The sequence below is a fragment of the Tomitella biformata AHU 1821 genome, assembly GCF_000524475.1.
GTDB lineage: Bacteria > Actinomycetota > Actinomycetes > Mycobacteriales > Mycobacteriaceae > Tomitella > Tomitella biformata.
This window is the reverse complement of sequence record NZ_BAVQ01000035.1, coordinates 56802-114472: the sequence shown is the minus strand read 5'-3', so window position 1 is coordinate 114472 and position 57671 is coordinate 56802. Positions and strand designations below refer to the sequence as shown.

50 protein-coding genes and 3 pseudogenes (2 of these 53 cut by a window edge) are annotated in these 57671 nt (G+C 65.2%); 19 read left to right on the top strand and 34 right to left on the bottom strand.

From position 1 onward, the window contains the following. From resB to TBIF_RS23535, 3 genes are all read right to left on the bottom strand, one after another. On the bottom strand, positions 1-349 hold the 5' end (the start) of the coding sequence (gene resB, locus TBIF_RS11890) for a cytochrome c biogenesis protein ResB (RefSeq protein ID WP_024795017.1). Its footprint begins 1310 nt before the window's first position; the window shows 349 of its 1659 coding nt (coding positions 1-349); its start codon is at positions 347-349; its stop codon lies beyond the left edge, outside the window. Between the two features lie 94 nt (positions 350-443). Further along, entirely contained in the window at positions 444-1010 is a 567-nt protein-coding gene (locus tag TBIF_RS23540; protein ID WP_038170855.1) for a TlpA disulfide reductase family protein, read from the bottom strand. A gap of 289 nt (positions 1011-1299) precedes the next feature. Next, positions 1300-2688 (bottom strand): NlpC/P60 family protein, encoded by a 1389-nt coding sequence (locus tag TBIF_RS23535; RefSeq protein ID WP_148302248.1) that lies wholly within the window; start codon positions 2686-2688, stop codon positions 1300-1302. Between the two features lie 471 nt (positions 2689-3159). On the opposite strand from TBIF_RS23535, the gene TBIF_RS11875 reads away from it, so the two are divergent. The 3 genes from TBIF_RS11875 (at position 3160) to TBIF_RS24975 (ending at position 7094) form a co-directional block, all read left to right on the top strand. Then, the gene (locus TBIF_RS11875) at positions 3160-3522 is read left to right on the top strand and encodes a BlaI/MecI/CopY family transcriptional regulator (protein WP_024795016.1); all 363 of its coding nucleotides are present in this window, start codon (positions 3160-3162) and stop codon (positions 3520-3522) included. After that, entirely contained in the window at positions 3519-4481 is a 963-nt protein-coding gene (locus TBIF_RS11870) for a M56 family metallopeptidase (protein ID WP_024795015.1), read from the top strand. Before TBIF_RS11875 ends, TBIF_RS11870 begins: the two co-directional genes overlap by 4 nt. Before the next feature lie 1311 nt (positions 4482-5792). Further along, the gene (locus TBIF_RS24975) at positions 5793-7094 is read left to right on the top strand and encodes a prolipoprotein diacylglyceryl transferase family protein (protein WP_307810592.1); all 1302 of its coding nucleotides are present in this window, start codon (positions 5793-5795) and stop codon (positions 7092-7094) included. Between the two features lie 324 nt (positions 7095-7418). On the opposite strand, the gene TBIF_RS11860 is transcribed toward TBIF_RS24975, so the two are convergent. Continuing rightward, a complete protein-coding gene (locus TBIF_RS11860; protein ID WP_024795013.1) occupies positions 7419-8222 on the bottom strand; it encodes a cytochrome c biogenesis CcdA family protein in 804 nt (267 codons plus the stop codon). Between the two features lie 279 nt (positions 8223-8501). Next, entirely contained in the window at positions 8502-10040 is a 1539-nt protein-coding gene (locus TBIF_RS11855; RefSeq protein ID WP_024795012.1) for a multicopper oxidase family protein, read from the bottom strand. A gap of 180 nt (positions 10041-10220) precedes the next feature. On the opposite strand from TBIF_RS11855, the pseudogene TBIF_RS23530 reads away from it, so the two are divergent. Then, positions 10221-10826 (top strand): annotated as a pseudogene (locus tag TBIF_RS23530) (thioredoxin-like domain-containing protein); the annotation flags it as partial. Between the two features lie 122 nt (positions 10827-10948). Here the strand turns inward: TBIF_RS23530 and lnt are convergent. The 4 genes from lnt to TBIF_RS11830 form a co-directional block, all read right to left on the bottom strand. Then, a complete protein-coding gene (gene lnt / locus TBIF_RS11845) occupies positions 10949-12445 on the bottom strand; it encodes an apolipoprotein N-acyltransferase (RefSeq protein WP_024795011.1) in 1497 nt (498 codons plus the stop codon). Positions 12446-12767: 322 nt separating this feature from the next. Next, the gene (locus tag TBIF_RS11840) at positions 12768-13631 is read right to left on the bottom strand and encodes a F510_1955 family glycosylhydrolase (protein WP_024795010.1); all 864 of its coding nucleotides are present in this window, start codon (positions 13629-13631) and stop codon (positions 12768-12770) included. A 40-nt stretch (positions 13632-13671) separates the two neighbouring features. After that, positions 13672-15786 carry a heavy metal translocating P-type ATPase gene (locus TBIF_RS11835; RefSeq protein WP_084611672.1) on the bottom strand — a complete coding sequence of 705 codons (2115 nt, stop codon included), beginning with the start codon at positions 15784-15786 and terminating at the stop codon, positions 13672-13674. A gap of 36 nt (positions 15787-15822) precedes the next feature. Beyond that, positions 15823-16440, bottom strand: coding sequence for a DUF305 domain-containing protein (locus TBIF_RS11830; RefSeq protein ID WP_024795008.1), 618 nt, complete (start codon positions 16438-16440; stop codon positions 15823-15825). 384 nt (positions 16441-16824) lie between these two features. Between TBIF_RS11830 and TBIF_RS11825 the strand changes: the two genes are divergently transcribed. Both TBIF_RS11825 and TBIF_RS11820 read left to right on the top strand, forming a co-directional pair. Next, positions 16825-17529, top strand: coding sequence for a response regulator transcription factor (locus TBIF_RS11825; protein ID WP_024795007.1), 705 nt, complete (start codon positions 16825-16827; stop codon positions 17527-17529). Then, complete coding sequence (locus TBIF_RS11820; RefSeq protein ID WP_024795006.1) at positions 17526-18641, top strand: sensor histidine kinase; 1116 nt, start codon at positions 17526-17528, stop codon at positions 18639-18641. Before TBIF_RS11825 ends, TBIF_RS11820 begins: the two co-directional genes overlap by 4 nt. Before the next feature lie 178 nt (positions 18642-18819). On the opposite strand, the gene merB is transcribed toward TBIF_RS11820, so the two are convergent. Further along, positions 18820-19479: an organomercurial lyase MerB gene (gene merB, locus TBIF_RS11815; RefSeq protein ID WP_024795005.1), complete on the bottom strand. Its 660-nt coding sequence runs from the start codon at positions 19477-19479 to the stop codon at positions 18820-18822. A 34-nt stretch (positions 19480-19513) separates the two neighbouring features. Further along, positions 19514-20944 (bottom strand): mercury(II) reductase, encoded by a 1431-nt coding sequence (gene merA, locus TBIF_RS11810; RefSeq protein WP_024795004.1) that lies wholly within the window; start codon positions 20942-20944, stop codon positions 19514-19516. A 105-nt stretch (positions 20945-21049) separates the two neighbouring features. On the opposite strand from merA, the gene TBIF_RS11805 reads away from it, so the two are divergent. Beyond that, positions 21050-21439, top strand: coding sequence for a heavy metal-responsive transcriptional regulator (locus TBIF_RS11805; RefSeq protein WP_024795003.1), 390 nt, complete (start codon positions 21050-21052; stop codon positions 21437-21439). A 152-nt stretch (positions 21440-21591) separates the two neighbouring features. On the opposite strand, the pseudogene TBIF_RS23525 reads toward TBIF_RS11805, so the two are convergent. Next, positions 21592-22269, bottom strand: a pseudogene (locus TBIF_RS23525) (helix-turn-helix domain-containing GNAT family N-acetyltransferase); the annotation flags it as partial. A 49-nt stretch (positions 22270-22318) separates the two neighbouring features. On the opposite strand from TBIF_RS23525, the gene TBIF_RS26275 reads away from it, so the two are divergent. Then, entirely contained in the window at positions 22319-22921 is a 603-nt protein-coding gene (locus tag TBIF_RS26275; RefSeq protein ID WP_235174695.1) for an MFS transporter, read from the top strand. A gap of 92 nt (positions 22922-23013) precedes the next feature. Here TBIF_RS26275 and TBIF_RS11790 read toward each other — a convergent pair whose 3' ends face one another. The 3 genes from TBIF_RS11790 to TBIF_RS11780 form a co-directional block, all read right to left on the bottom strand. Then, positions 23014-23823: a TIGR02391 family protein gene (locus TBIF_RS11790; RefSeq protein WP_024795001.1), complete on the bottom strand. Its 810-nt coding sequence runs from the start codon at positions 23821-23823 to the stop codon at positions 23014-23016. Between the two features lie 227 nt (positions 23824-24050). Further along, entirely contained in the window at positions 24051-24767 is a 717-nt protein-coding gene (locus TBIF_RS24475; RefSeq protein WP_024795000.1) for a hypothetical protein, read from the bottom strand. A 371-nt stretch (positions 24768-25138) separates the two neighbouring features. After that, a complete protein-coding gene (locus TBIF_RS11780) occupies positions 25139-25528 on the bottom strand; it encodes a TA system antitoxin ParD family protein (protein WP_024794999.1) in 390 nt (129 codons plus the stop codon). A 520-nt stretch (positions 25529-26048) separates the two neighbouring features. On the opposite strand from TBIF_RS11780, the gene TBIF_RS11775 reads away from it, so the two are divergent. Then, positions 26049-26429: a hypothetical protein gene (locus TBIF_RS11775; protein ID WP_024794998.1), complete on the top strand. Its 381-nt coding sequence runs from the start codon at positions 26049-26051 to the stop codon at positions 26427-26429. A 202-nt stretch (positions 26430-26631) separates the two neighbouring features. On the opposite strand, the gene TBIF_RS11770 is transcribed toward TBIF_RS11775, so the two are convergent. Continuing rightward, the gene (locus TBIF_RS11770; protein WP_024794997.1) at positions 26632-27621 is read right to left on the bottom strand and encodes a hypothetical protein; all 990 of its coding nucleotides are present in this window, start codon (positions 27619-27621) and stop codon (positions 26632-26634) included. A 111-nt stretch (positions 27622-27732) separates the two neighbouring features. Beyond that, the gene (locus TBIF_RS11765) at positions 27733-28353 is read right to left on the bottom strand and encodes a hypothetical protein (RefSeq protein ID WP_024794996.1); all 621 of its coding nucleotides are present in this window, start codon (positions 28351-28353) and stop codon (positions 27733-27735) included. A 116-nt stretch (positions 28354-28469) separates the two neighbouring features. Between TBIF_RS11765 and TBIF_RS11760 the strand changes: the two genes are divergently transcribed. Continuing rightward, the gene (locus TBIF_RS11760) at positions 28470-28721 is read left to right on the top strand and encodes a helix-turn-helix domain-containing protein (RefSeq protein ID WP_024794995.1); all 252 of its coding nucleotides are present in this window, start codon (positions 28470-28472) and stop codon (positions 28719-28721) included. A 385-nt stretch (positions 28722-29106) separates the two neighbouring features. On the opposite strand, the gene TBIF_RS25405 is transcribed toward TBIF_RS11760, so the two are convergent. From TBIF_RS25405 to TBIF_RS11750, 6 genes are all read right to left on the bottom strand, one after another. Continuing rightward, positions 29107-29511, bottom strand: coding sequence for a hypothetical protein (locus tag TBIF_RS25405; RefSeq protein WP_148302247.1), 405 nt, complete (start codon positions 29509-29511; stop codon positions 29107-29109). Between the two features lie 29 nt (positions 29512-29540). Next, positions 29541-31634 (bottom strand): hypothetical protein, encoded by a 2094-nt coding sequence (locus tag TBIF_RS23510; RefSeq protein ID WP_207165656.1) that lies wholly within the window; start codon positions 31632-31634, stop codon positions 29541-29543. Continuing rightward, positions 31631-33433, bottom strand: coding sequence for a hypothetical protein (locus TBIF_RS25400; RefSeq protein WP_148302246.1), 1803 nt, complete (start codon positions 33431-33433; stop codon positions 31631-31633). Before TBIF_RS25400 ends, TBIF_RS23510 begins: the two co-directional genes overlap by 4 nt. Beyond that, positions 33426-34658, bottom strand: coding sequence for a tyrosine-type recombinase/integrase (locus TBIF_RS23505; RefSeq protein ID WP_235174682.1), 1233 nt, complete (start codon positions 34656-34658; stop codon positions 33426-33428). Before TBIF_RS23505 ends, TBIF_RS25400 begins: the two co-directional genes overlap by 8 nt. Before the next feature lie 230 nt (positions 34659-34888). Beyond that, a complete protein-coding gene (locus TBIF_RS11755) occupies positions 34889-35731 on the bottom strand; it encodes a DEAD/DEAH box helicase family protein (RefSeq protein WP_024794994.1) in 843 nt (280 codons plus the stop codon). 48 nt (positions 35732-35779) lie between these two features. After that, complete coding sequence (locus tag TBIF_RS11750; RefSeq protein WP_148302245.1) at positions 35780-36781, bottom strand: hypothetical protein; 1002 nt, start codon at positions 36779-36781, stop codon at positions 35780-35782. A 92-nt stretch (positions 36782-36873) separates the two neighbouring features. Between TBIF_RS11750 and TBIF_RS11745 the strand changes: the two genes are divergently transcribed. Further along, positions 36874-37746 (top strand): TIGR03620 family F420-dependent LLM class oxidoreductase, encoded by an 873-nt coding sequence (locus TBIF_RS11745; RefSeq protein WP_200182815.1) that lies wholly within the window; start codon positions 36874-36876, stop codon positions 37744-37746. Here TBIF_RS11745 and TBIF_RS11740 read toward each other — a convergent pair. Both TBIF_RS11740 and TBIF_RS11735 read right to left on the bottom strand, forming a co-directional pair. Continuing rightward, positions 37743-38717, bottom strand: coding sequence for an oxygenase MpaB family protein (locus tag TBIF_RS11740; RefSeq protein WP_024794991.1), 975 nt, complete (start codon positions 38715-38717; stop codon positions 37743-37745). The two genes, TBIF_RS11745 and TBIF_RS11740, sit on opposite strands and share 4 nt — an antisense overlap. Continuing rightward, positions 38710-40452 carry an acyl-CoA dehydrogenase family protein gene (locus TBIF_RS11735; protein ID WP_024794990.1) on the bottom strand — a complete coding sequence of 581 codons (1743 nt, stop codon included), beginning with the start codon at positions 40450-40452 and terminating at the stop codon, positions 38710-38712. Before TBIF_RS11735 ends, TBIF_RS11740 begins: the two co-directional genes overlap by 8 nt. 139 nt (positions 40453-40591) lie before the next feature. Here TBIF_RS11735 and TBIF_RS11730 point away from each other — a divergent pair, with 139 nt between their 5' ends. Next, positions 40592-41239 (top strand): TetR/AcrR family transcriptional regulator, encoded by a 648-nt coding sequence (locus TBIF_RS11730; RefSeq protein ID WP_024794989.1) that lies wholly within the window; start codon positions 40592-40594, stop codon positions 41237-41239. Between the two features lie 265 nt (positions 41240-41504). Next, positions 41505-42182, top strand: coding sequence for a hypothetical protein (locus tag TBIF_RS25995; RefSeq protein ID WP_024794988.1), 678 nt, complete (start codon positions 41505-41507; stop codon positions 42180-42182). Positions 42183-42194: 12 nt separating this feature from the next. Here TBIF_RS25995 and TBIF_RS11720 read toward each other — a convergent pair whose 3' ends face one another. The 6 genes from TBIF_RS11720 to TBIF_RS11690 are packed head-to-tail and all read right to left on the bottom strand — an operon-like array spanning position 42195 to position 49608. Beyond that, complete coding sequence (locus TBIF_RS11720) at positions 42195-44279, bottom strand: heavy metal translocating P-type ATPase (RefSeq protein ID WP_051461493.1); 2085 nt, start codon at positions 44277-44279, stop codon at positions 42195-42197. A gap of 52 nt (positions 44280-44331) precedes the next feature. Next, positions 44332-46167: a sulfate adenylyltransferase subunit CysN gene (cysN, locus tag TBIF_RS11710; RefSeq protein WP_024794986.1), complete on the bottom strand. Its 1836-nt coding sequence runs from the start codon at positions 46165-46167 to the stop codon at positions 44332-44334. Then, on the bottom strand, positions 46167-47072 hold the full coding sequence (gene cysD / locus TBIF_RS11705; RefSeq protein WP_024794985.1) for a sulfate adenylyltransferase subunit CysD: 906 nt from the start codon (positions 47070-47072) through the stop codon (positions 46167-46169). Before cysD ends, cysN begins: the two co-directional genes overlap by 1 nt. Beyond that, positions 47069-47791, bottom strand: coding sequence for a 3'(2'),5'-bisphosphate nucleotidase CysQ (locus TBIF_RS11700; RefSeq protein ID WP_024794984.1), 723 nt, complete (start codon positions 47789-47791; stop codon positions 47069-47071). The genes cysD and TBIF_RS11700 overlap by 4 nt, the downstream gene beginning before the upstream one ends. A gap of 4 nt (positions 47792-47795) precedes the next feature. Then, positions 47796-48416 carry a TetR/AcrR family transcriptional regulator gene (locus tag TBIF_RS11695; protein ID WP_024794983.1) on the bottom strand — a complete coding sequence of 207 codons (621 nt, stop codon included), beginning with the start codon at positions 48414-48416 and terminating at the stop codon, positions 47796-47798. A 52-nt stretch (positions 48417-48468) separates the two neighbouring features. Further along, positions 48469-49608, bottom strand: coding sequence for a YbfB/YjiJ family MFS transporter (locus tag TBIF_RS11690; protein ID WP_024794982.1), 1140 nt, complete (start codon positions 49606-49608; stop codon positions 48469-48471). A 169-nt stretch (positions 49609-49777) separates the two neighbouring features. Here TBIF_RS11690 and TBIF_RS26270 point away from each other — a divergent pair. Continuing rightward, a pseudogene (locus TBIF_RS26270) lies at positions 49778-50509 on the top strand (MFS transporter); the annotation flags it as partial. A gap of 287 nt (positions 50510-50796) precedes the next feature. Here the strand turns inward: TBIF_RS26270 and TBIF_RS26265 are convergent. After that, positions 50797-51321 carry an ABC transporter substrate-binding protein gene (locus TBIF_RS26265; RefSeq protein ID WP_235174688.1) on the bottom strand — a complete coding sequence of 175 codons (525 nt, stop codon included), beginning with the start codon at positions 51319-51321 and terminating at the stop codon, positions 50797-50799. A 96-nt stretch (positions 51322-51417) separates the two neighbouring features. Here TBIF_RS26265 and TBIF_RS11675 point away from each other — a divergent pair, with 96 nt between their 5' ends. After that, positions 51418-52014 carry a CHAP domain-containing protein gene (locus TBIF_RS11675; RefSeq protein WP_024794979.1) on the top strand — a complete coding sequence of 199 codons (597 nt, stop codon included), beginning with the start codon at positions 51418-51420 and terminating at the stop codon, positions 52012-52014. Here the strand turns inward: TBIF_RS11675 and TBIF_RS11670 are convergent. Next, a complete protein-coding gene (locus TBIF_RS11670) occupies positions 52011-53435 on the bottom strand; it encodes a WS/DGAT/MGAT family O-acyltransferase (protein WP_024794978.1) in 1425 nt (474 codons plus the stop codon). The two genes, TBIF_RS11675 and TBIF_RS11670, sit on opposite strands and share 4 nt — an antisense overlap. 117 nt (positions 53436-53552) lie before the next feature. On the opposite strand from TBIF_RS11670, the gene TBIF_RS24465 reads away from it, so the two are divergent. Both TBIF_RS24465 and TBIF_RS11660 read left to right on the top strand, forming a co-directional pair. After that, entirely contained in the window at positions 53553-54188 is a 636-nt protein-coding gene (locus tag TBIF_RS24465; protein WP_024794977.1) for a TetR/AcrR family transcriptional regulator, read from the top strand. After that, the gene (locus TBIF_RS11660) at positions 54185-55804 is read left to right on the top strand and encodes an MDR family MFS transporter (protein WP_024794976.1); all 1620 of its coding nucleotides are present in this window, start codon (positions 54185-54187) and stop codon (positions 55802-55804) included. The genes TBIF_RS24465 and TBIF_RS11660 overlap by 4 nt, the downstream gene beginning before the upstream one ends. On the opposite strand, the gene TBIF_RS11655 is transcribed toward TBIF_RS11660, so the two are convergent. Next, positions 55801-56544, bottom strand: coding sequence for an ABC transporter permease (locus tag TBIF_RS11655; protein WP_024794975.1), 744 nt, complete (start codon positions 56542-56544; stop codon positions 55801-55803). The two genes, TBIF_RS11660 and TBIF_RS11655, sit on opposite strands and share 4 nt — an antisense overlap. Positions 56545-56684: 140 nt before the next feature. Here TBIF_RS11655 and TBIF_RS24965 point away from each other — a divergent pair, with 140 nt between their 5' ends. Continuing rightward, positions 56685-57113, top strand: coding sequence for a cupredoxin domain-containing protein (locus TBIF_RS24965; protein WP_024794974.1), 429 nt, complete (start codon positions 56685-56687; stop codon positions 57111-57113). A 45-nt stretch (positions 57114-57158) separates the two neighbouring features. Then, positions 57159-57671, top strand: the 5' portion of a protein-coding gene (locus tag TBIF_RS23490; protein ID WP_051461492.1) for a phosphatase PAP2 family protein. The gene runs 279 nt beyond the window's last position; the window shows 513 of its 792 coding nt (coding positions 1-513); it begins with the start codon at positions 57159-57161; its stop codon lies off the right edge, out of view.

The window sequence follows — 57671 nt, the reverse complement described above, 5'->3', positions numbered from 1 at the left end:
GCACGGGGGGCGTGCGCAACGCGCGGAAGTGCTCGGCCACCCGGGGTGTGATGCAGCCGATGAGCGAGATGAACAGCAGCACGTAGATCGCGGTGAACCAGGAACTGCCGAAGACCTCGTACATCTGCAGCGTGTCGAACAGCGGCCCGATGACCGGGTTGTCCGCGATGTATTGGTCGACCTTCTGCGCGTTGAGGCTGCGCTGCGGCACCAGGGCACCGGGGATCGAGGCCAGGGCCAGCAGGAACAGCAGCACCAGCGCCGTGCGCATGCTGGTAAGCGAGCGCCAGAGGTTGCGACAGGTGGCGGCGAGCTTGCGCGGCAGTGACTGCCACGTGGGTGTGCTCACGTCAGTTTCCTCTTCCTTGACACTCTTGCCGGCAGCACCAAGTCGGAGTTGAAGGCCCCGCGAGGATCAGATCAGTCACTGGGATTCTGGTTCTCTACTTCTCCGCGGCGATCTGCTCAACGACGGGTTGCAGTTCCTCGGCAGTGATGGCCTTGAGGAACACCGCGGCGACGCGATGTTCTCGGTCCAGCACCAACGTTGCCGGGACGACACTGGTAGGAAACGAGCCGAGTGCCATGAGCGCACGCATCTTCGGGTCGTAGATCGACGGATAGGTCAAGTCGTAGGCGGTGACGAAGTCCTGTGCCGCGGCGCGGTTGTTATCCCGGACGTTGATGCCGAGGAACTGCACGCCCTGGTCCTTCATCGTGAGCGCCACCTGCTCCAAGGCTGGTGCCTCCGCGCGGCACGGCCCGCACCATTGCCCCCAGACGTTGATCACCACCACCTGGCCGGGGAAGTTCTCTAGGCCCACGGAGACCCCTGGCTCCATGAGGTCGTCGCCGGACAGTTCGCCAATGGCGCCGCGAACGGCGGGCGGGTCGTATCGGATCGTGGTCTGGCCGCCAGGCGAGACGAAGTCGAAGGTTCCGCCGCCGGTCGCCACCGCGTCGCCGCCCGTCGAGCAACTGGCAGCGACCAGGGCGACGGCGATGGCCATGACAACTGCACAGAAGCAACGCGCCCCTTTGATCGGGACCGATCTCACCACTGCCGCCTTCCACCGAAACTGACCCACATACTACCCAGCATAGTAGACAACGTTTCGCGATGGCCTCGCAGCGTGCTGTGGGCGGCAGAGAGCAGAGATGGCCGCTCCCCCGTACCAGTGAGCCGCATCGCCCGAGGAAAGCTTGCTAGTCCACCCGTCTGCATAGAAGCGCCGGCATGCTGCGTCGCACTGCAACGTCTCGACGCCAGGTCACAGCAGCCGGGTCACAGCAGCCGGGTCACAGCAGCCGGGTCACAAATGGCGTCATTCCGCCCCAACGCACCGGTGATATTTTGACCACGTCGCCTGACTGCGCAGCTTCGAGCATTTGCCCGTTCCCAAGATAGAGGGCTTCGTGCTGACCGCCGTCAGGGCCGTAGAAGATCAGGTCGCCGCGCCTCATTTCAGACGTGGGGATGTGGGTTCCCGAGGTGTACTGGTATCCAGAGTAATGAGGTAAGGAGATGCCCGCGCCCGCGAAGGCGTACATCATCAACCCCGAGCAATCGAATCCTACGTTCTTGTAGTCGCCGAATGTGTCCGCAACCCCGCCGTCTCGAATTCCGACAGTCGGGCCGTTTGCGCTCCCACCACCCCATGAGTAGCGGACTCCCAGTTGCGACATCGCACGGTCGATAACGGTCTCAATGGCCGCGTTCCCGGATAGACCTGAGTTCGTGGCACCCCCATCGCTGGCGCCCGAGGGGGCTGGGTTCTGGATGGGCGCAGATTCGACGGCATGGCCTTGCTGGACACTCTCGTCGACAATCTGCGTGTGCGGGCGCTCTTGCTCAGCGATTGCCGCGGCCCGCCGTTGTGCTGCGACATCAGCGGCAGCGCGGGCAGCCGCATCGGCGGCTGCCTGGCTCGCTGTGTCTGCAGCTTCCCTGGATGCAGCCTCATCGGCCTCGCGTTTGGCCTGCTGTTGCGCATACACTTCGCGTTGATTTTGCAAGCCCGCCACATTCGCTCTGGCTAGATCCAGTTCTGCTTGCGCCGTCTCGCGGTCTTGAGTGATTTGATCTATCCGGTTAACGGCAGAATCCTGAGAAGCGAGAGACGCGGCAATCGCCGATTGCGCCTCATCCTTCTTCCGTTCTGACTCTGTTAGCGCATTCTCGGCCGACACCTGGGAGGCACGTGCAGCAGAATCCGTGTTCGCCTCCGTGATCCTGGCTCGCTCCAGGTTTTCCATTGCTGAATTGTGCTTATCCGCCACTGCGGCGAGCATGCTAGATCTTGTCAGGAGCTCATCCGGACCGATTGAATCGACGAGGACGGAGAGTGAGCTGGTGGTTCCTCCCTGGCGGTAGGCTGCGACGAGAAATTTGTTGAACCGCTCTTGCGCCTGCAAAATCGCCGCACCGGCAGAGTCGAGTTGGATTCGGGCATGGTTGGCGACTGCGGCTGCAGAAGCCGCGATGTCGCGGGAATTTTGCAGATCTACCAGCGCTTTGTTTGCGTCCTCACGTTGGGTCGCCAACTGCTCGTCAATCTCGGCTAGCTGTTGATCAGCCGCCGCTACCTGTGCAATAAGGGCGCTGATTTGGGACACACTCTGCTCGACGAGATCTGATGCCTGCTGGATCTCTTCGGGCTGAGGGTTCGGGGGCGGTGGAATTGCCATAGCCGCGCCCGGCAACGCGATGGTGACTGCGGCAGCGGCCGCGAGACCGACCAAGGCCTCGGAGCAAAGAGCTCGCCTCGGTCCAGATCGATAGCGTTGACGCACATCACTCTCCTTCGTCTAGGCCCGATTACGCTGTCGCATACTCGAGAGTGGGGCACACTGCCGCGGTCGTCGCCGTAGCCAAGAAGCCCGCCAACCTACTAAGTAGCATAGTAGGTTGGCGGGCTTCAGCTGTCATCTTCTGCAACTTGGGCCACTCCCATCACTTGCGACGCACCCGCGGGCCGCAGAATCCCAGGGCAAAGCAACGCCTTCGCTATGCGGCCAGGACCGGCACCGACACCTCGACGCCGGCACCTCCCTTGCGGCAAACCCCTCCACGACTCGACTACTATGGGGCTTAGTGGAAGTCGGAATAGATGCTGGTCGTGTAAGTGCACGGACGCGACAAGCTCACGGGGAGGTGGCATGCGCGGACTAGGAGATCTCGAAGCGGCGATCATGGATGTGCTGTGGCATGAGGCGGCCCCATTGAACGTTCGCGGAGTGCTCGCGCGATTGAAGACTGACCGCGTCCTCGCCTACACCACGGTCATGACCGTGCTCGATAATCTGCACAGCAAAGAGTGGGTTACCCGGGAACTTGTCGGCAAGGCCTATTACTACCGGCCTATGCACACCAAGGCTGAAGCTGCGGCGAACTTGCTGCGCAAGGTGCTCGATGATTCAGGAGACCCACAAGCAGTGCTCCTGCATTTCACTCAAACTGCCAGTGAAGTTGAGTCTGCAATGCTCCGCAATGCCCTTCGAAAGAAGCGCTCCAGGCCATGATCATCGCACTGGCGCTGCTGCTGAGCGCGGTGGCCGTCGGGTGGCTATTACCGCGGAGGTTGATCGCGTCCAGCACCACCCGAACCGATCCCGCCGCATTGCTGACTGCGTGGGCGGTGTCTGCCGTAGCAATCTTCGGGTCCGCAGCTGCTGCCGTAGCGCTGCTCTTGGTACCCAGCCACGGCAGGTTTCCCGCTTTCCTGTCACTGGCCCAATCGTGCTGGCAGGCGTTGTCGCACGGAGCGCTGCCGGAAATTGAAATATTCGCGGGCCTGCTGGGGATGGTAGTGCTTGCGGCAGCGGCGATACGGACCGCGATCGTGACCGTACGCAGATCGTCCCAGCGCACAAGGTCGCGCCGCTCACATTTGTCAGCGCTGCGCATGGTGTCCACGTCTAAATGCGGTGACCCGCAGACGTGGTGGATAGATCACCCACGGCCAGTGGCGTTCAGCCTCGCCGGCCGTCCCGGGGTGATCGTGGCATCAGAGGGACTTGCGCAATTCCTCAGCGAAACAGAGGTCTCTGCGGTCCTCGCACACGAACGCGCGCATCTGCGCGGCCGTCACCACCTGATAATCGCGACGTTCGACGTGCTCGCAGAGGTGTTCCCGTTCGTGCCACTGTTTCGGCTGGCTCCCCACGCTGTGCGCGAGTTGGCCGAGTTGGCGGCAGATGCATTCGCCGCCAGGGCATACGGGCCCAGCACGGTGCGTTCTGCGCTCACAGTCCTCTCGACACAGCCTGCGCACTTCCCCGACGGTTCTCTTGCCATGGCCAATACGGCAGTGGACTTGCGGCTGTCCCGTCTACGGCCAGGTGGACCGACGGGCAGCGGATGGGCACGACGGGGATTTCACTTCGGCGCGGCCTTTGCGCTGACTGCAGTGGCGCCTGTCGCGGTCGCCGGAACAGCACTGGCTGTTGTGGCGGTGCTTTCCTGCCCAGTTCTGGGCTGATCGGCGGAAGCCCCTCGCCGTTCGAGGGACTGGTTGTCGAGCATGGTCGCGCCGGGGACGCACGTGCCGTTGTCGCAACGGATCCCTCGCCATCGCACTATCAACGCCGTAAACAGTATGGCCACCGAGGCCGCCGCCAGCAGTGGCTGGATTGGCGCCCAAATGGTGAGCGCGCCGGAGACGCCGAGTAGTGCCACCACCGCCTTGTTGCAGATCGGGCATCCCACTGCGAGCGCACTACCCAAAAGACCCACAACCCCAGGCGCATCGGCCCGGCCTTGGTTGGCCCGTGGTCGACGTAGGCCAAACCATGCGGCGCTTAAAACAGCAATCGCCGCCAGGGTGAGATAGTCCCACCACCGCGTCGACAGCATGCGCGTGAAGTACGGTGTATCGATCACATCTGTTGGGATTCCGACTGCGATCGCGGCTATGAATCCGGCAGATGCAGCGCGCGTCCAACTCCACCCGCCGCTACGGTTCAAACTAGCTCGCATATTGCACTCCGCTCATCGGGGTTTGCCACTGCGTCGCCGAATATCAGCGGCACCTAACTCGGATTTCAGCGTCGGAGTTGGCGCTATCCCACTGAGCTGGCGGCCGAACCGAATCGGGGCTTCGACGATGCGTCTCCATCGACGCACTCCTTACCTTGAGTGACTGCTGGCGCATCGTACAATTTTCAGTCAGCACAATTCTACTATTTAACATAGTAGGTAGTCGGCAAGACCGACTCTGCGGGGTGACCCAGTATCACCCCTGAGATCATCGACCAATGCCGATCTGCGGCCGAGTTCGATCCGGAAACCCGGCCCATGCCGGGGTCCGCGAAAGGTGCGCAAGCAACCGAAGAGCGCCCCGCGCCTCCTCGCCCGACTGGCCGACCCGGCAGCGACTTCGTGTATGGCCGCCCTGGCTCCATGCTGCCAACCCTTCACCCCGCCTGCCTCAAGGCTCTGCTGGTGCTACCGCCGCCCGAACACGGCATATCCAGCCGCCACCCAACTGGCAACCATGATCACTGCCCATCCACCGACGAGTGCCGCCACTGTGCCCGCAACGGTCCATCCATTCCACATTTCCGTCCACCTCCGCTGGAGTCTTCCGCCTGCCATCTACTAGCCATCTTAGTAGGTAACCTACTAAGATGGCTAGTAGATGGCAGCGGTGCAGACCGCTCCGCTCCGCTCCACATCCAGCTGATTGGGACGAAACGTGGGTAAGAAGTCAAACAAGAAGCGGGCCAAGCCGAAGGCACGCACGCCGCGCGCGAGGGCTCCGCAGAGCCCGTCACGAAGCTCGATTGCTGAAATGCATCCCGCGGCGGGAGCGACCGCTCCCGCTGCCCTGCTAGCCGCCCCGCGGCCCCTGCCGAATCCGCTTGCGCATCCGTTGACAGCAGCCCAGATCGGCCCATCTGGGAGGCGGAACTTCGCCAAACCCACCCGCCTTGATGGATCCGTCGCGCGGACCCCGCCGATGCCGCAGACCACCCGTTCGGCCGTGCTCCAAGACGTATCGGCCGAGTCGGCAGGGAAGACCCCCACTGGATCCGAAGCGCTCGTGCCGGACTCGGAGGAAGGGCCGGGCCGATGCTCCGACCTGTATTCACAGATGGAGCCTCAAGGGCTGGCCGTGACCTACTGGGGTGCCGCTGGCGAAGGCCCGCCACCTCAGGACATGTCGATACGCTTTGTCGGCACTCGGCACGGGGCCAGCGCGCCTCCCGATGAGTCCGATCACTTCGACAGGACCCTTAAGGTAGGTTCGCTCCCCTCGCACTCCGGCAGATTCGCTGTCACCGCACGGGTGAAGGGAATCTCCGGCGGCCAGTGGACGGTGGCAGCTTCTCTCCTCGATGGGGGGACTCCTCTTGAGGAGCCGCAGACAGCAGCAGCCTTCACTCGCCCCTGGGCTTTCAATCACGGCCCCGGCTTACGCCTGTGGTGTTGGCCATTACTAGTTGCCGCTGGTGCTGTGTTCGCGGTCCTCCTCCAAGGCATCCTCCTTGCATCCACCCCGATCAGCAGTGTTCCAGTCGTCGGCATGTCCGTGCTCGGATGCCTGCTGGGATATATCGGTGCGAAGGCCTGGTATCTGGTTCTGCATCGGGAGCCGATGCGGAACTTCGCACGCGCCGGCGCCTGCATCCAGGGCTTCCTGCTTGTTGCGTTTGCCACGTTGGCAGTGGGCACCTTATTAGCGGGTATGGACCTTGGGACCGTGCTGGATGCAACAACGCCTGGACTATTCTTCGGCATGGCGATCGGCCGCCCGGGATGTTTTCTCTCCGGTTGCTGTTCGGGTCGACCCACCTCGTCGCGGTGGGGGCTTTGGTCATCGGATCGGACTCTGGCAGTCAAGAGGATTCCGGTTCAACTGTTTGAGGCTGCTGCGGCGTTGCTGATCGCCATCACCACATTGGCCCTGTGGTTCGGTGGCGGGCAGCCTTTTGCCGGTGCCCTCTTCATCGGCGGGGTCGCCGCATACACCTTGGTCAGGCAGGGCCTGTTCCTGTTTCGCGCGGACTCGCATACCCTGATCGGCCGGCTCGCAGTCACGGCCGCGTGTGTCCTGGTGCTCGGGTCTGAGCTGACGATGGCCTTGGTGTAGCCATCTAGCCGGGGCAGAGGCCTCATCCGGACGGTGGCCGCCGATTCTGATAGGCCGCAGAAGTTTGGGCCTGCGACGAGGTTGTTTCAAGGGCATCGTCAAGCGCAAACGCCGCCTCGGAGACGTCTCTCCCTTGGCTGGCGGTTGTCGGCCCACTGCGGAACCACCAGCTGCGCACATGATGCTGATGCCCCCGCGCTCAGGATCTGATGCTATCCGTGACTGTGGGGCCGGGGTCGCGCCAAACGCCCGCCTCGAGAAGAGGTACCCATGACATCACGCATCACACAATTGCGGTGCGACTGGCCCACGCCGTGGCTGCCGTCATATCGGCAGCACCACGTCGCTGACGAACTCGTCCCGTATCCAGCCGACGAGGGTCTCCCACGCGCCGGTCACCAGCGCGACGCCGACCGCAAGAAGCATGATGCCACCGAAGACCTGAATGGCACGGGAGTTGCGTCGTAGCCAGTCGACGCTTCTGAGCGCCTTCGAGGAGCCGAATGCAAGGACCACGAATGGCAGCCCCAACCCCACGCAATACGCGATGATCAGAACCACTCCCCGCGCCGCAGTAGTGCCACTGGTACCGGCAGCAACGGACAGGACCCCAGCAAGTGTGGGCCCCAGACACGGTGTCCAGCCCAGCCCGAACACGCCGCCCAGCAACGGGGCACCAGCGAGCGAGGACACGCGAATCGGCGCGAAACGCGTATCTCGTTGGAGCATCGGGAACCACCCGATGAAGGCCAGCCCCATGATGATCGTCACGACGCCGCCGACACGTTGAAGAATGTCCTGGTTGATGCGCAACGAGCCGATCAGTCCGAATACTGACGCGGTCGCCAACACGAACACGACAGTGAATCCGGCCACGAACAATCCCGCAGCTCCCGCCACCCGCCACCGTCCGGGTGCTCGAACACGAGTATCGCCGGCGAGGGGCGGTGCCTCCGCCCCTGCGACCCCTGCGAGGTAGGACAGGTATCCGGGCACGAGCGGCACCACACACGGCGAGGCGAAGGACACGAGTCCCGCCAACACGCAGGCTGCCAAGGCCAGGACGAGCGGCCCACTGGCCGCTGCGGACTGGAAGCTGTCTCCGATGCCTCCGGCAAGAAGGATCACTCTCTGTGCCGCCAGTCACCCAGTGGCCGGGCGAAGGCCGGGCGCACCGCCACTAGGGAATCCGTCGGCACCGCATGCTCCTGATCAGACAGGTCCACATCGTTGTCACCTTCTACTACTTACAGTAATACTAAGATGGATAGTAGCATTGCTGTGGAGGGCTACGGCCAGGGCTCAGCGGCCGCAGGGGAAGGCAGCTGCCTCATCGCTTCCTTCCCCTGCGGCCGCAGCACGCAGAATCCGCACCACCTGCAATCCAGCGGTCCCCTCCATACGGCGCTACTGGACGTAAGACACGCTCGTCATCATCCCCGCCTCGCCGTGATACAGATTGTGGCAATGAACCAACCACTGGCCCGGATTCACCGCATCGAAGTCAACCTCCACCGTCTGGTTCGGCAAGACGATGGAGGTGTCCTTGCGGGCACCGGAGTCAGCGCCATCAACGACCTGAAAAGTGTGGCCGTGTAGGTGCATCGGATGGAACATCATGGTTTGGTTGATAAATCGCAAGCGCACCCGCTGGCCTGTGGAGACCTCCAGCGGGGCATGGTCGTCGTAGGTAGCGCCATTGATCGTCCACCGATAGCCCTCCATATCCATCCCCAACCTCACGTCGTGGATGCGATCAGGCTCACGACGGCCGATTCGCACCCGCTGTGACGACTTCAACTGCGCGCCCAAGAGCGGTGCGCCGCTCAACTCCCCTGGCCGCGCCGTCGACGCCGGCGCATCGCCTGAGGCGGCGGTGCGCAGCACTGCGAACCCCTGGCCGTCCTTCCCCTCCGCTGCCGCCACAATGGGGAAAACGCCGTCCACCAGCGTGATCAACACATCGAATCGTTCCCCCATCCCGATCAGCAGAGAGCTGGCTTGCACGGGCTCGACGGGATACCCGTCACTGTGGGTGACCGTTAGCCGATGCCCGCCCACCGCGAAACGGAACGGCGTGTCGGCACCCGCGTTGATGATTCGCAGCCGCATTCGTTGCCCCGCCTGGCCACGTATCGTGACCGGGTCCGTGCCAGTCTTGCCATTGATCAGGTAGAGCGGATACGAGACATCTCCGACATCTGGTCCCAAAGGATTTTCGGGGTCACCCATACCCATGCCGCCCATGTCATGGCCCATCCCGGACATGTCGCTCATGGGCATCCCCTCCCTGCGGAGCTTGTCCAGATACTGGTCGGGGGTTCCTGCGACGCCATCGAGCCAATCGTCGAGGACCACAACGGCCTCGATGTCGTAGTCGCTGCCCTCGTCTGGATCCTCGACAATCAATGGCGCGTAAAGACCGCGATCAAGTTGCATCCCGACATGCGGATGGAACCAGTGAGTGCCGGCGTCGGGCGCAGTGAACTCGTAGGCGAACGACCCGCCCCCTGGGACTGCGGATTGAGTCAATCCGGGCACGCCATCCATATCGTTGCGCAGTGCCACGCCGTGCCAGTGGATGGTCGATTCTTGGGGTAATTCATTAGCCAAATCCGCGCGTAGCACGTCGCCGCGGCGCATCCGGATCTCCGGGCCGGGGATCTGATCGTTGTAGGTCCAGGTGTCGACCTGCACGCCGCCAAGGTCGATGGTGCTGGGGCGAGCCCGCAGTGCCGCCGTGACCTGCCGACCCCCCGCAGTGCGGCGCGCAGCCTCAGCTTGCTCCACTGCTGAGGAAGTGGGGCCGATCGGCCCTGCCGCGGAGGGCGGTCCATTACCCCCTCGGCTGCAGGCCGCCACGGTAGCGACCGCACCCGCGCTGGCTCCGAGGATCAAGAATCTGCGACGGGACAGGGACGGGGTGGCGCATCGGTCGTTCTGCATGGCGGGGCCTCGTTTCTCGTTGCCATGGGCGCACCCACCTGTGTGTGGCGCGCCCATCAGTACTCCTACTAAGATACATAGTAGGTAGCGTCTGCATAGATGAAGGAATCCCAGATGATGAAGCTCCCACGCGGGGACGGGCGGAAACAGCAAGGCCGCAGGTCAGGTCGACCGTCGGCAATGCTGGGATCTCGAGGGGTGCCCTGGATGCTGATCGCGTCGTCACTGCTCATCATCTTTCTGGTGGCCCTCATCGCAGTCACCGTGATACCGATGGCGCGGGAGAAGGCCGAGGCGAATCGCTTTGCGCCCAGCATCGAGAACCCAGATCCCTCAACGGGGATTGCCGGCGTCGTGTCGATCGACTATCCGGCAGGTGACCATGTCGCGGCGCCGCAAACTGTGGCATATGACCAGAGTCCTCCTTTCGGAGGTCCCCACGATCAGGCCTGGGCAACCTGCACCGGCGTGGTTTATCCCTCGCCCGTTCGCAACGAGAATGCAGTTCATTCGTTGGAGCACGGAGCCGTCTGGGTGACCTACGACCCCAGTCAGCTCATCGCGGACGAGGTGGCGGCTCTTGAGTCAAAGATCGACAAGGTCCCGTATGCGCTGATGTCCCCCTACCCGGGCATGGACACCGCGATTTCACTGCAATCATGGGGGCGGCAACTCAAACTCGATGATGTGAGCGATGAACGGATCGGCCAGTTTCTGACCGCTCTTCGCCAGAATCCGAACACGCATCCAGAGATCGGCGCGAGCTGCTCGACAGCTCCCCGAGGATGATCTTCCAGTGCGGGATCTAGAGATCTAGAAGGCCGTTGACCTCCACGAAGGTCATCAGGAAGGGTGTGTGTTCGGTGGCGTCGGGGTGGCCTTAGCCGCCACCCATGGCGCAAGGCCCGTCAGGTCCGCTTTCCAGAAATCTTCCGGCGTATAACAATAAGTAGCCCGGGCACGACGAGGAGCGAGAGAAAAATCTCGACACCGGCACCGAATCGAGTTGCCAACGTCATGTCGGTGCGGAGCGGAACAGCCCCCACGAGCATGTCGGCAGTGAATATCGCGGTTTGCTGTTGCACAGAGCCATCCGGCTCGATGATGGCGCTGACGCCGCTCGTTGCGGCGACAAGAACGCTCCGGCCGTGTTCGACTGCGCGAATTCGGGACATCGCTAGTTGCTGGTAGGTCATGTCGGTGCGCCCAAAAGTGGCGTTGTTGGTGGGGACAGTGATCAGCTGTGCTCCGGACTGGACTGATTCGGCAACCAAGTCATCGAATGCAACCTCGTAACAGGTAGCTACTGCGATCGGAACGCCGTTCAAGTCGACCACGCCATTGCCCGTTCCTGCAACGAAATTTCCGGCTTGGTCCGCGTACGAGGACAGGGCCGTCACGATGCCGCGGAGCGGAAGATATTCGCCAAATGGCACGAGTTGGCGTTTGACGTGTTGTTGGCCCGGCCCCTCGACCGGGTCCCACACGATCGCACTGTTCAAGGTCGTCCCATCACCTTGCTGCAGCACCGTGCCCACCAGAATCGGAACCCCTACCCTCCGGGCCGCATCGTGGATGCGGTCAGCAGCGTCAGGGTTGCGGAATGGGTCCAGATCCGAGGCGTTCTCTGGCCAGATTACGAGCTGAGGCTGAGGTGCACGACCAGCAGAGACTTCTGTAGCTAGCTGTTCTGTCTGTGCGACATGGTTGTCGAGTACCGCCCTCCGCTGGGCGTTGAAGTCCAGGCCAAGACGCGGAACGTTTCCTTGGATCACGGCGACCGTGGTGGAACTTTGCGCCGGCACCGTTGACGACGAGACGATCACTGCCAGTAAGGCTGGCGCGGCAACGGCAATGAGATGGCCAGCGCTGGCTCGACTACGACGCCCTCGAAGGCACTGTAAGAGTCCCGCGATGCCGGCTCCCATCAGAACAATCGCAAATGATATGCCCGGCGCTCCGATGATCCCGGCGACTGGAAGGAGGGGGCCGTCCGCCTGGCCAAAGGCGAGTCGCCCCCATGGAAAACCTCCAAAAGGAACTCGCGACCGCACCGCCTCTGTGGCCACCCAGGCGCTGGCTATCCATAGTGGTGCGATGGGAAAGCGGTTGACCACTGCAACTACTGCCCCGAAGGCTGCTACGGAAGTGGCCTCAATCGCCGCTAACGCCAGCCAGGGGACAGCCCCCACGTATGTACCCACCCAAGGTAGTAGCGGCACGAAGAACGCCAACCCGGCCAGGTAGCCGTAGCCAAATCCTGCACGCAGGGAACGTCCCTGCAGCACGAGCGTCAGAATCGCCAACCCGACCGGAGCGAGAAACCAGGTGGTCCGTGGTGGAAAGCTGAGGAACAAGAGTGTCCCAGCGCCGATCGAGCCGACGCTGCGGGCGACGACAGCCAGCGTTGCTGTTTGGAGTGTTTGAGCTCTCTGGCCTGCATCAAGCTCAGGGTTCGGCAAGAGCTTGATCGTCACGAGTTTGGCCCCCTTTGGGCATAGACCATTGCTGCACGGACTCTGGCTAAGCCCCGGTGGAGAGGTTGCCAGCAGAATTCAACCTACTAAGTTAGATAGTAGATTATTTTTGTGTGTCACCCGGCGGGCATCCAGCAGCGGAAGATACCTCCTTCTACGTCAATGACAGTGCAGGGGCTGCGGATTCAACGATGGCGGGTCCAGGACCAGGTTGAGCGCGAGCGGGAAGCGTGCACCCAGATACCGTGGCTCAGTCCAGCGTGTACAGCGTCTGCGCAGTCATCGCGTATGCGGTGTTGAAGTCGACCGCGAGCACCGCCTCCACCGGCCCCACCACGTCCCGCTGCTCCCACACCTCGCCATTGTGGCTACGCCAGGCGACACCGCCGGTGTCAACGCCCCACAGGGAGCCGTCCCCGGCGGCTGAGACGCGAACTAGAAGCGGGGCTCCGGGCACGACGGCGAAGGTGCGGCCAGCGTCGAGACTGTGCTGCAGGCCGTCAGCGGTCGCCGCCCAGATACCGCTGTCCGTGGCGGCGAGAGCCGCAGCGTGCATCGGGGCACCGGGGGTCCACGTGGATCCCCCGTCTTTGGAGACGATAAGGCCGGTGACGCCGTCGAAGCCGATCAGGACTTCGCCGTCGGTGGCCAACGCATGGAAGTCGATCTCCCCCACCAGTGATCGCGACTCCCAGGTGCGTCCGCCATCGCTGCTCGCGGTCAGTCCCAACGGGTTCGGAGCACTGCTCGACCGCCCTGGATGGCCCGAGGCGAAAAGATTGTTGGTGCCCGGAACCCCGGACAGGCCCATGAAATCGTCGTCCGACTCGCCGACCTTCATGGTGCGCCCAGACCTCTCGACCTCGAACACCCCGGTATGGGTTCCCGCGAGGACCGCGCCGTCGGCGCCGAGGTGCAGCCCGTGCAGGTGGTCGAGCGGCGGGTCCAAGACAACCTGGGCCGTCGCAGAACCCGCCGACGCCGATCCCGGGCCGGCCTCCCCGTCAGGGGATTCCTGCGCGGACGCGCAGCTCGCGAGCACGATCGCGGCGAGGGGGACGGCTAGGGCCGCGAGGGCGCGGCGGCGCTGTCGGGACGTGCGAGATCCGGGCATGGAAACTATTTCTCGTTTCTATTGATATGAAGGGATGCACTCAGGCGCGGGCGAGTCGCGCGGGGTCGAGCTCCAAGCGGCGCAGCAACTGCGCGTTGAGGGCCACGACGATCGTCGAGACCGACATGAGCACCGCCGCCGCCGCTGGGGGCAGCACCACTCCGGCGAATGCGAGGACGCCGGCGGCGAGCGGAACGGCGAGGATGTTGTAGCCCGCCGCCCACACGAGGTTCTGCCACATCTTCCGGTAGGAGGCGTGGGAGAGAACGATGATGGAGAGCACGGCCCGCGGGTCGTTCGCTGCGAGCACCACCCCGGCGGACTCGATGGCCACGTCGGTGCCGGCGCCGATCGCGACGCCGACGTCGGCGCGGGCCAGCGCGGGCGCGTCGTTGACGCCGTCCCCGACCATCGCCACCCGGTGCCCGCGGGCTTGCAGCTCGGCGACCTTCGCGTCCTTGTGCTCGGGGAGCACCTGGGCGAACACCTCGTCGATCCCCAAGTCTGCGGCGACGGCGTCGGCGACTTGCTGGGCGTCGCCGGTGATCATCGCGACCTTCACCCCGCGGGCATGCAGGGCGTCGATGGCCTGGCGGGACTCCTCGCGGACAGCGTCCTCAAGGGCCACCGCACCGAGCACGTCCTCGCCCCGGACCACGTGCAGCACTGACGCGCCGCGCGCCACCCATGCTTCGGTGGCGGCGGCGACGTCGTCGGGCACGGTCAGGCCGAGGTCCGCGAGCATCGCCGGGCCGCCGACAGAGACGGTGTCGCCGCCGATGGTGGCCCGGACGCCGCGCCCGGGCACCGACCGGAAATCATTCGCTGACAACCGATCCTCCGTTGCCACGCGCTGGCTCGCTGCGGCCACAATGGCCCGGGCGACGGGATGCTCACTGTCCGCCTCGACCGCCGCGGCCAACGCCAGCAGCTGCTCCTCGCCGACCCCCGCGGCTGCGGCCACACCGGTGACCTGGTGCTGGCCCTCGGTGAGAGTGCCGGTCTTATCGAACAAGACCACGTCCACGGTGCGCATCCGCTCGAGCGCGAGCCGATCCTTGACCAACACCCCCGCCTTCGCGGCACGCTCGGTGGAGATGGCGATGACCAGCGGGATCGCCAGGCCCAACGCATGCGGGCAAGCGATGACAAGCACGGTGACTGTGCGCACGACCGCCTCATCGACATTGCCGATCAGCGACCACACCACGAACGTCGCAATACCCGCGACCGTCGCGAAGTAGAACAGGAACGCGGCGGCCTTGTCGGCGAGGGCCTGCGCGCGCGAGGACGACGCCTGCGCGTCGGCGACCATCCGCTGGATCCCCGCCAGCGCGGTGTCCTCCCCGACCGCGGTGACCCGCACCCGCAAGGCGCTATCGGTGGCCACGGTGCCCGCGACGATGGTGTCCCCAGGAGCCCGGATCACTGGTGCGGATTCGCCGGTGATCATCGACTCGTCCACCTCGGCGCGCCCCTCGGTGACTGCGCCGTCGGCGGGCACCCGGGCGCCAGCGCGCACGAGCACCAGGTCACCACGGGTGAGATCGGAGATCGGGACCTCGCGGACACCGTCCGCGGTGATCAGCTCGGCGGTGTCCGGGAGCATCGCCGCCAGCGCGTCGAGCGCCCCCGACGCCGAGCCCAACGCCCGCATCTCCAGCCAGTGGCCCAGCAGCATGATCACGATCAGCAGGGCCAGTTCCCACCAGAAGTCGAGGTTGAACCCGCCGATCTCCAGAGTGGTGATCCACGACGCGACGAACGCGACGGTGATGGCCATGGCGATGAGCAGCATCATCCCGGGCTGGCGGGTCCGGGCCTCGTGCCAGCCGCCGGTCAGGAACGGCAGGCCTCCGTAGAAGTAGATGCCCGTGCCGATGATCGGGGCGATCCACATCGAGCCGGCGAACTCGGGCATGGTGTAGCCGAGCAGGTCGGCGATCATGTGGCTGAACACCACGACCGGCACGGTCAGGGCCAGGCAGACCCAGAAGCGGCGGCGGAACATCTCACCGTGTGCCCCGTGCCCGGCGTGCTTGTCATGTCCCCCGTGCCCGATGGGGGCCGCGGGGGCGTGCCCGGCGTGCTCGGTATGGCCATGCTCGGCCAGACCCGAGGGGAGAGGGGTGTGTCCGTGCTCGGGGCTGGCCATGGGCGGATCTCCTGACGGTCGGGTGGGAACTAGCTGTTACAGCGTGGTCAGCAGTTGCCGCATGACGTCGATCTCCTGCTGCTGGGTGTCGATGATGGTCTGCGCCATCTCGAGCGCGGCGGGGAACTGGCCGTCCTTGAGCTCGTCCTCGGCCATGGTGATCGCGCCCTCGTGGTGGCCGATCATCTGGGTGAGGAACAGCTTCGACGCGTCGGTGCCTTGGGCGTCGGTCAGGTCCTGCAGATCCTGCTCGCTGAGCATGCCCTCCATTGTGGCCATGTCGTGGCCCATGCTGGGCATCTCCGTCGGCTCGCCCCACTGCCCGAGCCAGTCGGTCAGTTGCGCCAGCTCGGGGGCCTGGGCGGCCTTGATCTCCTCGGCCAGCGCCACCATCGGCGCGGAGATGCCGTCCTTGGCCAGCAAGATCTCGCTCATCTGCACGGCTTGGGCGTGGTGCGGGATCATCATCTGCGCGAACATCACGTCTGCGTCGTTGTGCGCCTCCGCGGAGGCGGCGGGAGTCTGTGCGGCGCTCGCGCTGGTCGTCGTAGTGGCAGTCGTGTCCGTGGCGGCGGTGTCGCCGCTGCCGCACGCGGTCAACCCCAGAACCAGGGCGATGGCGGCGGCGCCTACTGCGAGAGTCTTCTTGCTCATGTCACTGTGTCCTTTGTTCGGAGGGCGGAGGGGTCATCGGGGCCGGACCCAGCGGCAGGGTCCGGCCCGCGAAAAAGAGTGGTGACCAGGTAGATCACCAACACCCACAATGCGAGCACGGCGGCGATCGCTGACCATCCGATCCAGCTCATCGCGCCCCTGCCTGTTATGTCCTGCATTCTCCGCCGCTGTGCCTCCCACAGCGTGATGCGTGGACCCCATGATTCGGGTGTTCGTTTCATGAAGATTTGGTCAAGACGGACAGCCGGGATGCCGCGGACAAGTAGTGCTGACGATGATGGAGCCATGGCCCCGCACCCAGACACCATCGCCACGACCAGCCGCCAGGCCCCGGCTCCGCGCCCGCCGACCGGGCTGCGGGCGATGGTCGTCGAGGACGAGGCGTCGCTGGCCATGCTCGTCGCATCGTATTTGGAGCGCGACGGATTCGAGGTCGCCATCGCCGGCGACGGCCACGACGCGCTGAATCTCGCGCGGCAATTCGACCCCGACGTCGTGGTCCTCGACCTAGGCCTACCAAAACTGGACGGCGTCGAGGTGTGCCGAGCGCTGCGCACCTTCTCCGATGCCTACGTCGTGATGCTCACCGCCCGCGCCGAGGAGATCGACACCGTCATCGGCCTGTCCGTCGGCGCCGACGACTACCAGACGAAGCCCTTCAGCCCCCGCGAGCTGATGGCCCGCATCCAGGCCATGATGCGCCGTCCCCGCGCGCGAACGGGGGCCCCTGCGGGCATGGCCCGGCCGCGAGAGGTGCGCACGTTCGGGGACCTGTCCATCGACATCGATGCCCGCGAGGTCGCAGTCGGCGACGCCACTGTGTCGTTGACCCGCACGGAGTTCAACGTCCTGGCGGCGCTATCGCGGGACCCCAGCATTGTCCTCACCCGCACGCGGCTGATCGCCGCGGTGTGGGGGCCGTCGTGGGTGGGCGACGAGCACCTGGTGGACGTGCACATCGGCCACCTGCGTCGCAAACTCGGCGACGACGCCACCGTCGGGCGCTACGTGCGCACCGTCCGCGGCGTCGGCTACCGGATGGGGACCGGCCTGGGGTTGGCGCAGTGACCCGGCGCGACAAGCTCGCCGCAACCAGCTTCGGCACCCGGCTGCTCGCCGCGGTAACTGCGGTGGTCGTCGGCTGCGCCGTCAGCGCGTGGCTGGTCGCGGCGGCCGTCGCGCCCGGCATCTTCCACGATCACCTCGACCAGGCCGGTATCGACCGGCTCTCCGAGGAGGCCGCCCACATTGAGGAGGCGTACGCCTGGTCGATGACCCTGACCTGGTCGATCGCGCTGGCGTTCGCGGTGCTGCTCGCGCTGGCGGTCAGCTGGTTCATCGCGCGCCGGGTCCAACGCTCCATCGCCTCCGTGACCGCGTCCGCCGCGCAGATCACAAGTGGGCGCTACGGGGTCCGCGTCGCCGGCCCCGGGCTGGGCCGCGAGTTCGACCAGCTCACCGCCGCTTTCAACGAGCTCGCCCACCGGCTCGAGGAGACCGAGGGGACCCGCAGGCAGATGCTGTCCGACCTCGCCCATGAAATGCGCACACCCCTGGCCACCCTCGACTCATACTTCGAGGCCCTCGAAGACGGCGTCCGCGAACTCGACGCCGGCACCATGGAGATCCTGCGTCTGAGCACCCACCGCCTGGGCCGCCTCGCCCGCGACATCACCGCGGTCTCCCACGCGGAGGAGGGCCGCGAGCGCATCGCCGCGGTCTCGATCCCGACGGCAGAGCTGATCGACACCGCGATCCGCAGCGTTCAGGAGCGCTACGACGACAAGGCCGTCACGCTGGGCGGGCAAGCGCGAGGCGCGACAACCGTGACCGCGGACCCCGACCGAATGGGCCAGGTCCTCGGCAACCTGCTCGACAACGCCCTACGCCACACACCCACCGGTGGCACAGTCACCGTCACCAGCCGCCCCCACGGCCAGGGCTGGGTCGAGATCACCATCTCAGACAACGGCGAGGGCATCGCCCCCGAGCATCTCGAACATCTATTTGACCGGTTCTACCGTGCTGACACCGCGCGCGATCGCCAGCACGGCGGCAGCGGGATCGGACTGACGATCACCCGCGCCCTCGTCGAGGCGCACGGGGGCACCATCCACGTCCGCAGCGACGGGCAGGGCCACGGCGCACGGTTCACCGTCCAACTGCCGGCGATCGAATAGCTTGGAGCTACCCGAGCCTCCCGTGAATTCTGTAATCCGCGCGTGAGCCTTCTATCTCAGAGTAGGGCAGGTGTCGAGATGCAGCGAGAGCTAGCAGGACACGCCAGTGATCATGACAGACAGTCGGAAGTCGGTCCTAACTGGATCCAGTAACGGCGGCTGACATCGTCGCCATCCGTCATTCGAGAACAGGTAGCCCGTTCGCCCGGGTCTGCGGAGGGGTTTCCGACAACATTGAGGCCGCGATGGCGGCGCCGACCCGGTGTGCGGCTGCGATGTCTAGGACTTCGCCATCGGGGTGTGCATCCAGCCACGGTTGGGCCTCCTCGCGGGAGGCGAAGTAGTGCACCTGGTTGCAGAACGAGGACCGTACGGGTCCGTCGTGCTCCGGGATCAAGAGGGATAGGACGGCGGTGTTGGGCTGCATGGATGTGATCGTGCCGTCGGCGCCCGTTGTCACCTGGATAGGGGTCCCGCTGCCTGGGGAAGTCGACTCGATCGTCGCGGCCTTCCCTATCAGCGAGGGGAAGAAGAGGGTGTCCAGCGCGCACCACGTGTAGAGCTGCCGACCCGCCACCGTGAAGCGATGCGACGTGGGCCGCAGCGTCAGGGCCAGGCCGATGACGCGGCCGTCATCGTCGTACTCGGCGTCTGAGACTGCGAACAGTCCTTGCCGGGCCTCATCCTCGCTCTGCCCGCTGGCCGTGGCTAGTTCGGCGACGGTGACGGGCTCACCCTCGGCCAGCAGCCGCAGGAGCGGCACGAACAGGCTCGGGTCGAGCCCCGACCGGGATGGGGACAGCAGGTACGCAAGGGTTTTCTCGTCGATGGCGGTCATGTGATTCCTTTGCTTCAGCAGCGGGGACGCGAGCTCACGCGCAGCAGGAGAGCCTGGCGACGTCGGTGGTGAACGCCTTGCAGGCGATCCGAATGCCCTCCGCCATCGTGAGATAGGGGCTCCACGCGGCGGCGACCTGCAAGGTCGTCATTGCCCCCTCGAGGATGTAGACGCCCGCGGCGGCGATCTCCCCGGCGTCCTTCGCCACCGCGGAGATGCCCAGGATCCGCCCGCTGTCACGATCGGCGACGACCTTGATGAAGCCGCGGGTGTCGCGGTTGGCCTGCGCCCGCGGGACGAACTCCAGGGGCAGAACCTGGCTGACGCTGGCAATCCCGGCGGCCACGGCGTCCCGCTCCGTCATCCCGACCGCCCCGATAGCGGGACTGGTGAAGGTGACGCGGGGCAGATTCCGGTAGTCGACCTCCGCGACGGTGTCCGTGAACGCGTTCTCCACCGCGAGGGCGCCGTGGGCCGCCGCGACGTACACGAACTCCCTCTCGCCGGTCACGTCCCCGGCGGCCCAGACTCGCAGGTTGGACGTGGCGAGCCGGAAATCCACCACAATCTTCCCGGACGTGCCGGTCTTCACCCCGACCCGGTCAAGATTCAGCTCCGCGGTGACGGGCCGACGCCCCGCGGCCACCAGCAGCTGCGCGGCCCGGAACATCTCCTGCCCGCCGCCCACGGTCGCGGAGACGACGATCTCTCCGCTGCCGTCGTCGCGCTCCACAGTGTTCACGGCGGCCTGTCGGACCACGCGAATCCCCTCGTCCGCGAACACCCCGGCCAACGCCTCGGACGCCTCCGGCTCCTCCTGCGAGGCCAGCCGGGAGCGGACCAGCATCGTCACCTGGGAGCCCAGCCTGGAGAAGAGCTGCGCCAACTCCAGAGCGACGTAGCCCCCGCCCAGGACCAGCAATGTCTCGGGCACCTCGTCCAATTCCATCGCCGTCGTCGAGGTCAGGTAGCCGGCCTCGGCCAGTCCCGGAATGGGGGGCAAGTAGGGGGCTGAGCCGGTGGCCACGAGATAGTGCTCGGCTTCGATCGTCCGCAGCGCGCCGCCGGGCGAAGTGACCTGGAGCAGTGGCGCATCCGGGGTTCCGGTGAACGATGCCTCCCCCTCAACCATGTCCCACCCGTGGATGGCGGCCTGATCGACGTACTTCTCCGCTCGCATGCTCTCCACCAGGGCGTCCTTGCCCTTGATCAGCGCGGGCATGTCCACCGGTCCGGCCGAGGCCGCCACCCCCGGGAAGCGGGCCGAGTCTGACGCGACGTGGCGGGCCTCCGCAGCGGCTAGGAGTGCTTTCGACGGCACGCACCCGGTGTTCACGCACGCCCCGCCGATGGTTCCGCGCTCGACCATCACGACCCGCTTGCCCAGTCCTGTGGCCCGGATTGCGGCCGCGAAGGCTCCGCCCCCGGAGCCGATAATCGCCAGATCGAACAGCTTGTCGCTCACTCAGATACCTCTTCGTCGTGACTCAGGAACTCCTGTCCGCCATTATGAACCTTCCAGTACGATGGAAGGTCAAGTCTGGCGATCACGGAGGGGGCTTTGGCTCACATGAGAATCGGGCAACTCGCCGAGGCGACCGGCACGACAACCAAGACCCTGCGCTTCTACGAGGAGTCCGGACTCCTCACCCCCGCCGAACGACTGGCCTCTGGCTACCGGGACTACACCGACGAAGCCGTGGGCCAGGTCGGGTTCATCCATCGGGGCCAGGCCGCCGGGCTGACCCTCGCCCAAATCCGGCAGATTCTGGAGATCCGCGAACGCGGCCAAACGCCATGCTCGCACGTCCAGGGCCTGCTGGGCGAGCGACTCGATGAGCTTGACGCCCAGATCACCGAGCTGCTGGCGCTCAGGGAGACCATCTCCCATCTCCATGCGAACGCGAGCAAGCCGGACCCGAACTCATGCTCCGCCGACCAAGTCTGCCGCTACCTCTGATCGAGATCCCAGAATCTCGGTGTCCACAGCCTCCTTGCGCCTCGTCCCTGCCTGCTTTCGCTGTTCCGATGACCGGACGGGGCCTGCGTTCTACGTGCATCGCCACGATTTCCCGTCGGCGTGAGATTCCCAGACGAGACCGTGGCCACGCGCTACACCGCCGCTCGGCGCTCGAGCAGCACAGTATCCCGCCACTGCCCATCAACCTGAACAATGCGCTCGCGCACACCCACGGTGCGGAACCCCGAGGAGTGATGCAGCGCGATCGCCGCACGGTCGCTCGGGAAGATGGATGTCTGCAGCATCCACACACCGTCCTCGTCGGCGGCGATCACCTGGGTGCGTAGCAGCGATTTCCCGACGCCCCGCTCCCGCATGCCCTGCGCGACGCAGATCTCGGCCTCCGCCACGCCGCGGGCGTGGCCTCGCCTCGAGGCGGGGCTCAATGCCGCCCAGCCGACGACCGCCCCATCCACCTCGGCGACCCATCGATGCCCCGGCAGCCACTCACGGTCGAGCTCGTCCCGCGTCGGCAGACACGGCTCTGATTCACCTGTCCGGGTGGCGATCTCGTCGCCGCAGATGCGGAGCACCGCGTCCCAGTCGCCGTCGGCCATCGGGCGCACCGTGACGCCGGCGGGCAAATCCTCTGGGCAGCACGGGCGCTGGGCCAACAGCCCCATCACGGCATCCGCCGCCTGCGGAAGACCCCCGCAGCAAGCGGAGTTGACCGAGACGATGGTGCTGGTCCCCTCCTTGTGCATGCTGACGAAACCGGCATCCGCGAGCTTGCGGACGTGATGGGAGACGGTGGGCTGGCCTATCCCCAGTTTCGGGCTACGAGGACACTGGCCACAAGCACCAGAGCCGCATTCCGCGATGGCCGTCGACCATCGCGGGGCCTCCCGCAGCGGGGCCTTCGCCGCATTGGTGATCGCGCTGAGTCTTGGCGCATTCGTGGCGTTCGCCGTGGTGTTCAACCGGGTTCCGCTACTGGTTGAACGCGGGTTCAGTCCCAGCTCTACCGCGTGGACTCTAGGGCTGGGCGGTGCCGGGCAGGTGCTAGGCCGGGTGGGGTACCTGCCGTTGGCCGCCCGTATCGGGCCGCGTGGCCGCGCAGTTGCCGTGATGGTCACGACAGCGCTGCCCACTGCGGCGCTCGGCATCGTGGGATCAGCGGCCGCATTGATTCTGGTAGCGGTGGGGGCTGGAGTGGTCCGTGGAATCCGCACCCTCATCCAGGCCACGGCGATTACCGAGCGTTGGGGGCAAACGCACTACGTCCGCCTCAGCGGCCTCATATCTGCGCCCGTCGTCACCATGATGGCGATCGCCCCGTGGGCCGGCACAGCGCTCTCGTCCTGGACTGGGCGCTACGCGCGGACTTACGTTGTTCTCGGCCTGGTCGCTGTGCTCGCCGCAGGGTTCGCCGCCGCCAGCATGCCTCGTCAGACTGGTGATGGTAAACCGAGGACCATCTAGCGCTCAATGGCGGGATTGTAAGTCACCAACGCACTCTGCCACTCCTGCCAAGCCCGGTATTCACCATCCCCATTTGACGATCAATAGTGCGGTCAGCAGATGACGACGGTGTCGAGCCTTCGGTGAATCATGGAAAGCGTAGTCAGGAGCTCGAGCAACTCGGTGTCAGACACTGCTCGAAGTATTCGAGGATCATGCGCAACGGGGTTTCTATACATCCCAGAAATCCCTTTGAGGAGGTTAGCGAATCCACTCTGCTCATCCTTGTCTGTTTGCGTACGCAGAGTGTTGATGGCGAGGACGGGCACTCCCGACTTTCCGAACGCCAGGATATTGTCTACCAGTCTTGCGCCGTCACCATCGGCACCGCTGATCGATCGCAACCGATCGAAGACGCTTTTGCATGCCTCCATCGACGCATGGAAGTTGTTCTTCTTGAGCAGTTCGATGTCGCAGTAGCGCAATACCTCCTGGTGGGTTCCGCGTCGCCTGAGTTCGGTGAGCAATGACGTGGCGTTGCGGGCTGCATCGTCGAGGGTACTGGATCGCGCACCGGTTGAAACTTGCCCCTTGTTGGTGATACGGAGCCCTACGAAAGTGAGGACCTCGTCGAGCTCATCCTGTCTTCGGGTGAACAGATCTGGTTTTTTCCGGTATCCGGCAGGCGCCATCGCATGAGTGATGAATGTAATAATTCGATTTGGTGATTGATGCACGTTCTGCCACGCAATAAACGCGTTCGCCAGTCGGTCGCGCTTGGACGATTGCGGTGTAGGATCATCCATTTTCAAGCGAGCCAGTAAGTCTCCGATCTGGCGGCCATTGAGCCCGTGCTCTGTCTCACCGAGAACGGATGCAACACCGGTCAGGACGCTGAGGTTCCACGGTTTTTCATGTTCCATGTAAGAATTTCTCCCAATTCATTCAGAGATCCGTCACGATGTGCGATCTATGGTGATTGTCAGGTTGTGTCCGTGACGACTGCACTAGTGTCGTCACGGATGGAATCAGTGGCAATGTTGGCACCGTCGCTGACTTCCATGAAGTGTGTTAACTGCACGAAAATCCAGCCTGCGAGGAGCAGGTTGCCTGGTGTCAGGTGGAAGTCCGAAAGTTTCTTAAGTGATGCCTAATCGCTGGGTGCTCGACTCGTCCTATTTTTCCACCACTTCTTACATGGTGTTGAAGTCTCCAAGTGCGGGGCGAATGCGTCGTGCGCGGGAGTCCAAACGTCAGGGTCCAGTGCCGAGGTGCTCGTCGGCAGAGGCGACCCTACCTCGGACGTGTACCACTCGGCTGGCGTCTCGAACACGGTCCGGGTGACTACTACCTCCCGCTCGAATAACTCTGGGTCGAGCGCCAGGACGCCCTCGTCGACGAGTGAGCGTAGGAGGTACAGAGTTAGATCCGCACATTCGACAATCCGGCTAACGATGCCGACCGCTGCTTTATACCTGTCTTCGACTCCGAGTCCCTTCGCCGCAGCCTCCTTGTCGTCCGCGTGCACGACATCGCCGTAGTACCACGCGTACATCAGGTCCTGATCGGATGCGACACCCTGGTCGGTGGCGACGAAATATCCTTGGGCGGAGTCATCCCGAGTGGCAACCTCCTCCCACATCTTCCGCCAATTCTCAATTGGCTCAAAGCACTCAGGGAACCGATCATTCGGCGCGAGCGCAGCGATCGAATCGAGCACCTTCGAGTAGTACAGCTCCTCGCTGGGGAGTGTGAGGGGGCGAAGGCGCGCGGCCAATGATTCGAGCAGTTCCTCATCAGGGAACTCCTCACGGAGAAGGTAGGTTGCCTCGTTCGTTTGAAGGTTGTGCGTGACCGTGATGTTCATCTCGCCACCTCGCGCCTTCTCCAACAGGTCGCGATGCTCACGCCATAGTGAGTGCGATGTGATGCGACGGGCACGCAGAACAAACATGGCAAGGCGCTTCTCATCGGTGAACCGTGGACGGGTTGGTTTGGCCATCCCCAGATGGTAGGCAATAGCCTTGTTCCCGAATATGTCAGCCGTACAACCCCACACTTTCCACCTTCGGTGGCAGAGATGTCTTGCGCTGGGGGATGGCAATGGCGAGTTTCTTGACGACGATCGCTTGGTTCTCCGGTGGCCGGCCGATACTAATTCCGCAGCCTCGGAGGCTGCGATCCCGAGGTTGACGACCACTGTGATCAGCTCGCGTTCGCACTCGGACAGACGGAAAATCAGCGAAATGCTTCGTCGGGAGGATCGGGCGGCGCTGTAGATCCGGTGTTGCGAATTACGAGGTACCCCTCTCTATCGGCCTCGGACCAAGTCTCTCCAGCAGCTTCGAACTCAAGCTGCAGATCAAGTTCAGCGATGGCGTCGTGGATGCGCTCGTTCCATGTTCCGCGTACACAGACTTTTTCTACCGAGTTGAGGTCGTCGTACGAAGCGGATCCTTCCAGCACCGCGGCGATCCGACGAGGACTAGCGGAGGGGGATAGCTCGAGCTCTTGGCCGATACGCGCCCAATGAGCGATCTGCTCGGCGGCACTCCGGCCGGTACCGACACCGTGCGCCTGAGCGGCCAAGAGCAGGTCGACGGCGATTGGGATCTCCACGTCGCTCATGGTCGGAGCTTACCGCCGGGCGCGGGCACGGGCTGTTTCGTCGGACGATGTCCGGCTGCAACCTTGAGGGGCGGACGGAGGCCCCTCTCGGGCCGTCGCTACTTGCACCTGCGCCGCGTCCCATTGAGAGCCTCCATAGCGACGCAACCATGATGGCGGCCACCCTGTCCCTCATCGCCGCTCGCCAAACTGTGGTTTCCGGCCCCAGCTTCAACGCCGTCGCTGCTACCGTTCCGATATGAGTGATCCGCGCCAACGGAGGCCGCATATTGCACTAGAGACCTGGGGTGCTCACTCCCTCTTCGGAGGGGCCTTCGGTGCCAGAGGTGGTGGAGCGCTAGAAGGGCGGACTGAACATCTGCCTGGCCTGATGATGGGGATGCCCGGACGACATCCAGCATCTATGAGGTACTCCATCGGTCCCAGCCACGGAGACTGGCGTCTAAGTCCACACCTCTGCGACGACGTTCCCCCAAGCAACATCACTGTTGGAATATCCACGTCACGAGGGGCCGAAGCCGTGAGCGACGGAACAAGCCATATCGACGAGGTTGTCGGTCCCTTCTACGGTGCCGACGAGGTAGCCCAATGGCTCCAAATCCCCACACTTGTGCTCGACGCACGAATCGCAGCCAACGAGATCCTCGCCTGTGCGCTCGCCGACGGGGCCTGGGTATTCCCCATCTGGCAGTTCACCGATGATCGCGTCGTGCACCCCAATCTGCTCGAGGTGTGGCAGATACTCCGCCGCGGTGCGGATCCATGGACCTGCGGAACCTGGATGTGCACGCCATTCGACGAACTGGGCGGGCAGAGCCCTGTGCAATGGCTAGTCGGCCGCGGCGACGCCTACCCCGTGCTGGCATGTGCCCGCGCCGATGCGGATCGGTGGATCCAATAGGCCGTTCCGCGTCGCCAGGAATCATTCGACGGCGTCAGACTCATCGATAGTCCGCCGTCCAGTTCCACTCGGCTTCGCTGCGGTGAATCTGTTCACGTCGGGAAGATGTCGTTTTGCGAGTCAGGTGGCGGTGATCCAACGTGCCGAAATCTGTGTCTTCGCCGGTCACGTGTCCTCACCACGAAGAAGGTGGTTGCCGTAGCTACCCGTTCCGACCTCCAGAGTCCTTCTCGGTCTGCTCGTCGACGGCGGCCATGGCGAGGCACCGCCACAGGTCGACATCGCTCACGTCTGGCCCAAACGGTGCGCCGTAGGCGATCCCGACTGGCTCACTATGGAGCACCTCACCCGTCCTACCCGCGTAGACAGTGAGCTGACCCGAATTAGCGTCGGCATTGTTGAGTCGAGTCACCTCGACCTGGTATCGGCCATCGAATCGGCTCCACCACACGACCCAGCCGTCAGGATCGGTGGGCTCGTTCGTATCCCAGTTCATGATCGGCCCGGAAGGAACGTCGCGGACTGTGATCGGGTAACCCACTACGGCTCCCTCCATGCTGATCACACCGGCCTTGACCGCGTGGTCCGCGACGGCCCAGCACTCGTGCATCGTCCATCCGGTCAACCGTGAGACTGTCTGTAAGTACATCGTCGATCCCCACATCGGGAACCCGCCGGGCTGGCCTAGCCACTCGCCAGCTCGGTCACGATCGAGAAGATCGCGCAGCACCTGCGGATCCTTGTCCGCTGCAACATGTTTGACACCGCTGCGCAGGAGTCGTGCGGCATTGATATAGAGGCACTGGTCGTCACGGCATTCACAGTAGAGCGACCACAGTGGCAGCTGTTGTGGGTCGCGAGGGCGCATCTCAATCCACAGGCACAAATGCCCTTCGCTTCCTCCTGGACCCTTGACCCGAACGGCCACGACTGGGGCCACGGTCGCAAAATCAGCCACCGACTCGTTGAGAGCATCAACGAACGCGCGATCGGGTATTGGCCAGCTGTCAACAGGCACCAGGTGATCAATGAAAGTCGCGGTCAGCACCGCACCGTCTGCGATCTCCCGGAGGGTAGGTGCTGTGTCGAACTCAGTCGGCTCGTCCAAGGCGCAGACGGCGGCGACCTTGATAGCAGTGCCGCCAATCGGGTCGGACCATGTGGTGGCGGTATAGGACTCGACAGTGTCCACAGGCATCATCCTTGCTTCAGTTCGGGGGTTCTGGTTCAGCTCACTGGCGGACGGCGGGCCTATCGGTCCGCGCGATCGACGTCGCAGCTGGGTGTTCAGGTCGTGCGGGGCTTAACTGTCTTGTGTCGTAACGACGGGATCATCCAATTCCGCCCAAGATCTGAGGAGTGGAGGACAGATCAGAGAGGTTTGCAGCGTGCCGGCGAGGAGGGTGATGCCCGTAAGCGCGGGCGCGTACAACCCACGCTGGCGGATGATCCACTGGCCAACGCCCAGCATCCCGGAGTCCCTCGCGCCGACGGCGAAGCCAACGAACCGGAGCTCCTCGTCTGTGTGTCGACTCTGAAATGTCGCATGGACCAGATGTCCATGGCGGGCGTACCCCACAAAGTTGTGGGAGTTCAGCTCAAGTGCAGGCAATCCGGTCAACGAGAGCACTGACACCGACACCACGTACTTCTCAGGTCGTACGCCCAAAGTCAGGATGGTCGACCCGAGGCAGAAGCCGCCGGCGATCTCCGAGAGTCGTGCCACACCGGCAATCGCATAGACGCCGAACACAGCGTCTTTGATCACGGCTTGGATCGCCGTACCCGGCTTGAGACCGGAGAAGAGCTCCTTCATTGCCTTGACCTTCCGCCTCTTGGGGGGAGTTAGTAGCTGGTCAACCTCGTCCTGGTCATAGGGAGGACCAGCTGCCAGCAGCGGGAGTGACCCCTGCTCCAGGCTCATCCGACGCAGGCGGTGGGTAGTTGAAATCTCAAGGGAATCGTCAGGCACCGAACGAATCTAGCAATTTAGACTATTAGGGTCTGGTCCGGCACGGACGAATCGCATGCACTCCACTGGTGACGGCACCGAAGAAGACCCCAGTCTCAGGACCAGCAGCAGAGTTCGGTGCCCGTCTTCGAGGCATCCGAGAGCACCGTGGGTGGAGTCTGGAGACTGCAGCCGAGAAGTGCGGGGTGCACTTCACCTACCTCGGGCGGGCGGAACGCGGCGTGCAAGGTGTCAGGCTCGAGACCATCGTCAAGATCGCCTACGGGTTCCAGATTGATCCCGCGGTCCTGATTACCGGAATCCAGCCCGACCCCATGTAGATGATCAAGCCCCAACGGACTCCTAGGCGACCCAACCGCGATCGCGTCCAGTCTGAGCGACACCGAACAGTCGGCTTCGGCGACCCAACCCCCACCAGCAAACCCAGACTCTTGCTCGCAGAGACCATCGAACAGCGGACCGAGCCAGCAGGAAGCCCCCGCGACGCATGATCGTGGCAACAGGACGGACAAGCATCCTGCAGCCACAGCACCAATCCCATGAACTTCGTTCGAGGCTAGGAACACCGCTTCTGGAATCCATGACATTCCGCCGAGGACGACCGCGCATCGCCGCTCCTCCGACCAACGCCTAACCGGACATCGAGCTGATGCAACGCCCTCTTCCCCCACGGGAAACCGTCCTAGGACGAGAGACCGAAACCCTCTAACGCCCCCTCGACGACTTGGGACGAACCAAATGAACAATAGTTCCGGTCGGATCCATGCCCCGCAATGCTCGCAGTTCAGAATTCAATTCAGCAATTATGGTCACTGCTCCCCGGTTCTTCCGACCAAGCTCTCCATTTTCTTTCCTCAGCCTGGCGACAGTCGCACGCAGAACCGCAGCCTCCTGCTCTAGTGCGGCATACTTCGAATCACGCGGCCGAGTATCACGCACCGTCGAGTTCCACTCCTCAAGTACTGCCAATGCCCGATTCATTGTCGCCCTGCTAACACCGGCCTCAATATGCAGGTTACTTTTGATCAGACGGCCATCAGTTCTAATCGGTTTACCATCAAGAAGCCGCTTCATAGCTGCCCGCAACTTCTGCTCGCTTCCGGTGGTCACAGCCGCGACCGGCACCGGCCCCATATCCGTCACCGCCTTCGACTCCCGAGGACAGTTCGTACGCTATCCAATTGCTTTACCAACCTAGCCCTATGCACTTCAGACATCCTTCGATCACTCAACTTTGCAGTCAGATCTTTCTCCTCCTCCATCCATATCGATAACTGCTCAACCGTGATAACTGAATTACGACAGGTCGCAGGCTGGCACATGCTAGGGATCGGCCCCTCTGCTCGGACTAATTCAGACTGCCCTTCCAGACATAGCGCCTTCTGCGGATCGCCTAAGCAGTGATTGATTGTACCCAGTCGAATCGACGAGAACTCGTCGCGAAGAAGGTTCCTGAGCATGCGTTCGTCGCCGATCTTGCCAACCGATTCCAATTTTTCAGAAACACGGTTCAGACCATCCACGAAATTCTTCTCACCACCGCCACGAGCCACGATTTCGCCGCTACGATTACGCGACCAATCAGATACCAGTTCACCCGCGTTGACGTTCTTCTGCTCATGCTCGAATTCACGGGCCCAGGCTGGCGTAGCCGCACCATAGCCCGAGGTGGTTGCATTGGCGAGGGCTCGAACTGCATTGTGCTTAAGCGTGATTCCAAGAGCTATCTCCCCGTCGGGCTCGTTCGCTGTTATCATACTCATTGTCCTACGAAACATATGTGGAGTGATACGCTCCACGGGGATCCTGTCGAGCCCTCTTTCGTCAGCATTACTATTCACCCATGAAACAAACGATGGTATCTGAGAATAAGGCTTGAACCCAGTAGACATTCCCTTCATAGCACTGCCAAATATCTTGTCTTCGTCCAGTGCAATCGCCTCCGCGACTTCAATCGCCTTGACAACGGGATCACTAACCCACCATCTACGTGGAGTGCCCCCGTCGGGTCGGTGCTTGTGAACTTTGCTCTCGACTGCCGGGGCGCCATAGTGCGTGACCAGCGCACCCGCCGCAATACCCTGAACCTCACTGTCGCGCATCATAGACATGATCGACACGAATATGTAGCAAGCATTCCTCAGCTGAACTAGCTCCTTCCAGAGGCTCACGTCGTCGAACCCAAGACACCACGGACCACGAGTGCCATCAGACCGATCAACAACTATCGGATTAACTGCGATGAGGCCGTATTGCGCAGGGAATCCGTCTCTAATAGACTCCATGACGAGGGTTCTACGGCGTTCACCACATGTGCCCTCAAATACATGTCTACCCCCACCAAATGGGGATACAAACATGCCAAGCCTTCCCCAGTTTACTTCGCCTCTCCGAGCTTTCCCATAGGAAGCAGTGTGTAATGGAATGAATCCACTCGAAGATGCCAACCAGGCATCAATACCACGATCAATCCGAAGGCGTCGTTCCCGAGGGCTAATTTTTTTTCCACGCCCCTCTGCCTTGAGTTTGGAAGATCTGGAAATCTGCATTTGAATGTCATTTCGAGCCCGGATAACATCAGGCGCATATACATCTATGTATGTCCAACACGCCTTGATTAGAGGCCAGAATACCTCAGGAGATATCGGACGGGTCATAATTTCACCGCTAACGGCCTTCGATCCCGCCGGCTCGACCTCGAATAAAAGTCCTCGCCCTCCCATAATCCCCCTACATCTATATAGTCTCCGGAGAACATTCTGAGCCGATTGCCGCGCGTACTTCGATCGAACGGTTTCAACCTCTAACAGATACGATCTACAATCATCCTCTGTCCACCGGGATAAGTCTGCCGTCAGACCCACCTTCTCAGACCACACCGCAAGCAGCGCCAATTCAGAATTCTGCCCCCGAATTGTTCCCATCTTGTAGGCATGGTTCATGCCGAACAGGCCGGCATCTAGCAGTTTCTGATGTCCAGGGTTTAGCATCGCCATCGCCAGGGTTTTAGCAATTAGTACCCAGTCCTTCGGAATACGGTCGAACACTAATTGCGCCGATGCCGCGTACATATTTGGCGCGAGGCCCATGGCGGTGAGGTCCCATCTCGGCATGTCCCCAAATAACGGAACCGGACCGGAATTCACCCGCCGCCCCCTTGGGATCACAACATCGTCCTCCGCGAAAACAGGTTGCCAATCACCATGCGGATATTGGCCAATATCAAATTTCATAGGCCCCCCCTCTCTCCCAGCTCCCTATGCAGCGGCATAGGGTGATCTCTAGCCATTTCCACATCGGCCGGGTCAAACAAATTAAGGATATTATGGAGATTTCGACTTTGCTTTCCATAGGTCGCATCAAAGACAACTGGATTCATTGAATTTTTGAGCCCCCTCAAGATGTTCTCGTAGGCCGCCAGTCGCGGCAAATGATCCCTGAATACCACTGCATTAGGGCATTCCAAACAGAGGGAGGGGGAAGCATGACACAACTTTCCGTCTTCCTCAAAAGGTGAATTGTAAGGCGCGGAGCAACCTGCTATTGATAGCTCCTTTTCAATGTCAGATTCTCCAGCAACTTCGCCAGCAATATGCGCCACATCCTGATTCCTGTTTCCAACCAAATCTGCTGCCGACTCTGTATGCACTGTGGGGCCTTCGATCGCCCGGCGCAACGCCTTGCCCTGCGCACGTATGACAGTACGGGCAGCCACCGTGTTAACTGTGGTCGTTGGCGCATAATATCCCTGAAAAACTTCTACAGAATGATCATCGCCAGCAGACCCATGTAAGGTACCTAACCTGACTGCTCGAATGCTCTTGACGGTCTTCCGGATCCGGCGCATATCATGCGGCTCAGATATAGGAAGGTTGTGGTGATCGATCAGCCTCTTCAATGTCGTACTATTTGTGCGGAATGCATCCCGAATGGAGAATCCTGGGTAGTCATATGGCGCTTGCCCCCGATAGGCGGCAAATCCTGCAACCCAAAATGGCTGCCCCTCCTCCGCATTAGAATGGGCGAATCTCATCGAGTTTGCAGCTCGCACGATGAGATCGCCGGATTTCCATCCCGGGCTCGGACCTCCACTGGTTGGCAAACTTTCCCACCGAATTCTGCGGGCGCGTAACTTTGTAGTTCTCACCCTGACTACATTGCCCTCGTGAATTACATCCTCGCGGCGTAGAAGCCGTGATTCCTCCGGAGACCATCCTGTCTCTAGATGTAACAATATTCGGATTGCCAACAAATACTCTGATGTTGGTGATAGAAGAAATCTTGCCACTGCAGGAACGCATGTGGAATAGCTTCCTCTAGGAGGTTCAACACCCGATAATCGAGCAACGCTTCGGGCATAATCCTTGCATCCAGGACCGATGACTTCATGACGAAATTCTTCGCTGAAGGGCAGATTTGTCAGTGCCCATAGTACATTTTCAACTACGTTCCAACCATGAATTCGGGGGTCCCTTCCGCGAGCCAAAAGAGATTCTCCTAGTTGCAATCTTCTTTCAGTCTCTCGCACTATTCCTCGGCACTTATCCCTCAAGGAAATGCGTTCAGAATTACTAAATTCATCCAATGGAGCGCTCGTATTTTCCCGTTGGTCCAGAACATTGCTATCCGACCAATCGCCCAACACCGTCGCATCCATCCCATTGTCCTGCATCCAGTATTGAACGAGGACTCGAATCTGTATGCCCAGCTTCTTGGGTCGAGTGCTTGACCGTTGATATTTCTCTATTAATGACTTCTCCCAGTGATGTAAACGCGCGGCGACTGCGTATCCGTCTCCGGACATTGTCAGGAACCGATCTTTTTCATCGTTGAGGAATTTTCCTAGCAGACGAATACTCGCAACGTAGTTTGCGGTCGTGGTAGGTGCAAGCATTTTGGAGCGAGCTACCCATGCGTCAGCCAACTCACCGATAAGCGTGGAAGCCTGATATTCCTCGGGCTTGATTCGGACACTTTTGAGTCGCACCCCTTCGAGGTTGACAACTCGGTGGTGTGCGCCTGATTCATTCATCGCGAGTCCTCAGAATCTCATCTGCAACATAACTGGCATAGTCTAGATTTTCATCACTCCATTCCTCAAAAGCACGTTGTACGAGCTCATGCGATTCATCGATGTATCGCAAATAGACCATGGTTGTCGAGGGGCTTGAGTGTCCGAGTAGACGCTGCAGTGTCAAGAGAGGGTTGTGACTGACATGTTCGCTGATTGTTCCGGTCCTATAGACGGGCCGCAACCGCTCGAGATTAGCGGCCTGCTGCTGCAGACTACGCAACATCACTAATGCGAAAGTATGTCTAAGATCATGTGGCGTAATAGCTGCCGGCATCGCGGTCAAGTAATCGTGAAATTGCGCTACTCGAGAGTTCGCTGTCTGGAAGTACTGCTGCCATCTTCGGGCGGTTGGTGGCGTGCCACCTCTGCCCAGGAACAGCGACATTGGTTCAATTAATCCGGATTCGTCCTGCATCACCAGTATGCGGCGGTGAGCCAATGGGATTGACGGCAATTGATATGTTCGCTCGACACCGCCTACGGTGTAAGTCAGGCTCCTTTTGGCGCGGTCTACCTCTCGAACTACCGCGAGACTATGTAGGTTCTTTCGCAGAGTGAACTGAGCCGATCTAACGGCCTGGCGACGCTCAGTTGCTCGATACAGGTCGATCTCTTTTATCGTTGATGCCGGAATATACACGTTTCTCCGACGAGAATTTTTCGCCGCAACATGCAGCTCAACGACCGCCCCAGACGCCCCTTCTTCCACCTCAACGTCGAGTAATGATTGCCACTCTCGAAGCCTCATTCCGGTCGTGATAGCAACTTCTGCACCACACATATTACGAACAGTGGATCTTCCCCGAAAAGATGGATCGATTTCGCCGGATGGCAACTCCCCGCCCAGGCCGACGTTACGAAAGGCTCTCCATTGAGCTCGATTAATCGATCTGATTCTTAAGTCCGTCCGGGGAGCCTCACGATGCACAACCGATCTGCTTGCTATACGTATCCAAGGCAACTCTTCCCGTTGGCCGGTTTCGAACAAGTACGTAAAGAAGGCGCGCACAAATACCAACTGCCGATCGAGGGTTCTAGTCGATATCCCAGTACTGAGGCGATCGTCACAATAGGCGGATAAATCACGCTCAACGGCATCTAAAATTGCCACTCCACGATTATCGAGAAATCTGGCAAATGTCAGCGCATCACGCGCATAAGACCGTACGGTATTGCTGCTCAAGTTCTGAGAATACAAACGTAGGAAGGAGCACCATGGTTCCATCGGACGCATCTGCCCATCTACGAGTATCGGCGTCCCATCCTTGACCCGGCGTTCTCTAGGAAGTTCTGGGTCCCCATACGTAAGCCCGTCACCGATCGCTGCCCAATCGGCAAAGTACAACTCCATGCTGAATCCCTCGTCCCTACGGCTGTGGGGCTAGCAGTCCAGCCCGGCTGGTACCGTAACCCTCAGGTGAGACACTGCCAAACAGAGCGCATAACCCCAGGATGGTGGCCGGGGGTGGCGGTGACCGTGATGACGAACGGGGCCTTCGCCGGCTCGGCCGAGAGCTTGTTGATCCGCCGTTGGTACTGCGTGCGCTGGGCCGTCAGGTGCCGAAACTGCTGCGCCTCGTCGTTGATGATCACGTCGAAGTGGTGTTTGGGCCGGCCGTTGCCGCCGAGCAGCTTTTTCAGCTGGTCGGGGGACATGATCAGCCAGCGGTGCCCGCCGTCGCCGAATGCCGCGAGCGCGTCCCGCCAGGCGGGGATGGTGATCTGCGCGGGCCGGTCGACGGTGATCAGGGCGGTGCCAGAACCCTTCCCGTCCCGGATTTGGGCGTCGAGGATCTCACGCGCGGCCAGCACCGCGGAGCCGGTCTTGCCGACGCCGGGGTCATCCGCCAGCAGGAAGCCACGATGGCCGGCCGCGTGCGCGGCGACAATCGCGGCGGCGGCCTCGAGCTGTTCTTGGCGGGGCTGCTTGGCGACAGCCACCGCCCCCATTCCAGCAGTGCCCAGGCCGACGCCGCCGTTGAGCTCGTCCTCCGCCCATCGCGCGTAGGAATATGGCTTGTTGGCGTAGGTCGCGAGTTCAGTCGGCAGGTCCGTGCCGACATACGCGTAGGCCTTGATGCCCTTGTAATACTTGGCCCCAGGCGCGGGCGCGCGGTAAGGCACGTCGAGCACCCAGATGCGCTGGCCCGCACTCGCTTCCGGCAGATCTTGGGCCGCGCTGGGCTTTTTGCTCGCGGGTTTGCGGGCAGCTGGCTTGCGTGTCGCGGTCGTCTTGCGGCGTGCACGGCCGGGCATCTCGCCTCTTTCCAGTAGTGCGGAGTCGGGGTTCACGGTACGGGCCGCTCAGCCCCGCTCGATCACCACGATGGTGTCCGGCTCGATCAGTCTGAGCGCGCCGTCGTCGCGGATAATCAAACACCGCGAGTACTCGCCCCAGGCGGAGCCGACACCCTCGACTATGAGCTCCCCGACCTGCAGCTCTTGCGGGTCGCGCACGTCCGGGATCGACACGAATTGCGCCCGGCCGTCGAAGTTGAACAGGTGGGCCTGCGCTCGGTCGCCGGTCTTCGGCGGCAGCTCGCGCGGACCCCAGCAGTGTCCGCACGCGCCGCAGGACCAGTCCGGATCATTGCCGGCGATGCAGCAGCCGCCGACCACCACCCATGGCGGCGGGGGCTCGGCCGGCATGCCCCACGCGATGGAGGAGGTCGCTTGGGCCCCGCACAGCGGGCACGCCGGGAAGACCGCGTGTTTGAGCTGGGCCATCGTCGTGACCTCGGGCTTTCGGGCGGCCCGCTGGCACGACGCGCACAGCCCGCGGCGGACAGTCTCGCCATTGCTCTCCAGCGCGAACACCCGCACCTGGTTGCGGGCATCGCCGCCGGACAGCGCGAACTCGTCCTCGCAACCCCCGCAGCGCAGGCCGCTGCCACTAATCACACGTGCGGCCGTAGCGGTGGATCCGTCCTCTTTGCTATCGCGGTCGCCCCTTAGCGTGTCCAGCGCCGCCAGCACCCGGTCCGCCGCCGCATCCGCAACCTGGCCCGCGCTCTTACGGATTCGGAGTCCGCTCGCTGACTCCAGCGTCGCCAGCTCCGGCAGCCCGGGCCAGTCCCACACCTCCTCGAGCTCCAGGCTCCGCCCGCCCCGCGCCACCCGTTCCAGACACAGGACTGTGCGCGGCGTTGTCTCGAGGATGCTCAGCAGGAGATCGCCCTTGCGCAGCCCGTCTGGCAGGTCCCAGTTGTCACCTGGAGCGTCCGCGGAGAGGTACCCCAGGAGCGCGTCCTTCCACGGGGCGCCCACGACCACGTGCAGTTTTTGACCCGCTTCTCTCATCGCCATGACCCGGATTATGCCCCGCGGGTATGACAAATTTCGGCACCGATTCGGTCAGGACAACGAGGGTTTCCAGCGCTTCGATTAGGGTCGGTTGCATGACGCGACAGGTGAGTGTGTGGGGCGGCGGATTCTGGCTGAGCAGGAAGCATCGGGAGGCGGCCCTCGACGCGGCCCGCGAACTAGAGGAACTTGGCTACGCGCGGCTCTGGACGTCCGGCGGCTTCCGAGAGGGAATCCCGGAGATGTACGCCGAGCTGCTTTCTGCGACAACCACGCTCGGCGTCGCCAGCGGCATCGTCAGCATCTGGCACGCCGAGCCGACCGTCGCCGCCCAGTCCGTCGCCGAGCTCGAGCGGGACCACCCGGGCCGCTTCCTGTTCGGCGTGGGCACCAGCCACGCCCCGATCGTGGACGCGCAACACGCCGCGACCTACACCAAGCCCTACAGCCAGATGGTGCGCTACCTCGACGCGCTCGACGGCGCGGCAGACCCGGTCCCCGCCGACCGGCGAGTGCTAGCCGCACTCGGGCCCCGCATGCTCGCGCTGTCGGCGGCGCGCGCAGCGGGCGCGCACCCCTACTTCACGCCCCCGGAGCACACCGCGCTCGCACGCCAGATCCTCGGGGCCGCGCCGCTTTTGGCGCCTGAGGTGGCCGTCGTGCTGGAAGAGAACGAGACGACCGCCCGCGGCATCGCCCGCGAGTACATGCGCGGCTACCTGTCGCTGCCGAACTACTCGAACAACCTCCGCCGCCTGGGATACACCGAGGAGGACGTGGCCGGCGGCGGTAGCGACCGGCTGATGGACGCACTGATCCCGTGGGGCGGCCTCGACAAGGTGGTGAGCGGGATCGACGCCCACTACCAAGCCGGTGCCGACGAGGTCGCCGTCCAGGTGCTGACGGCGAACGCCGACCAGTTCCCCGCCGCAGAATATCGGGACCTCGCGGCAGCGCTGCTCACCTAGCCCGAGCTCGCAACGCTCTCTGCCGATGCCCACGCTCTGACCTGAGCGGGCGTCACGGTGCCCTCGAAGGCCGGCGCAGTCGCGTGCAGGTGCCGGCTCAGGACCCTCCCCGTGCCCGGCGCGAGCGCCTTGAGGATGGCCAGCTCGAACCGCGGCCGCGACGCCACGCGCACCGCCACCCGCGCCAGCGGGGTCACCGCCTTGTCCATCACGGCAGGTTGGTCGAAGCCGCCCAGCTCGCGCATCCAGTTCGGCAGGCTCGCGATGGCCAGCGGCGCGATCAGCCGGCTGCCCGCGGCGAACTGCAGCCCGCCGCGCTTGACGGGCGTGCGCAGCAGGTAATGCATGGCCTTGTTGGCGCGCTCGGACGTGCATAGCCTCGGCCGCACCTCCGCGAAGTAGGCGCGCACCCCGTCCCGCGTCGTAGGCACGTCCGTCGACTTACAGGTCTGCAACTCCGCCGCGATCGCGCACTCGGCCCAGTAGCGGCGCTCATCCTCGTCGGAGAGCTTTCCGGGGCCGTACATCTCGTAGCATTTGAGGACGGAGTGCCACCCGGTGATGTGAATCCACAGCTGTGATTCTGGGCTGTTGGCGCTGTAGCGCTTGCCGCTGACCGGCTCGATGCCGGTGGACTGCTTGTGCACCTGGGCGAGGTGGTCGGCCAGGGCCGTCGCCGTGCGACCGTCGGCCGTCGCGACCGTCAGGAAATAGGCGAGGGTGTGGTCCAGTCGCACGGCCGGGTCGCGGTAGATGCCCTGCATGTCCGCGACGGAGGCTGCCAGGAACGGGTCGAAGTGCTCGAGCACCACCGCCCGCTGGAAGCCGATGAGCGCGGTCGGCGCGGTCCAGACCTGCCAGGTGGGCGAGCCGGGGCCGAAGAAGCCGAAGTCCTCGCGCTGGCCCTTCCCCAACTCTGCGGCCGGCAGGTGCACGCCCGAACCCGCGTCGCGGGTAGTGATGTCAGCCATCGGAGGGCTCCCATTCCATCTCGTAGGCGCCGGATAGCCCCAACACCTGGTTCCAGATCTTCTCGGTCCGTGCGGGGTCGGTCTGTGGGCGGCGGATCGCGGCCAGCGCCAGACGCTGCTGGTCCGGCGTCGCTGAGGCCTTGCTGTGCAATTCGACTGCGGCCGCGGTGAAATCGCGCACCAACACGTCGAAGACCTGGTTGACGACGTCCTCGTCGAGCTGGAGGACCTCGGCCTGCTCCAGGATCAGCTCGCCGTAGACGATCAGGGTGAACAGTTCCGCGACGGCGAGGCCGAAATCAAGGTCGCCCTGCTGGTCCTTGTCCGGCGCGGCCTCGGCGAGCAGCAGGGTCAGAGCCTCCGCCTGCTCGGCGAACAGCGCCACATTGGGTAGCCCGGCGAACCTGGCGTAGACCGCGCGCCAGTCCTGGAAGCGGACCTTGGACAGCCCGCGGGCCGGGCCCTGACGGAACAGGAACTCGTCGTCCGCCGCGTCGAGCCGCGTGGGGATTGCCGGCAGCTCCGCCGGCGCGAACAGGTAGGCGGGCATGAACTTCGCGATCAGCGCAAGGTTGACCGCGACAGTGCCCTCGAGCTTCGGCAGGCCGTCCACGTCCACCTTTGCCGCGGCCAAGTAGGAGTCGGTCTCGAAGCCCTTGGCCGCCGTGATGTCCGCGAGCAGCGTGATCGCCCGCTGCGCCTCCGTCGTCACCTTCATCTTGGTGATGGGATTGAACAGCAGGTAGCGGCGGTCCTCGGAGTCGGCGCTGCGGAAGTAGTCGACCGCACGATCGGAGAACAGCCGCATGGCCAGCAGCCGGGTGTAGGCGTCGGTGAACTCGCGGCGGACGTGCGGGAAATCGGTGACGGGGTTGCCGTAGAGAATCCTGTTGTGCACGTGGGTGATCGCCTCATATAGCGAGTGCGTCGCCATGCCGATCCCGCCGAAGCAAAGATTGAACTTGCCGATATTGACAGTGTTGAGCGCGGCGCTGAACGCCTCCGCCCCGGTATGCAGGATATCCGCGGCCGCGACGGGATAGTCAGTCAGCTCGAACTCCGCGACGTACATCTGCGACGGGACGGTGTTCTTGACGACCCGGTAGGCGGGGTGCGCGGAGTCCGCATAGAAGAACACGTACTGGTCGGCCCCCTCCACACCGGCGATACGGCCGAAGACGGAGACGATGTTCGCGCAGTTGCCGTTGCCGATGTAGTACTTGGACCCGCTGGCCGTGTGGCCGCCGTTCCCGTCGGCGGTGAGCACCATGTCGGACGAGTACACATCCGCGCCGTGCTCCTTCTCCGAGAGGCCGAACGCGCCGGCGCTGCCCGCGGCGAGAGCGACCGCCGCCCTGGCGCGGGCCTCGGCGTTATCGCTCTGCCACACCGGGCCGAGCCCGAGGATTGTGACCTGCCAGGGGTACCAGTAGTTGAGCCCGTAGAACCCGAGGATCTCCGAGAGCGCGGCGATGCGGCCGGTGTCCCAGCGCTGATCGGGCCCGGTGGCGTCGCGGCGCGGCGTCAGGAAAGTCGCGAACAGTCCCTCGCGGGCCTGGAAGTCGAGAAAGTCCTGGTAGAAGACCTTCGCGTGGTAGTCGCCAAGCAGCCGTCCCTTGCCGCGGGCCTCGAACCAGTTGATGGTCGCCCGCAAGAGTCTGCGCGTCTCCGGGTCGAAGTGGGTGGGGTCGTATGTGCCGGGGTGGAACAGCAGATCGGTGGGCTGCGGGGTCATGGCGGCGTGCCTCCTCGTAGTGAATACAACGCGAGCGTAACAATCACTCGCGGTCAATGCAACGGTTGCGTATGATTCACCAGTAGTAGTGGCCGACCAGTTATGGTGGCCAGAACGATGCCACGGAAGGGACCCCGATTTGACCAGCGCCGACAGCGCGGAGCGCACCCGGCCGCGCCGCAAGTACGCCCCCCGGCTCACGCCGGAGCTGCGACGCGCGCAATTGCTCGACGCGGCCTTCGAGGTCGCCGGCCGCGAGGGCTTCCACCAGCTGAGCATGGAGGCCGTGGCCGCGCAGGCTGACGTGGGAAAGCCCGTGCTGTACACCGTGTTCCGGACCCGCACGGATCTCGTGGCGGCACTGCTTGACCGGGAGCGTGAGCGCGCCGTGGTGCAGGTGCTCCAGACATTGCCGACCGATCTGGCCGAGCTCGGCCCCTCCGCCGCCTACGCGGCCACCGTCACCGGATTCATCCGTGTGGTGCTGGAGAACCCCGTCCGTTGGCGGCTCATCCTCACGCCGCCGGACAACGCGCCCGGCGAGTACCGCGAGCATCTGCGCGCGGCCCGGTCATCCGTGCTGGCCCAGGCGGAGTTGCTTGCCCACGCGGCCGCGGACCTCGACCCCTCGCTCGCGCGGCTGGACCCGGAGCTGCTCGCGCACACCATGATGTCGTTCGCGGAGATGGTCGGCCGGCTCGCAATCTCCGATCCGGAGAGCTACACCCGCGAGCGACTCTCGTCGTTCGCCGCGGCGCTCGTCGCGGCCATCGCGCCCCAGCCTTAACACCCCAGCCCTGACACCCCTGCCCTGACGCTCTGGCCGCTGCACCCGGCCTTAGCCTCGGCCGATGGGGACTGGCTGGTCAATGCTGGGACAACGCGATGGCGGAAACCGCCGTCGGTAGCACTCGGCGGATAAGCCAGCCCCGTGGCTTTCGAGATGCGATACTCAGATCAGTCCGTCGCGGCGTCGCCCGCCGCTTAAACCCGTGTCCACTAACCGGGGTCAAGGCCAGCACCGGTCACGGTTGGGGACCTGAGGAGCAACCATGCACCCCACCCGCACCGCCACCAGAGCCCTCCATGCCTGCGTCATCGCGTTCGGGCTGGCCATCACTTTGACCGCCTGCGGCAGCGACGACTCGGCGGCGGACACCGCCACTCCAACCGCCACCGCGAGCCAGCCCGACGCCACCACGCCCTCGGCCACCACGTCACCTAACGCCACGTCACCTGCTGCCACGGACCCGTCGGCATCGCCCGCCCCAGAGCCCTCCACCGGGACCTCCACCGCGCGCCCCGCGCCGCCGACCAGGGACGACGCCAACGTCGACGCCCGAGACTTCCAGTCCGGACCGGCCTTCTACTTCCAATCGCCCAGCGGAAACATCATGTGCGGGGTCTACCCGGACGATCCCCAGCTCGGCGTCGGCTGCCAGGCCTCCGACGCGCCTGTCTCCACGGACGGGCCGCCGTGCGAGAACTCCGCCACCAGCGCCGTCGGGATCAAGCTGGCGGGCGGCAATGCCCAGCGCATCTGTCTCAACCAGGGCATCTATGTGGGACCGCCGGTCGACGGGACAAACCGCGGCGGCGGCAAGGTGTTGGCGTACGGCGACACGATCATCGTCCAGTCCGTCGCCTGCCAGTCCACCGAGGCGGGCATCACCTGCTGGGGGCCAGGAGGCGGGTTCACCCTCTCGCGCGATGTCAACGAGGTCTTCTAGGGGGCCACGCGGCTAAACCCGCGCGCTGACCTCCGGCCGCAGGTCCAGCCGGCGGAGCAGCTGTGCGTTAAGCGCCACGACGATGGTGGACAGCGACATGAGCACCGCGCCAACGGACATCGGCAGCACGAAGCCGATCGGCGCGAGAACCCCCGCGGCCAGGGGCACCGCGAGAAGGTTGTAGCCGCCGGCCCACCACAGGTTTTGCTTCATCTTGCGGTAGGTCGCACTCGAGAGCTCCATGACCGAGAGCACCGAACGCGGGTCGTCGCTGGCCAGGATGACCCCCGCCGACGCGATCGCCACGTCCGTGCCGGCGCCGATGGCGATGCCGACATCGGCCTGGGCCAGCGCGGGGGCGTCGTTCACCCCGTCTCCGACCATCGCGACCGTGCGGCCCTCGCCCTGGAGCTCCAAGACCTTGGCCGCCTTGTCCTCCGGCCGGACGCCGGCGTAGACGCGATCGATGCCCAGCTCCGCGGCGACCGAGTGCGCGACGGCGGCCGCGTCGCCGGTGATCATCACGACCTGTGCGCCGCGGACGTGCAGCGCGTCGATGGCCTGCCGGGACTCCTCGCGGATCTCGTCGGCGAGCTTGAGCGCACCGACCACCACGCCGCCGCGCAGGACGTGGAGGATGATCGCGCCGTCCGCGCGCCAGGCGTCCGCGACGGCCAGCTCCCGGCCGCCCTCCTGCGCCAGCAGATGCGGGCCGCCGACCTGGACGCGCACGCCGCCGGCCCCGGCGGTCCAGACCTCAGCGCTGACCCCGATCGCGGGGTGCGAGGTGAAATCGGTGGAGCGGGGCACGGCCAGGCCGCGGTGGGCAGCCGCCGCGACGATGGCCTTGGCCAGCGGGTGCTCGCTGTCGGACTCCGCGGCGGCGGACAGGGCGAGGACCAGATCCTCGTCGAGGTCCCCTGCCGAGGCGACTGCGGTCACGGTCGGCTCCCCCTTGGTCAGGGTGCCGGTCTTGTCGAACAGGACGGTATCGACGGTGCGCATGCTCTCGAGCGCGAGGCGGTCCTTGATCAGCACGCCCCCGCGGGCCGCCCGCTCGGTGGCGATGGACACCACGAGGGGGATCGCGAGGCCGAGCGCATGGGGGCACGCGATGACCAGGACGGTGATGACGCGGATGACGGCGTTGTCCGGCTGCCCGATCGCGAACCACACCGCCGCGGTGATCGCGCCGCTGCCGAGAGCGAACCAGAACAGCCAGCCCGCCGCCTTGTCCGCGAGCCGCTGCGCATGGGAGGAGGAGCTCTGCGCATCCGCCACCAGCCGCCGGATGCCGGCGAGCGAGGTGTCGTCGCCGATGGCCGTGATCCGCACGCGCACACCGGAGTCCGTGGCGACGGTGCCGGCGACCACCTTGTCCCCGATGTCACGCCGGACCGCCTGGGACTCGCCGGTGACCATCGACTCGTCGAAGCTGGCGGAACCCTCCTCGATGGCGCCGTCGGCTGGGACGCGGCCGCCGGGGCGGACGATCACGAGATCGCCGACCGCCAGGTCCGCGGGGTCGACGATCACGATGACATCGCCGTCGTCGACCCGCTCGGCCTCGTCGGGCAGCAACGCGGCCAGCGAGTCCAGCGCGGAGGTGGTCTGCGCCAGCGAGCGCATCTCGATCCAGTGCCCCAGCAGCATGATCACGATCAGCAGCGCCAGCTCCCACCAGAAGTCCAGGTCATGGTGGAGGATCTTCAGGGTCGAGCCCCACGAGGACACGAACGCGACGGTGATGGCCAGCGCGATCAGCAGCATCATGCCGGGCTGGCGGGCCTTGACCTCGTCCACCGCCCCGGTCAGGAACGGCTTGCCGCCCCAGGCGTACATGAGGGTGCCGAGGATCGGGGAGACCCACGTCAGCGAGGCGACATCCGGCAGGCCATAGCCGACTATCGATGCGAACATCGGGCTGAGCAGCACCACCGGGACCGCGACGGCCAGCATGATCCAGAACATCCGCCGGTACTGCGCCACGTGCCCCTCATGGCCGCCATGGCCCTCATGACCGTCGTGGCCCGAGTGCCCGGCGTGCTCGTCGACGTCCACGACGGAACCGTGATGTTCGTGCTGATGCTCGTCCATGCGGACCACGGTATACCCCTATAGGGTATCTGTCGAGGGCGCTCGCCCCCGGTCAGCCAATGATCCCCTTCGCCCGCAGCCGGTCCAGCAGCAGCGCGCCGGCCTCCTCTGGAGTGGTCGCGGTTGTGTCGATGCGGAGGTCCGGATCCTCCGGTGCCTCATAGGGCGAGTCGATGCCGGTGAAGTTCTTCAGCTCCCCGGCCCGGGCCTTCCGGTAGAGCCCCTTCGGGTCCCGCTCCTCCACGACGTCTAGGGGGGCGTCTGCGAAGACCTCGATGAAGCCCTCGCCGATGATGTCGCGGGCCGCGCGGCGCTCGGAGGCGAACGGCGAGATGAACGACGCGATCACGATCAGCCCGGCGTCCGCCATCAGCGCCGCGACCTCCGTGACCCGGCGGATGTTCTCCACCCGGTCCGCCTCGGTGAAGCCCAGGTCCCGGTTGAGGCCGTGCCGGACGTTGTCCCCGTCGAGCAGGTAGGTGTGGCAGCCGCGTGCGTGCAACTGCCTCTCCAGCGCGTTCGCGATGGTGGACTTGCCGGAGCCGGACAGCCCGGTCAGCCAGATCACCGCCGCCCCATGGCCGTTGAGCTTGCGCCGCGACGCCTCGTTGATGTCGACGGCCTGCCAGTGGATGTTGTCCGCCCGGCGCAGCGCGTGCAGGACCATCCCAGCGCCCACGGTGCGGTTGGTCAGCCGGTCGATGAGGATCAGCCCGCCCATGTCCCGGCTCTCCGCGTAGACGTCGAACGGCACGGGCCGGTCGAAGCTGATGTTGCAGACCCCGATCTCGTTGAGCGCCAACGTCTCCGCGGCCGTCTTCTCGAGCGTGTTGACGTTGACCTTGTGCTTGACGCGGGTGATCCGCGCCGGCACCGTCGCGGTCCCGATCTGGCAGAGATAGCGCCGCTCCGGCAGCATCTCACCTTCGTCCATCCACACGATGTGCGCCTCGAACTGGTCCGCCACCCCGGGCGGGGAGTCCGCGGCGGCGAGGACGTCGCCGCGGCTGACGTCGATCTCGTCCTCGAGGGTGATGGTCACGGACTGCCCGGCCCGGGCCCGCTCGAGGTCGCCATCCATCGTGACAATCCTTGCCACCGTGGAGGTCTGGCCGCTGGGCAGCACCCGCACCCGATCGCCCGGCGCGACGACGCCGCCGAGGATCTGCCCCGCGAAGCCCCGGAAGTCCAGGTCCGGGCGGTTCACCCACTGCACCGGTAGGCGGAAGGGTCCCTGCGCTGCCGCGTCCTGCACCTCCACCGACTCGAGGTGCGCGATGAGCGTCGGGCCGCTGTACCAGGGCATGTTCGGGCTGATGCCGGTGAGGTTGTCGCCCCTGAGCGCCGAGAGCGGGACTGCGGTGATGTTCTCGAGTCCAACCTCCGCGGCGAACTCCGCATAGTCCGCGACGATGGCGGCGAACACGCCCTCGTCATACCCGACGAGGTCCATCTTGTTCACGGCCAGCACCACGTGCCGAATCCCCAAGAGCGAGACCAGGTATGAGTGCCTCCGCGTCTGGGTCAGCAGCCCCTTGCGCGCGTCCACGAGGATCACGGCGAGCTCTGCCGTCGACGCCCCGGTGACCATGTTGCGGGTGTACTGCTCATGCCCGGGCGTGTCCGCGACGACGAAGCTGCGGTGGGGGGTGGTGAAGTAGCGGTAGGCGACGTCGATGGTGATGCCCTGCTCGCGCTCGGCGGCGAGGCCGTCGACGAGCAGCGCGAAGTCGAGGGCGTCGCCCTGGGTGCCGTCGCGGCGCGAGTCGGCCTCGAGGGTGCTGAGCTGGTCCTCGAAGACGAGCTTGGACTCGTAGAGCAGCCGCCCGATCAGCGTGGACTTGCCGTCGTCGACGCTGCCACAGGTGATGAATCGCAACTGGCTCATCAGAAGTACCCCTCTTGCTTCTTCTGCTCCATGGAGGAGGAGGCGCCGTCGCGGTCGATCACGCGGCCCTGGCGCTCGGACGTGGTGGCGAGCAGCATCTCGTCGATGATGTCGTCCAGGGTGGCGGCGGTGGACTGGACCGCGCCGGTCAATGGGTAGCAGCCCAGGGTGCGGAAGCGCACGGACTTGAGCTGCGGCTCCTCCCCCGGTTCGAGCGGCATCCGGTCGTCGTCGACCATGATCAGCGAGCCGTCGCGCTCCACGACGGGGCGCTCGGCGGCAAAGTACAGCGGCACAATAGGTATCTGCTCCTGCCGGATGTACAGCCAGATGTCGAGCTCGGTCCAGTTCGAGAGCGGGAACACGCGCAGGGACTCCCCCGGGGCCTTGTGCACGTTGTAGAGCTGCCACAGCTCCGGCCGCTGGTCCTTGGGGTCCCAGCGGTGCTGGGCGGTGCGGATGGAGAACACCCGCTCCTTGGCGCGCGACTTCTCCTCGTCGCGGCGCGCCCCGCCGAACGCCGCGTCGAACTTGTACTTGTCGAGGGCCTGCTTGAGCCCCTCGGTCTTCCACATGTGCGTGTGCACCGCGGAGCCGTGCGTGAACGGGTTGATGCCCTTGGCCACGCACTCCGGGTTGGTGTAGACCAGCAGGTCGAGATCGCCTGCGGCGGCGGTCTCGTCACGCAGGGCGTACATCGCCCGGAACTTCCAGGTGGTGTCCACATGCAGCAGCGGGAACGGCAGCTTCGAGGGAAAGAAGGCCTTGCGGGCGAGGTGCAGCATCACGGCGCTGTCCTTGCCGACGGAGTACAGCATCACCGGGTTCTCGCTGCCGGCGACGGCCTCGCGCATGATGTGGATGGACTCGGCCTCGAGCCGCTCCAGGTGGGTCAGATCTCTCATGCCAGGGCCTCCAACGCGCCCTGGGCTAGCTCCGGACGGCAGATCAAAACGTCCGGCAGCCAAGGGTTCTCCCGGTTATAGACCAGATCGGAGCCGTCAATTCGCGAGACGTGCAGGCCCGCGGCCCGCGCGACGGCGACGGGGGCGGCGGAGTCCCACTCGTACTGTCCGCCGGCATGCGCGTAGACGTCGGCGTCCCCGCGCACCACGGCCATCGCCTTGGCTCCCGCGGAGCCCATCTCGATCAGCTCCGCGTCCAACGCCGCGGCCATCGCCATCACGGGCGCCGGGCGGCGGGTGCGGCTGACCAGCACCCGAGGCCTATCCGGCAACGGAATCCGCGGCGCGACAACCGAGGCCGAGTCATAGACCGCCCCCAGCGCGGGCATCGCCACCGCGCCCGCGACCAGCTCGCCGCGCTCGACCAGGGCCACGTGGACCGCCCAGTCCGAGCGGCCGGACTCGCCGAACTCCCGTGTGCCATCGAGGGGGTCGATGATCCAGACTCGGTCCGCCGACAGCCTCGCGAGGTCGTCCGGGGCTTCCTCGGACAGGACCGCGTCGTGCGGGAACCGCTCCGCGAGCATGGCCGCGATCAACCGCTGGGAGAGCGCGTCCCCCTCGGCCGTCAGCGCGGGCCCCTCGATCTCGGCCCGCACCATCAACAGCAATGCTCCTGCGGCGGTGGCGATCTCCGCTGCGGCCTGCGCGTCGTCCATGTGGTCAACCCTTCTCAGTGATGCCCCGCGCGAGCGCGCCGGCCGAATAGTCGATGAATTCGTCGAGATCGATCTCGCGGGCCCAGCGGTTCGCCACGGCGTCCGCGACCCCCGTCAGCCCGGACCAGAGGAAGGGGATCGTCGCCGGGTCCTCGCGCAGCGTCGCCCCCTCGGCCGCGGCGGCCTCCGCGGCCGCCTCCCGGAGCCGCTCGAGCAGCCTGGCGGTGGAGGCCGCGAGCTCGCGGATGCCGTCGCGGTTGGCGGTGGCGAGGCTGTCGTTCTCCCGCCATGACGCCGCGAGATGCCCCACCCGGCCCCACTGTTGGGCGACGGCCGGGAGGATCGCCGCGAGCAGGCCCGCGACGCCCGCCTCACGCGGCTGCCCGGCGATATGGTCGGCCAGCTCGTCCTGGCCCTCGCGCAGCAGCGCCGCGAACACGTCCTGCTTGTCGGAGAAATACTGGTAGATCAGGCCGGTGCTGGTGCCCGACCGCTTGGCGATCGAGCGGATGGTCAGCGCCTGATAGCCGGCCTCGTCGAGGATCGCGGCGGCCGCGTCGAGCACGCCCCGGCGCCGGGCCTCGGCATCGCCGTAGAGCGGGTTTGACGTCTTCTCAATGTCCACACCGTCACCATAGAGCAACTATGAACATTGTTCAATGTAGTTTGAACACCGTTCATTCTGTGCCGCGGTCGCGGATCGCCAGCGTCAACAGCGCCGCCGCCGCCAGCACGACCGCCGCCGCGATGAACGCCGAGTTGTAGCCGCCGCCGAGCATCGGGGCCACCGCCACCGGCCCGATGATCTGCCCCAGCCCGTAGCCCGCGGTGAGCACGGCCGCCGAGCGCGGGATCCCCAGCCGCGCGCCCGCCGCCATCGACAACATCACGATCCCCACGAACGTGCCGCCGAACAGCACCGCGGAGACCATCGCCGCGGGTGTGCCGGGGACCAGCGCGGGCAGCGCGGAGGCGATCGCCTGCAGGACCAGCGCGGCCGCGAGCAGGTTCAACGTCTCGAAGCGGCGCTGCGCCATCGACCACAGGGTGGGTGAGATCGCGGCGGCCAGCCCCACCACGACCCAGGCCGCCGGACCCGACCACCGCGGCCCGTCCGCGGAGACCGCCGCGACCAAGAAAGTGCCCAGGATGATGTATCCCAGACCCTCGAGGGAGTAGCTCAGGACCAGCAGCGCCCCCTTCGTCCGGGATCCGTGCGGCGGGGCTCCCGTCGCCGGCCCGCCCGTCCACGGCGAGGGTGTCAGGCCCCAGGCCAGCGCCCCGAACAGGGCGGTGAGCGCGGCGGCGGCGACCCAGAGCTGGGCCCAGTCCAGACGCGACTCCAGCGCCACGACCAGCAGCCCCGAGCAGGCGATGCCGGTGCCGATCCCCGCGTACGCCAACCCGGGGGAGGCCCGGCCGAGGATGGCCGTCGCGCAGTAGACGAACACGACGGCGCTCGCCAACCCCGCGAGCAGCCGCGCGCCGGACCACAGGCCGATGTCGGGGGCGAGGATCATGGCGAGCTCGCTGACCACCAGGGTGACGATCGCCCCGCGGTACAGCCCGCGCCGGGTCGCCCATGCCGGCCAGATGCTCAGCGCGACGGCGCCGAGGAAGTAGCCGAGGTAGTTCATGGTGGCGACCACCGCGGTGGCCGACGGGGAGGAGCCGGTCTGCTGCTCCATCAGCGGCAACAGCGGGGTGTAGATGAAGCGGCCGAGGCCCATCGCCGCCGCGAGCCCGGCCCAGGCCTGCAGCGCCGTCCAGCCCCTGCCGCGGTCCCCCGCGCCGCCGAGTCGCGCGTTCGCCACCATTTCCATGCACCTCGTTTCCGGGCGTCACACTACGCACCGGGACGGCGCCTCGCGGCAGTGCGATTGCCGCCCGGGCCGATTCAGCCCATAGGGTCTGAAGTCGTGCGACACCCCCCTCGCCGCCTCCGGGCGTCGCGCCCTCGACAAGCTGGCAGTATTGCCGCCCACGGTGAAGCTGTTGCTGGCGTCGATGACGTTGTTCAACATCGGCTTCTATCTGGTGATCCCGTTCCTGGCCGTGCACCTGTCGGAGAATCTGGGATTGGCGGCGTGGCTCGTGGGCCTCGTCCTGGGCCTGCGGATGCTGAGCCAGCAGGGCATGTTCTTCCTCGGCGGCAGCCTCGCCGACCGGTTCGGGGTGCGGCCGGTCATCCTCGTCGGCATCGCGATCCGGGTGGCCGGGTTCCTGTGGCTGGGGTTCGCCGAAAGCACCGCGTCGGTGATCATCTCGGTGCTGATGATCGGCTTCTCGGCCGCGCAGTTCGCCCCCGCGGTGGAGTCCACCAACGCGTCCTTCGGCCGCGACCTCAAGGAGCGCGGCGTCATGCGCCGCACCGAGTTGTTCGCCCTGGAGCAGATGTGCAGCCGCCTCGGCACCGTCATCGGCCCGGCGCTGGGCGCCGCGCTGCTGGCGTTCCCGTTCTCCTGGACCGCGTCAGTGGCCGCCGCGCTGTTCGTCGGGATGTGGATCGGCTTCTTCGCCCTGCTCCCGCGCGCCAGCGCCGACGAGCGCGTGTCGACCTACACCCTGGCCGACGTGTGGCGCAGCGTGCTGGTGAACAAGCGCTTCCTGGCCTTCGCCGCGATGTGCAGCTGCCAACTACTGACCTATAGCCAGCTGTACCTCATGTTGCCGGAGCAGCTCCAGCGCGGCGTCGGCTCGCAGGACGCGCTCGGCTGGTTCTACGTGGGCGCGGCCCTGCGCGACACCATCGCGGCCCTCGCGGAGGAGTCCAATCTGGGCGCGCACTTCCGGATGCTCAACGAATGCGTCGAGGACGAACGGGATGGTGAGCGGGTTCGGCAGCGAGACGGCGACGCTGACGACGGGGTCCAGCTTGATCAGCCCGCCGTTCTTGACGACGGTGAGGTTCCCGAAGGTGCCCATCGCGTCGAGCTGGTCCGCGAACTTGTCGTAGTTGTCCACCAGCAGCACGTCCGCGTCCAGCAGGCTCAGCGTCTCGGGCGTCACATCGAAGGACAGCGCGCCGTCCTGGAAGTGGTCCTGAGCTGGGCGGGCGGCACGAAGCCGAGCTGTGTGAGCAGCTGGAAGCGGGCCGCGTCGGGGCTGAACGCGCGCAGGGAGCCGTCGGGGCGGACGGTGATGAGCACCGCCGACTTGCCCTCGAACTGCGGGTTGTCGGCCCGCGCCCGCGTCACCCCGGCCTCGGTGTCCGCGACGAGCTTCGCCGCCTTCTCCGGCAGCCCTACCGCCGCCCCGACCCGGGTGGTCACGTCCTGCCAGGGCAGCACCCAGTCGGTCTGGTCCGCGGCATGCAGCACCGTCGGCGCGATGCCGCTGAGCTGCTCGTAGTGGTTCTCGTCGATGGCGTTGTCGACGGCGATGATGACGTCCGGGTCCGCTGCCGCCACCGACTCCAGGCTGAAGTCCGTGGTGCCGTTCGCCAACGCCGTCGGCCGGTCGCCCGTAAGGCTCGACTCCGCCCAGACGCCGATGCCCGTGTCCGTCGAGCCCGTCCACACCGGGACCATGACCGGCGTGACGCCGAGCGCCAGCAGCACGTCCGCGTCGCCGATACCGATCGCCGCGACCGTCCACACCAGGCGCCAGCCGCTACCCTCGACCGCATGACCCGACGCCGCCGCATCACCTACTGGCTCACCGCCCTTGTGGCGGTGGTGACCCTCGCGGGCGCCGCCGTGGTGCTACTCGCCCCCGAGCGCTACTTCCCGTGGGACACCGCATCCATCCCCTCAGCCGACAGCTCATGGTCCCCTGAGCAGGCCAGGATCGTGGAGCTGGCGCGGGCAGAGCACCAGACCCAGCGGCCCGGCACGTTCTACGCGGAGGGCGTCACGGAGCCCTGGTGCGCGGACTTCGTCAGCTGGATCATGCGCGAGGCCGGCCAGCCGCTGTCCAACCCCAACTCGGGGCACTGGCGCATCCCCGGCGTCTACACGCTGCAAGAGCACTACCAGGCCGAGGGCAGGTACGAGCCCTCCGACGGCAGCTATCGGCCGACGGTGGGCGATGTGGTGCTCTACGACAACGTGATCGGCGTCGGCCAGCACACCAATATCGTCGTCGCGGCGGACGGCGACTCCATCACCACCGTCGGCGGCAACGAGCTGGGCAAGATCCGCGTCCACGATGTCGACTGGCGCAAGGACTCCGCCGTGATCGGGTTCGGCCGACTCGCCCCGGCCCCCGAGGTCGCGGGCTAATACGCGTCGTGCTCGATCATGTCCTCGAGCTCGGCCAGCGAGTCCTCCAGGTGCACCAGCAGCCGCTGCAGCTTCGGCACGCTGCGCCGGCAGCCCACGATCCCGAACTGCAGGGTGTCGGCGTAGCTGATCACGGTGATGTTCACGGCGAGGTCGTCCATCGGGATCGACGCCGGGTACGAGCTCTCCAGCCGGCCGCCGTTCCAGTACTGGACCTCCGCGGGCCCGGGCACGTTGGAGATGACGATGTTGAACGCGGGGCGGCCCGCCAACTGGGACGCGCCGGGGAAGAACTGGAGGCCCATCCCGATCAGGTTGAGCCCGCTGAGCGCGGTGATCTGCAAGGTGGTGCGCCCATCCATGCCCGCCTTGGCCTGGCCCATCGACTCGTGGATGCGGTGCAGCCGGGACGCGGGGTCGAGCAGATCGGTCCCGAGGTCGCACAGCACCGCGCCCAGCGCGTTGCCCCCGCCCGGCTCGCTCTCGCCCTGGCCCCGGGCGAGCCCGCCGGGCCCGATGCCCCGCAGCGACACCGGGACCATCGCGATCAGGGGCTTCTCCGGCAGCGCGTCGAGCTCTAGGAGGTAGCGGCGCAGCGCCCCGGAGCAGATACCCAGCACCGCGTCGTTGAACGAGACACCCGCGCCCTTGCTGACGGTGAGCACCCGCCCCTTGGGCCAGGACTGCGCGGCGAACCGCCGCGCCCCGGTGATCGGGACGTTGAAGATGCTGGGCGGCGCCTGGAACGGTTGCGCCGCAGCGTCTTCCCGCAGCATCAGCAGGCCCTCGCCCACCAGCGCGGGCCCCACGCCCGCGACGTCGCGGGCGGTCCGCAGCACAGCGCCCACACCCGCCAGCGGATTGAAGCCGCCGGATTCGGCCGGCGCGGCAGGCCGGCGTCGCGCACGCCGCTGCCAGGGCGGGGCGCAGTCGCGGAAGGCGGGGTCGGGCGACATCGAGCCGTACCAGGCCAGCGCGGCCGACACGCCGTCCATCAGCGCGTGGTGGGTCTTCGAGAACACCGCGACGCGCCCATCCTCCAGGCCCTCGATCACGTAGGCCTCCCATAACGGGCGGTGCCGATCCAGCAGCGTGCCGTGCAGCATCGAGGCCAATTCCAGCAGCTCGCGCACGCGCCCCGGCTTGGGCAAGGCGAGCAGGCGCACGTGATACTCCAGGTCCACGTCCAAATCCTCGGCCCAGCTCACCGGCGAGAAGCTCGAGAGCAGCTGGCCGGGCTTGCGCCGGAAGATCGGCCGGATGTCCTCGACCCCGCGGAACGCGTCGTGGAGGGACCGCGCGAACTCGCTGGGGTCCATCCCGTTCGGCGGCGTGAACAGCGAGAGCCCGCCCACGTGCATCGGGTGCTCGCGGGACTCGATCAGCAGGAATCCCGCATCCACGGGCGACATCAGGGCCATGGTCCATGCTCCCACGCGGGGCGGACCGCCCATCTCCGTTTCACCGCGTCCGGCTCCGCGATTACCTACCTCACATTAATATTGCAGGACTGCATCTTTGCTGTACTGTAACTCTGCATGAGCGAAAACTCGACGGCCGCCCGTCCGTCCCTGCGGGAGCGCAAACGCGAGCAGACGTGGCACGCCATCCATGAGGCCGCGGCCCGCCTCGCGCTGGCCCACGACCAGCTCGCCGACGTGTCGGTGGACACCATCGCCGAGCAGGCGAACATCTCCCAGCGGACCTTCTTCAACTACTTCGGCTCGAAGGAGGACGCCATCCTGGGCCAGCGCCCGCCGGAGATCGACGACGAGCTGGCCGCCGGCTTCGTGCTCGAGGAGGGCGACGACCTCGTCGAGAAGGTCGCCTTCCTCCTGATCTCCGTGTTCCGTGACGCGACGGCCGGCAGCGGCCCCGAGCAACGCCGCGCCCTGATGCGCAAACACGACGTCCTCGTGCGCAAGGGCATGGCCCACGTCGAGGATGTGCGGCACCTGGTGCAGGACCTCGTCGTGGACCGCCTCGCGGAACAGCCCCGATGGCGCGGCAGCCCAGACCTCGACGACGCCGCCCAGCTAGTCATCCTCACCGCCAGCGCCGTCATGCGCGTGGCGGTCCCCAAATTGATCAACGCGTCCGACCCGGCCGAAGAGACCGTGATCGTCCGCGGACTAACTCACATTTTCCAGGAAGTCACGAGGCCCACCCCATGACCACCACAGCCACACACGAGGAGAAGCAGAAGCAACGCGGCATCATGCTCGTCTTCGGCGGCCTCATGCTCACCATGCTGCTCGCCTCGCTCAACCAGACGGTGCTGAGCACGGCGCTGCCAACGATCGTCGGCGAGCTGCACGGCATCGACCAGATGCTGTGGGTGATCACCGCCTTCATCCTGGCGTCGACGATCATGATGCCGGTCTACGGCAAGCTCGGCGACCTCTTCGGCCGCAAGTCGCTGCTGCTCATCGCGATCGGCATCTTCATCGGCGGCTCCCTCGTGGGCGCGCTGGCCCCGGACATGACGTGGCTGATCGTCGCCCGCGTCATCCAGGGCATCGGCGGCGGCGGGTTGATGATCCTGTCGCAGGCCACCATCGCGGACGTGGTCCCGGCCCGCGAGCGCGGCAAGTACATGGGCATCATGGGCGGCGTCTTCGCGGTGTCCTCCGTCGCCGGCCCGCTGCTCGGCGGCTGGTTCACCGAGGGCCCCGGCTGGCGCTGGGTGTTCTGGATCAACCTGCCGATCGGCCTGCTGGCGTTCATCGCCGCTGCGGTCTTCCTGCGGCTGCCCAAGCGCGCGCAGGTCAAGGCCCGGATCGACACCGCCGGCATGGCGGTGCTCGCCGTCGCGACGACCACTATCGTCCTGTTCGCCACCTGGGGCGGCTCCAAGTACGCCTGGACCTCACCCACGATCCTGGCGCTGGCCGCCGTCTCGGTGGCCGCCCTCGTGCTGTTCGTGTTCATCGAGCGCCGCGCCGAGGAGCCGGTGATGCCGCTGCACCTGTTCAAGGACCGCAACTTCAACCTCACCACCGTCGCGGGACTGCTGACCGGCGTCGCGATGTTCGGCGCGCTGTCCTACCTGCCGACGTACCTGCAGATGGTGACCGGCCACAGCGCCACCGTCGCCGGGCTGCTGATGATCCCGATGATGGGCGGGCTGCTCGTGACCTCCATCATCGCGGGGCAGTACGTGTCCAAGACCGGCAAGTACAAGAAGCTGCCGATCGCCGGCGCGTTGATCCTGGCCCTGGGCCTGTTCCTGCTCTCCACCGTCACCGTCGGCTCCCCCGTCTGGCTGATCTGCGTGTACATCGCGGTGATGGGCGTCGGCCTGGGCACCATGATGCAGCTGCTGGTGCTGATCGTGCAGAACTCCTTCCCCATCGAGGAGGTCGGCACCGCCACCGCGTCGAACAACTACTTCCGCCAGATCGGCGCCACCCTGGGCACCGCGGTCGTCGGCAGCGTGTTCACCTCGCGGCTGTCGACCCTGCTGCTCGACCGCATGCCCGAGGCCGCCGGCGGCACCGACACCCAGTCCCTGACGCCCGGCGTGGTCTCGCAGCTGCCCGACGCCCTGCGGCTGCCGATCATCGAGTCCTATAACGACGCGCTGACACCCATCTTCCTGTACATGACGCCGCTGGCGATCATCGCCGCGATCATCCTGTGCTTCGTCGTCGAGAAGCCGCTGGCGACCTCGATCGAGCGCAAGGACGAGTCCGTCGAGGGCGCAGCGCAGAACGACGCTGCGGCCGAGGAGGTCGCCGTCGCGGCCGTCGATCCCGACGACGAGCGCGACAAGGTCCTCGTGGACTAGCGGCGCCGGACCACCCCGCGGGCGACCAGCTCCACGGCGACCGCGACCGCGCAGGACTGGGCGAGGAGCACCCCGGCCAGTACCAGGATCTGCACCCCGCCCGCCGCGGTGGCCGAGCCCGACGCGAGCAGCACGCCGACGAACGCGCCCGGCAGGGTGACCAGGCCGACGGTGCGGGTCTGGTCCACCCCGGGCAGCAGGGCGGAGGAGGCGGCGGAGCGGACCACGTCGATCTGCGCGTCGCGCACGGTCAGCCCCAGGCTCAGGCCCGCCTCCACCTCGCCCCAGCGCGCCCCCACGGCGTCCAAGCCCAGACGGGCCGCCAGCGAGGTCGCCACCATCGCGTTGCCCATGATGATGCCGCCGATGGACACGAGCGCGACTCCCTTGAGCGGCACCACCCCGCTGATCAGCATCAACGGCAGCACCGCGGCCATCCCGGCCGCGATCCCGATCGTCAGCCAGGCCCCCGACCAGCCCGCGGACGCCCTGCGCGCAGAGGTGAAGGCGGCCGCGGCGAACATCCCCACCAGCACCAACAGCGAGGACCACAGGTTCGCGAGCGCCGCCGCGATGATCAGCGAGATCACCGCCAGCTGCACCGCGCCGCGCGCCACCGCGCCGGGGACCGTCGCGAGGGGGCCGAGGGCGGTGAACTTGTAGACCGCCGCAGCTATGAGCACCATCACGGCGCACAGCACCACCAGCGCGAGGCCGGGACTCGCCAGTTCGGTGGTCACCGCACGAGCGTAATGCCGTTTGGATTCGACCGTCCCCGTCCCCTCCACGTGGGCGAAATCGTGGGAGACTGAATTGTTGGCCGCGGCCACCACGACCCCCACCTTGCCGGTCCGACGCAGCCAGCGTCCGGAGGCGAATCATGCGCACCACCACACGCCCGCCCGCCACACGTCGACGCGCCGCCATCGCGGCCGGGGCAGGCCTGATCACCGCCGCGGCGCTCCTGCTCGGCGGCTGCGGCAGCTCCACCACGACCGACGGCTCCGCCACGTCCAGCGACCTCATGCCCAGCATGTCCAACATGCCCGCCGTCCCGTCCGCGACCGGCGAGATCACCATCTCCGACTTCGAGTTCAAGGTCCCGGAGTCCGTCACCCCCGGCGAGACCCTGACCATCCGCAACAACGACAGCACCGAGCACTCCGTCACCGCCGACGCCTCGGGATCGTTCAGCGTGGACATCCCCGCGAACGGCACGGCCACCATGACCGCGCCCGACCAGGCCGGGACGTTCGCGTTCCACTGCAAGTATCACTCGTCGATGCACGGGAAACTGACCGTGTCCTAGCCACTCTCAGCTTTCTCACAGCGGTGCGGCGTAAACCTTGCAGACGTGCCTCTGACAACGCCCGCCACGGCCCTCGCCGCAGATTGGATCGCGCTCGCCGTGATCCTGCTGGCCTGTGCCGCCCTCGTGTCGACCGTGACGACGTCCGCGTGGACCCCGGTGGGGCGGATGTGGCTGCGCACGGGATCGGTCGCCGTCCTCTTCGCCGCGCTGACCGCGCAGGTGGCCGCCTCGGGCTGGTTGACCGGCGGCGACGGCCCCACGCTGGACTGGCTGATGGCGCACCGCTCCGCCACGTGGACGTCCATCGCGAAGTTCATCACCAATGCGGGCGGCCCGGCCGGGACCATCGCGATCGGCGTCGTGATCGCCGCGTTCCTGACCTGGCGCACCCGCCGCGTCGTGCCCGGCGCGGCGGTGTTGGGCACCGTCGCGATCGCGGCCGTCGCCAACACCGTGATGAAATCGCTGATCGGCCGCGAGCGCCCGCCCGTGCTCACCCACCTGGTCGACGAGACGGACCTGTCCTACCCCTCCGGGCACGTCGCCGGGACGACG

What these genes read in the sequence shown, in the direction of transcription:
- TBIF_RS25400 (WP_148302246.1), bottom strand. Translation starts at nt 33,433, where the DNA reads ATGAATGAATCAGGCGCACACCACCGAGTTGTCAACCTCGAAGGGGTG.
- TBIF_RS11835 (WP_084611672.1), bottom strand. Translation starts at nt 15,786, where the DNA reads ATGGCCAGCCCCGAGCACGGACACACCCCTCTCCCCTCGGGTCTGGCC.
- TBIF_RS11675 (WP_024794979.1), top strand. Translation starts at nt 51,418, where the DNA reads ATGACCCGACGCCGCCGCATCACCTACTGGCTCACCGCCCTTGTGGCG.
- cysD (WP_024794985.1), bottom strand. Translation starts at nt 47,072, where the DNA reads ATGAGAGATCTGACCCACCTGGAGCGGCTCGAGGCCGAGTCCATCCAC.
- TBIF_RS23535 (WP_148302248.1), bottom strand. Translation starts at nt 2,688, where the DNA reads ATGGCAATTCCACCGCCCCCGAACCCTCAGCCCGAAGAGATCCAGCAG.
- TBIF_RS11700 (WP_024794984.1), bottom strand. Translation starts at nt 47,791, where the DNA reads ATGGACGACGCGCAGGCCGCAGCGGAGATCGCCACCGCCGCAGGAGCA.
- TBIF_RS26265 (WP_235174688.1), bottom strand. Translation starts at nt 51,321, where the DNA reads ATGGTCCCGGTGTGGACGGGCTCGACGGACACGGGCATCGGCGTCTGG.
- TBIF_RS11825 (WP_024795007.1), top strand. Translation starts at nt 16,825, where the DNA reads ATGGTCGTCGAGGACGAGGCGTCGCTGGCCATGCTCGTCGCATCGTAT.
- TBIF_RS26275 (WP_235174695.1), top strand. Translation starts at nt 22,319, where the DNA reads ATGGCCGTCGACCATCGCGGGGCCTCCCGCAGCGGGGCCTTCGCCGCA.
- TBIF_RS11875 (WP_024795016.1), top strand. Translation starts at nt 3,160, where the DNA reads ATGCGCGGACTAGGAGATCTCGAAGCGGCGATCATGGATGTGCTGTGG.
- TBIF_RS11690 (WP_024794982.1), bottom strand. Translation starts at nt 49,608, where the DNA reads ATGGTGGCGAACGCGCGACTCGGCGGCGCGGGGGACCGCGGCAGGGGC.
- merB (WP_024795005.1), bottom strand. Translation starts at nt 19,479, where the DNA reads ATGACCGCCATCGACGAGAAAACCCTTGCGTACCTGCTGTCCCCATCC.
- TBIF_RS24465 (WP_024794977.1), top strand. Translation starts at nt 53,553, where the DNA reads ATGAGCGAAAACTCGACGGCCGCCCGTCCGTCCCTGCGGGAGCGCAAA.
- TBIF_RS11755 (WP_024794994.1), bottom strand. Translation starts at nt 35,731, where the DNA reads ATGCCCGGCCGTGCACGCCGCAAGACGACCGCGACACGCAAGCCAGCT.
- TBIF_RS11870 (WP_024795015.1), top strand. Translation starts at nt 3,519, where the DNA reads ATGATCATCGCACTGGCGCTGCTGCTGAGCGCGGTGGCCGTCGGGTGG.
- TBIF_RS11805 (WP_024795003.1), top strand. Translation starts at nt 21,050, where the DNA reads ATGAGAATCGGGCAACTCGCCGAGGCGACCGGCACGACAACCAAGACC.
- TBIF_RS11780 (WP_024794999.1), bottom strand. Translation starts at nt 25,528, where the DNA reads ATGAGCGACGTGGAGATCCCAATCGCCGTCGACCTGCTCTTGGCCGCT.
- TBIF_RS11855 (WP_024795012.1), bottom strand. Translation starts at nt 10,040, where the DNA reads ATGCAGAACGACCGATGCGCCACCCCGTCCCTGTCCCGTCGCAGATTC.
- TBIF_RS11840 (WP_024795010.1), bottom strand. Translation starts at nt 13,631, where the DNA reads ATGCCCGGATCTCGCACGTCCCGACAGCGCCGCCGCGCCCTCGCGGCC.
- TBIF_RS11660 (WP_024794976.1), top strand. Translation starts at nt 54,185, where the DNA reads ATGACCACCACAGCCACACACGAGGAGAAGCAGAAGCAACGCGGCATC.
- TBIF_RS11765 (WP_024794996.1), bottom strand. Translation starts at nt 28,353, where the DNA reads ATGAGCCTGGAGCAGGGGTCACTCCCGCTGCTGGCAGCTGGTCCTCCC.
- TBIF_RS11720 (WP_051461493.1), bottom strand. Translation starts at nt 44,279, where the DNA reads ATGGACGAGCATCAGCACGAACATCACGGTTCCGTCGTGGACGTCGAC.
- TBIF_RS11830 (WP_024795008.1), bottom strand. Translation starts at nt 16,440, where the DNA reads ATGAGCAAGAAGACTCTCGCAGTAGGCGCCGCCGCCATCGCCCTGGTT.
- TBIF_RS24475 (WP_024795000.1), bottom strand. Translation starts at nt 24,767, where the DNA reads ATGAACATCACGGTCACGCACAACCTTCAAACGAACGAGGCAACCTAC.
- TBIF_RS11670 (WP_024794978.1), bottom strand. Translation starts at nt 53,435, where the DNA reads ATGGCCCTGATGTCGCCCGTGGATGCGGGATTCCTGCTGATCGAGTCC.
- TBIF_RS23540 (WP_038170855.1), bottom strand. Translation starts at nt 1,010, where the DNA reads ATGGCCATCGCCGTCGCCCTGGTCGCTGCCAGTTGCTCGACGGGCGGC.
- TBIF_RS11790 (WP_024795001.1), bottom strand. Translation starts at nt 23,823, where the DNA reads ATGGAACATGAAAAACCGTGGAACCTCAGCGTCCTGACCGGTGTTGCA.
- TBIF_RS24965 (WP_024794974.1), top strand. Translation starts at nt 56,685, where the DNA reads ATGCGCACCACCACACGCCCGCCCGCCACACGTCGACGCGCCGCCATC.
- TBIF_RS11745 (WP_200182815.1), top strand. Translation starts at nt 36,874, where the DNA reads ATGACGCGACAGGTGAGTGTGTGGGGCGGCGGATTCTGGCTGAGCAGG.
- TBIF_RS11735 (WP_024794990.1), bottom strand. Translation starts at nt 40,452, where the DNA reads ATGACCCCGCAGCCCACCGATCTGCTGTTCCACCCCGGCACATACGAC.
- TBIF_RS11740 (WP_024794991.1), bottom strand. Translation starts at nt 38,717, where the DNA reads ATGGCTGACATCACTACCCGCGACGCGGGTTCGGGCGTGCACCTGCCG.
- TBIF_RS24975 (WP_307810592.1), top strand. Translation starts at nt 5,793, where the DNA reads ATGCATCCCGCGGCGGGAGCGACCGCTCCCGCTGCCCTGCTAGCCGCC.
- TBIF_RS23510 (WP_207165656.1), bottom strand. Translation starts at nt 31,634, where the DNA reads ATGAAATTTGATATTGGCCAATATCCGCATGGTGATTGGCAACCTGTT.
- TBIF_RS11750 (WP_148302245.1), bottom strand. Translation starts at nt 36,781, where the DNA reads ATGGCGATGAGAGAAGCGGGTCAAAAACTGCACGTGGTCGTGGGCGCC.
- TBIF_RS25995 (WP_024794988.1), top strand. Translation starts at nt 41,505, where the DNA reads ATGCACCCCACCCGCACCGCCACCAGAGCCCTCCATGCCTGCGTCATC.
- cysN (WP_024794986.1), bottom strand. Translation starts at nt 46,167, where the DNA reads ATGAGCCAGTTGCGATTCATCACCTGTGGCAGCGTCGACGACGGCAAG.